General features: G+C 68.7%; 44 protein-coding genes. 30 read left to right on the forward strand and 14 right to left on the reverse strand.

The features are described from left to right. Positions 1-314: 314 nt before the first annotated feature. The 4 genes from QZ607_RS20180 to QZ607_RS20195 all read left to right on the forward strand — a co-directional run bounded on the left by QZ607_RS20180 (position 315) and on the right by QZ607_RS20195 (position 4,278). Positions 315-1,325: a type I restriction endonuclease gene (locus tag QZ607_RS20180; protein WP_295886341.1), complete on the forward strand. Its 1,011-nt coding sequence runs from the start codon at positions 315-317 to the stop codon at positions 1,323-1,325. A 137-nt stretch (positions 1,326-1,462) separates the two neighbouring features. After that, a complete protein-coding gene (locus QZ607_RS20185) occupies positions 1,463-1,681 on the forward strand; it encodes a hypothetical protein (RefSeq protein ID WP_295886343.1) in 219 nt (72 codons plus the stop codon). Positions 1,682-2,886: 1,205 nt separating this feature from the next. After that, the gene (locus tag QZ607_RS20190; protein ID WP_295886345.1) at positions 2,887-3,078 is read left to right on the forward strand and encodes a type II toxin-antitoxin system HicB family antitoxin; all 192 of its coding nucleotides are present in this window, start codon (positions 2,887-2,889) and stop codon (positions 3,076-3,078) included. A gap of 333 nt (positions 3,079-3,411) precedes the next feature. Beyond that, complete coding sequence (locus QZ607_RS20195; protein WP_295886348.1) at positions 3,412-4,278, forward strand: transposase; 867 nt, start codon at positions 3,412-3,414, stop codon at positions 4,276-4,278. Positions 4,279-4,647: 369 nt separating this feature from the next. Here QZ607_RS20195 and QZ607_RS20200 read toward each other — a convergent pair whose 3' ends face one another. Together QZ607_RS20200 and QZ607_RS20205 are read right to left on the reverse strand one after the other, a co-directional pair. After that, on the reverse strand, positions 4,648-4,929 hold the full coding sequence (locus QZ607_RS20200) for a hypothetical protein (RefSeq protein ID WP_295886349.1): 282 nt from the start codon (positions 4,927-4,929) through the stop codon (positions 4,648-4,650). 330 nt (positions 4,930-5,259) lie between these two features. Next, entirely contained in the window at positions 5,260-5,685 is a 426-nt protein-coding gene (locus QZ607_RS20205) for a DUF4399 domain-containing protein (protein ID WP_295886351.1), read from the reverse strand. 195 nt (positions 5,686-5,880) lie between these two features. On the opposite strand from QZ607_RS20205, the gene QZ607_RS20210 reads away from it, so the two are divergent. Together QZ607_RS20210 and QZ607_RS20215 are read left to right on the forward strand one after the other, a co-directional pair. Beyond that, positions 5,881-6,039 carry a hypothetical protein gene (locus QZ607_RS20210; RefSeq protein WP_295886353.1) on the forward strand — a complete coding sequence of 53 codons (159 nt, stop codon included), beginning with the start codon at positions 5,881-5,883 and terminating at the stop codon, positions 6,037-6,039. Next, the gene (locus QZ607_RS20215) at positions 6,020-6,604 is read left to right on the forward strand and encodes a Uma2 family endonuclease (RefSeq protein ID WP_295886355.1); all 585 of its coding nucleotides are present in this window, start codon (positions 6,020-6,022) and stop codon (positions 6,602-6,604) included. The genes QZ607_RS20210 and QZ607_RS20215 overlap by 20 nt, the downstream gene beginning before the upstream one ends. A 231-nt stretch (positions 6,605-6,835) precedes the next feature. Here the strand turns inward: QZ607_RS20215 and QZ607_RS20220 are convergent, their stop codons facing one another. The 3 genes from QZ607_RS20220 to argE form a co-directional block, all read right to left on the reverse strand. Then, positions 6,836-7,408, reverse strand: coding sequence for a hypothetical protein (locus QZ607_RS20220; protein WP_295886357.1), 573 nt, complete (start codon positions 7,406-7,408; stop codon positions 6,836-6,838). Between the two features lie 180 nt (positions 7,409-7,588). Next, the gene (locus QZ607_RS20225; RefSeq protein ID WP_295886359.1) at positions 7,589-8,071 is read right to left on the reverse strand and encodes a Crp/Fnr family transcriptional regulator; all 483 of its coding nucleotides are present in this window, start codon (positions 8,069-8,071) and stop codon (positions 7,589-7,591) included. A 141-nt stretch (positions 8,072-8,212) separates the two neighbouring features. Then, on the reverse strand, positions 8,213-9,382 hold the full coding sequence (gene argE, locus QZ607_RS20230; RefSeq protein WP_295886361.1) for an acetylornithine deacetylase: 1,170 nt from the start codon (positions 9,380-9,382) through the stop codon (positions 8,213-8,215). Between the two features lie 257 nt (positions 9,383-9,639). Here argE and QZ607_RS20235 point away from each other — a divergent pair, with 257 nt between their 5' ends. The 6 genes from QZ607_RS20235 (at position 9,640) to xthA (ending at position 17,242) form a co-directional block, all read left to right on the forward strand. Continuing rightward, positions 9,640-10,743 carry a GNAT family N-acetyltransferase/peptidase C39 family protein gene (locus QZ607_RS20235; RefSeq protein WP_295886363.1) on the forward strand — a complete coding sequence of 368 codons (1,104 nt, stop codon included), beginning with the start codon at positions 9,640-9,642 and terminating at the stop codon, positions 10,741-10,743. Between the two features lie 5 nt (positions 10,744-10,748). Then, complete coding sequence (locus tag QZ607_RS20240) at positions 10,749-12,302, forward strand: RimK family protein (protein ID WP_295886365.1); 1,554 nt, start codon at positions 10,749-10,751, stop codon at positions 12,300-12,302. Between the two features lie 32 nt (positions 12,303-12,334). Further along, positions 12,335-13,801 carry an RsmB/NOP family class I SAM-dependent RNA methyltransferase gene (locus QZ607_RS20245; protein WP_295886367.1) on the forward strand — a complete coding sequence of 489 codons (1,467 nt, stop codon included), beginning with the start codon at positions 12,335-12,337 and terminating at the stop codon, positions 13,799-13,801. 158 nt (positions 13,802-13,959) lie between these two features. Further along, positions 13,960-15,423 carry a magnesium transporter gene (mgtE, locus tag QZ607_RS20250; protein WP_295886369.1) on the forward strand — a complete coding sequence of 488 codons (1,464 nt, stop codon included), beginning with the start codon at positions 13,960-13,962 and terminating at the stop codon, positions 15,421-15,423. Positions 15,424-15,568: 145 nt separating this feature from the next. Further along, positions 15,569-15,856 (forward strand): hypothetical protein, encoded by a 288-nt coding sequence (locus QZ607_RS20255; protein ID WP_295886371.1) that lies wholly within the window; start codon positions 15,569-15,571, stop codon positions 15,854-15,856. Positions 15,857-16,426: 570 nt separating this feature from the next. Then, positions 16,427-17,242, forward strand: coding sequence for an exodeoxyribonuclease III (xthA, locus tag QZ607_RS20260; protein ID WP_295886374.1), 816 nt, complete (start codon positions 16,427-16,429; stop codon positions 17,240-17,242). 17 nt (positions 17,243-17,259) lie between these two features. Here the strand turns inward: xthA and QZ607_RS20265 are convergent, their stop codons facing one another. From QZ607_RS20265 to QZ607_RS20280, 4 genes are all read right to left on the reverse strand, one after another. Continuing rightward, positions 17,260-17,655 carry a hypothetical protein gene (locus tag QZ607_RS20265; RefSeq protein ID WP_295886376.1) on the reverse strand — a complete coding sequence of 132 codons (396 nt, stop codon included), beginning with the start codon at positions 17,653-17,655 and terminating at the stop codon, positions 17,260-17,262. 126 nt (positions 17,656-17,781) lie between these two features. Next, positions 17,782-18,765: a hypothetical protein gene (locus tag QZ607_RS20270; protein ID WP_295886378.1), complete on the reverse strand. Its 984-nt coding sequence runs from the start codon at positions 18,763-18,765 to the stop codon at positions 17,782-17,784. 21 nt (positions 18,766-18,786) lie between these two features. Next, on the reverse strand, positions 18,787-21,357 hold the full coding sequence (locus QZ607_RS20275) for a CHAT domain-containing protein (protein ID WP_295886380.1): 2,571 nt from the start codon (positions 21,355-21,357) through the stop codon (positions 18,787-18,789). 373 nt (positions 21,358-21,730) lie between these two features. Further along, positions 21,731-23,260: a YdiU family protein gene (locus QZ607_RS20280; protein ID WP_295886382.1), complete on the reverse strand. Its 1,530-nt coding sequence runs from the start codon at positions 23,258-23,260 to the stop codon at positions 21,731-21,733. Positions 23,261-23,787: 527 nt separating this feature from the next. Between QZ607_RS20280 and QZ607_RS20285 the strand changes: the two genes are divergently transcribed. Both QZ607_RS20285 and QZ607_RS20290 read left to right on the forward strand, forming a co-directional pair. Next, positions 23,788-24,486, forward strand: coding sequence for a pirin family protein (locus QZ607_RS20285; RefSeq protein ID WP_295886384.1), 699 nt, complete (start codon positions 23,788-23,790; stop codon positions 24,484-24,486). 505 nt (positions 24,487-24,991) lie between these two features. Further along, entirely contained in the window at positions 24,992-26,014 is a 1,023-nt protein-coding gene (locus QZ607_RS20290; RefSeq protein ID WP_295886386.1) for an amidohydrolase family protein, read from the forward strand. Between the two features lie 27 nt (positions 26,015-26,041). Here the strand turns inward: QZ607_RS20290 and nadB are convergent, their stop codons facing one another. Further along, a complete protein-coding gene (gene nadB / locus QZ607_RS20295; protein ID WP_295886388.1) occupies positions 26,042-27,673 on the reverse strand; it encodes an L-aspartate oxidase in 1,632 nt (543 codons plus the stop codon). A 514-nt stretch (positions 27,674-28,187) separates the two neighbouring features. Between nadB and rpoE the strand changes: the two genes are divergently transcribed. The 16 genes from rpoE to QZ607_RS20375 all read left to right on the forward strand — a co-directional run bounded on the left by rpoE (position 28,188) and on the right by QZ607_RS20375 (position 43,837). After that, a complete protein-coding gene (rpoE, locus tag QZ607_RS20300) occupies positions 28,188-28,766 on the forward strand; it encodes an RNA polymerase sigma factor RpoE (protein ID WP_295886390.1) in 579 nt (192 codons plus the stop codon). A 252-nt stretch (positions 28,767-29,018) separates the two neighbouring features. Further along, positions 29,019-29,549, forward strand: a complete 531-nt coding sequence (locus QZ607_RS20305) for a sigma-E factor negative regulatory protein (protein WP_295886392.1) — start codon at positions 29,019-29,021, stop codon at positions 29,547-29,549. 44 nt (positions 29,550-29,593) lie between these two features. Next, positions 29,594-30,655, forward strand: a complete 1,062-nt coding sequence (locus QZ607_RS20310) for a MucB/RseB C-terminal domain-containing protein (protein ID WP_295886393.1) — start codon at positions 29,594-29,596, stop codon at positions 30,653-30,655. Between the two features lie 123 nt (positions 30,656-30,778). Further along, positions 30,779-31,267: a SoxR reducing system RseC family protein gene (locus tag QZ607_RS20315; protein WP_295886395.1), complete on the forward strand. Its 489-nt coding sequence runs from the start codon at positions 30,779-30,781 to the stop codon at positions 31,265-31,267. A gap of 324 nt (positions 31,268-31,591) precedes the next feature. After that, positions 31,592-33,037, forward strand: a complete 1,446-nt coding sequence (locus QZ607_RS20320) for a DegQ family serine endoprotease (RefSeq protein ID WP_295886397.1) — start codon at positions 31,592-31,594, stop codon at positions 33,035-33,037. A gap of 67 nt (positions 33,038-33,104) precedes the next feature. Beyond that, positions 33,105-34,910, forward strand: a complete 1,806-nt coding sequence (lepA, locus tag QZ607_RS20325; RefSeq protein ID WP_295886399.1) for a translation elongation factor 4 — start codon at positions 33,105-33,107, stop codon at positions 34,908-34,910. A gap of 35 nt (positions 34,911-34,945) precedes the next feature. Further along, positions 34,946-35,830, forward strand: a complete 885-nt coding sequence (gene lepB / locus QZ607_RS20330) for a signal peptidase I (RefSeq protein ID WP_295886401.1) — start codon at positions 34,946-34,948, stop codon at positions 35,828-35,830. A 74-nt stretch (positions 35,831-35,904) separates the two neighbouring features. Further along, positions 35,905-36,252, forward strand: a complete 348-nt coding sequence (locus QZ607_RS20335) for a DUF4845 domain-containing protein (RefSeq protein ID WP_295886403.1) — start codon at positions 35,905-35,907, stop codon at positions 36,250-36,252. Continuing rightward, on the forward strand, positions 36,249-36,941 hold the full coding sequence (rnc, locus tag QZ607_RS20340; RefSeq protein ID WP_295886405.1) for a ribonuclease III: 693 nt from the start codon (positions 36,249-36,251) through the stop codon (positions 36,939-36,941). Before QZ607_RS20335 ends, rnc begins: the two co-directional genes overlap by 4 nt. Next, entirely contained in the window at positions 36,934-37,821 is an 888-nt protein-coding gene (gene era, locus QZ607_RS20345; protein WP_295886407.1) for a GTPase Era, read from the forward strand. Before rnc ends, era begins: the two co-directional genes overlap by 8 nt. Before the next feature lie 12 nt (positions 37,822-37,833). Next, positions 37,834-38,574, forward strand: a complete 741-nt coding sequence (gene recO / locus QZ607_RS20350; protein WP_295886410.1) for a DNA repair protein RecO — start codon at positions 37,834-37,836, stop codon at positions 38,572-38,574. 93 nt (positions 38,575-38,667) lie between these two features. Beyond that, on the forward strand, positions 38,668-39,423 hold the full coding sequence (pdxJ, locus tag QZ607_RS20355) for a pyridoxine 5'-phosphate synthase (RefSeq protein ID WP_295886412.1): 756 nt from the start codon (positions 38,668-38,670) through the stop codon (positions 39,421-39,423). A gap of 385 nt (positions 39,424-39,808) precedes the next feature. Continuing rightward, complete coding sequence (gpmI, locus tag QZ607_RS20360) at positions 39,809-41,419, forward strand: 2,3-bisphosphoglycerate-independent phosphoglycerate mutase (RefSeq protein WP_295886414.1); 1,611 nt, start codon at positions 39,809-39,811, stop codon at positions 41,417-41,419. A 62-nt stretch (positions 41,420-41,481) separates the two neighbouring features. Beyond that, complete coding sequence (locus QZ607_RS20365) at positions 41,482-41,727, forward strand: hypothetical protein (RefSeq protein WP_295886416.1); 246 nt, start codon at positions 41,482-41,484, stop codon at positions 41,725-41,727. A gap of 186 nt (positions 41,728-41,913) precedes the next feature. Beyond that, the gene (locus QZ607_RS20370; protein WP_295886418.1) at positions 41,914-43,161 is read left to right on the forward strand and encodes a glucose-1-phosphate adenylyltransferase family protein; all 1,248 of its coding nucleotides are present in this window, start codon (positions 41,914-41,916) and stop codon (positions 43,159-43,161) included. Between the two features lie 16 nt (positions 43,162-43,177). Continuing rightward, positions 43,178-43,837, forward strand: a complete 660-nt coding sequence (locus QZ607_RS20375; protein ID WP_295886420.1) for an endonuclease — start codon at positions 43,178-43,180, stop codon at positions 43,835-43,837. Between the two features lie 97 nt (positions 43,838-43,934). Here the strand turns inward: QZ607_RS20375 and QZ607_RS20380 are convergent, their stop codons facing one another. The 4 genes from QZ607_RS20380 to QZ607_RS20395 form a co-directional block, all read right to left on the reverse strand. Then, positions 43,935-44,078, reverse strand: a complete 144-nt coding sequence (locus tag QZ607_RS20380) for a hypothetical protein (protein WP_295886422.1) — start codon at positions 44,076-44,078, stop codon at positions 43,935-43,937. Then, positions 44,075-44,800, reverse strand: a complete 726-nt coding sequence (locus QZ607_RS20385) for an FkbM family methyltransferase (RefSeq protein ID WP_295886424.1) — start codon at positions 44,798-44,800, stop codon at positions 44,075-44,077. Before QZ607_RS20385 ends, QZ607_RS20380 begins: the two co-directional genes overlap by 4 nt. 126 nt (positions 44,801-44,926) lie before the next feature. Further along, positions 44,927-47,341 carry a WcaI family glycosyltransferase gene (locus QZ607_RS20390; RefSeq protein WP_295886427.1) on the reverse strand — a complete coding sequence of 805 codons (2,415 nt, stop codon included), beginning with the start codon at positions 47,339-47,341 and terminating at the stop codon, positions 44,927-44,929. Between the two features lie 174 nt (positions 47,342-47,515). Then, a partial coding sequence (locus QZ607_RS20395; RefSeq protein WP_295886429.1) for an undecaprenyl-phosphate glucose phosphotransferase occupies positions 47,516-48,735 on the reverse strand: 1,220 nt, incomplete at its 5' end.

Here is a 48,735-nt window from a genome sequence, read left to right on the forward strand (position 1 = left end):
AACTTGTGACCGCGGGCTTGGGTACCCTCAGAGCCCGGCCCGGCTCCGCCTGGGACTGCGGCTCTCGGCGCCCTTGGGAGGGGTTGCTGATATTGGGCTGGGCTGCCGACTGCCTGGCACCGAATGCGCAGTCGCCAGCCTAGTGAACTGTTAGCGCACCAGAAACATCTCCTCGCGCAAGGCAATCCGTGCCCCAGCGTATGCATTGACGGAGACTCGAATACGGCTACCTTGTCGTTGCTGATTTATTTAATATGCCCACGTTAGATGAGACAATCTCCCGCATCAGGCAGAAACTACGCGAATGCGACAGCTTGAACGAAGCGACCACCAAAACGGCTTTTATCCAGCCCATCATTGATGCTCTAGGGTGGGACTTAACCGACCCTAGTGAAGTCACCCTAGAGTTTAAGCTCAGCGCTGGACATAACCCCGTCGATTTCGCTCTTCTTCTACACGGGAAGCCCGTCCTTTTTATTGAAGCCAAGGCGTGGGGAACACCTCTCGACGGCGCAAAGATCGCTCAACAGATTACCAGCTACGCCGTCCAGGCAGGCGTACAATGGATCGTGATAACTGACGGGAATGAGTATCGAGTTTATAATACTCATGCAGCTGTTCCGCTTGAAGAGAAGTTGCTTCGCACAGCACGCATCACGGACGAGGACCAAGGTATCCAAACCTTACTTGGATATCTTTCAAAGCAGTCTATTGCCGACAACGGACTCAGCACGCTCTGGGCTGCTGACGATTCAAGCCGGAGGGTATTGGACGCGCTTCGGTCCATGTTTTCCTCACCACCTAACGGTGATCTGGTTGAGCTTATAGCAAAAGAATCTGGCGTTCCGCGTGACGGGGTGCGCGGGGCTCTGGAGGGACTGGACGCGCACTTTTCTTCTACACCAAAGCGTCGACAGGAACGAACAAATAGCGCTGCGGTTTCCCCATCACAAGATGCCCGCTCGGTGCCGCTCAGTGCGCTAGTTAACGACTGCATCCCTCTGGTTGTTTGCATTCCCGGCTTCTCAGACATTCCCGTTGAACGTGGTAGCGGTACGCCTTTCGGTCAGATGTTCGTTCAAATTGGCGAAGTCCTAGATCGAGACGGGCGCCTTCCGTCGGGGGAACTCCGCCCTAACCCTAGGAATGCGCCACTCGTAACAAATGAACCAAAGTCTGGGGCGACCCGTCCGTTACCTAGTGGGCGGCACATTAACATTCGCCACACCGAGCATCAGTTTATCGCTTGTGCGCGCGAGCTGTTAAAAGTTGCCGGCATTGATCCCCAGACAGTTCGGGTAGTAACTGGCGCGCTGTCCCGATAGCCAAGGGCGCTGACAGCGCTAACCAATGCCTCGGCCCGACCGCCCGTTGCCGCGCCGTCGCTTCGCTTCCGGCGCGGCAACGGGCGGCCGGCCAGCCTTGACGTTAAGTGCAGAAAGAACCAGCGAGACACTCCGACATGACTACAATGCTAGAAAAGGCTTTCGCAGAAGCATCAAGACTCCCAGATATCGAGCAAAACGCGCTTGCAAGATGGCTCTTGGAGGAAATTGAATCGGAGAAAAAGTGGGATAAGAGCTTCGCTGAGTCCGAAGATGAACTCGGTAGATTGGCATTGGAAGCGTTGTCGGAAGATGAAGAAAAAAAGACAACACACCTTGATCTTGGCAAGATGTGATTTCCAAAGCAACGACAAAGTTCTGGAAGTGCTACAGCGCCTTACCCAGAGACATCAGACGGCAGGCAAGAGAAGCCTATGCACTTTTTCTGAACGATCCATGGTACCCAAGCCTCCGTTTTAAGCGGGTTCACTCAAGCCTTCCGGTCTATTCGGTTCGTGTCAGCAAAGATTATCGCGCCGTCGGAATTTTAATGGAAGGTCGGGTTGTCTGGTTCTGGATTGGTTCGCATTCGGAATACGGTAAGCTTCTAAAACAATTGAGGAGCACTTAACAAGCCCGCCAGCCCGACGCCAAACTGCGGCGGGCGCTTCGCACGTCGCCGCAGTTTGGCGCGGGCTGCGGTTGACGTTGTAGCGCCGAGCAAAGCTCGGCGTCTCTTGCCGGGTGAAAGTCCCGGTCGGGCAAGGGCCAGCCACCCACCCGTATCGAGTGTTGGTCCGGTTGCGGACTTTGTGCCCTGCGAACAGAAAGCCGGGCAAGCGTACACAGAGAATCCTGTAGGCCGTAGGGGTGGTCGCGCACCCTGAAGTGCGCCTCGTGCGGATCAGGGCAGCTTCGAGAAAGCTAACCCGCGGATGGCGACAGTGTTAACGTCCTGGAAGCCAACATGAAGCACGCGCTAAGGGCGAGCGTGCGGATGTCCGCCGGAGTCCTCAGGCTGATGTATGCAGAAAGAGAGGCGTCAGAGAACTCGGGAAGCTTCGAAGGCTCCTGTACGAGGTGAAACCATGAAACTGTCAGCGTTGGGACAGGAACGGGTGAAGAGCCCTGACACAGCGTGGGCGCGGGTGGAGTGGTTGAACAGGGAGCGGCCAGGCAGGCGGGAGACCGCCGCATGCCGACAGGGTGTCTTATCGGGCATAGTAGCCGGAGACGGGGAAAGCCCGTCAGCAGGCGTTAGGACCCGACGGGAGTACGCAGCTCGCAAAGGAAACTCGTGCCGGACATGCAGGATCGGATTAACACGAGCCAACCTCACTGCGGGGACTAAGCAACTGGACCGTGAAACGGGCAACTGTGACGGTCCGCTTGATAAGCTGGTGCAACCGAGGAACCGGATGCGGGAAAACCGCACGTCCGGGTCTGTGGCGGGGGCTCCGGGTAACCGGAGTCCCTACGCCGGAGGCTCAGCAACGAAGCCATGCACCCGGTGTCCCCCTAGCTCCAAGCTCGTCCGCAAGGTTTACCTACGAGGTTACATATGACGACTGCCCGATACGTTTATTGGCAAGATGAAGACATGTGGCTGGGCTATTTCGAGGAGTTTCCCGATTACATGACACAAGGAGAAGACTTGGAAGACCTGAAGGAAAACCTTAAGGATATCTATGCAACGCTAACCAGCGGCGAACTACCCATCGTCCGCCGCGTAGGTGAACTTGCCGTCGCATGAAGCGCCGAGACTTGATCAAGAAACTTGAGAGCATGGGCTGCGTAATGCTTAGGCATGGTTGATGCCCAACAAACCCGAAAGCCCGCGCCAAACTGCGGCCGGCGCTTCGCGCGTGGCCGCAGTTTGGCGCGGGCTGCGGTTAACGTTGCAGCGCCGAGCAAAGCTCGGCGTCTCTTGCCGGGTGAAAGTCCCGGTCGGGAGGGGCGGGGGTCAAGGGGCGGGGGTCAGGTCTCACATTGCACACCTGCAAGGGGCGGGGGTCAGGTCTCACATTGCACACCTGGGCGCGCGGCAGTATGCTTCGCGGAGGGGAGGCGTTCTGGAGGCGGGCGCATGGCGAGACCGCTGCGGCTGGAGTTTGCAGGCGCGCTGTATCATGTAACGGCACGCGGCAACGAGCGACGGAGCATCTTTCTCGGCGACGAGGACAGCGATCGGGCGGTATTTCTGGACGTGCTGGGCGCAACGTGCGAGCGCTTCAACTGGGTGCTTCACGCCTACTGCCTGATGACCAACCACTACCACCTGTTGGTCGAAACGCCGGATGCGAATCTATCCAAGGGGATGCGCCAACTGAACGGCGTCTTCACGCAATACGTCAATCGCACCCACGCGCGGGTCGGTCATCTGTTCCAGGGGCGGTTCAAGGCGATTCTGGTGGAGCGTGAGCGCTATCTGCTGGAGCTCTGCCGGTACGTGGTGCTCAATCCGGTTCGAGCGAGGATGGTCGCCGACCCCAGCGATTGGCCGTGGAGCAGTTATCGGGCGACGGTCGGCGAGACGCCGGCGCCCGGATGGCTGGAGACAGATGCGGTGCTGCGTGCGTTGTCAGAAGAGCGGCATGCCGCCGTGTCCGGCTACCGGCGCTTCGTCGCCGCGGGCATCGGCGCCGCCAGTCCATGGCAGGGGCTGAAGAGCCAGATCTACCTGGGCTCAGAGCAGTTCGTCGAGCGCATGCAGGCGCGGATCGACCCAAAGCGCTCGCTGCGAGAGGTTCCGAAACGCCAGCGCCGTGCCCCGGCCAAGTCGCTGGCTGAGTATGCCGCCGCCTGGTCAGACCGCGACCGCGCCGTGGCCGAGGCGTACCGCAGCGGCGCGTTCAGCATGCAGACCATCGCCGAGTACTTCGGCGTCAGCCGGATGACGGTGAGTCGCGCGGTCAAATGCGACGAGAAGGCCGCCGTTACATGTGAGACCTGACCCTGTACTGTCCTTGACCCTGTGCTGTCCTTCCGGCGATCGGCTTGCTCGCGGCCGGCATGATCTTGCTGCTGACCCGCCGGCGGTGGGCGGGCCAGTCGCGCCTTTGGGAGTCGCCGAGAACGCCGCGGCTTGTGAGATGATTCGGGCCCTCATCTGCCCCAGAGCAGACCCTCTACTCCAGATACCGGCTCGGGCGGGGTCAGGTCGAGGGGGTGGAACGTACTGAGAGGTCGCTTCTCATCGTGCCGAGCCGGTCCGTTCTTCGGAGTTTGATTGTTGCGGCACTCCCGCGCCGCAACGCCGCCTGCCGCGCGGGAGGCGCGGCGTCTCGGCGGCGGACGCTGTACTTGACGAAGCGCGCCCGCCTCAGCGGTTGCCGCGGCGCAGAGCGTCGCCGCCGCGCCCGGCCATGGCGTTGCCGGCGATCTCGAAGCTGCCGCGCTCGCCCCGACGCGGCTGGTCGCCGACGCTCGGCTCGGCGTCGATGTCCACCGCCAGCGGGGCGCGGGTGCCTCGGCGGATCTCCGGCTCGGCCTCCGCGGTGCTGGCCATGTCCTGGCCCGGCAGCTTGGGCTCATGCAGCAGGGAGGCGGTGGCGGCGACGCTGCCGACGAGGCAGAGGGCGGCGAGGGTGAGGGTCTTGGTCATGACGGCGCTCTCCAATGGTGTGCTGGTTTGTATGGCGGCGTCCGGTGTGGCATGCCGCAGGTCGCTGTTCGACCTTGGAGATCAGCTTAAGGAAGAGCAGGTCGGGCAGGCTGTAACCTTTGCCCAGTGTTCCTGTCAGATATTGCCGGTTCGGTTTGTCAAGAACGCGCCGGCACGGGGTCGGGCGAAAGCACCCTGTGGGTTCATGCCCTGGCTGGTGTGGCCGGCGGACGCTGCGTGACGTAAGCCTCGGCGCCGCCGCCGGACCTCACCAGCGCGGCAAGGCAACAGACAGCCCGCCGGCCGGGGGCGGCCGGCGCGTGGGCTGGCTCACTCCACGGTCACGGTGATCTGCTCGGAGTAGACGGGGGGGTCGTGCGGGACGTGCTTCATGTCGCCCAGGATCAGCCGCAGCCTGTGGGTGCCGGGCTCCAGGGTGACCTCGGTCTGGGTCTGGCCGCCGCCGAAGTGCTTCACATCGCCGCCGATGGGCTGGTCGAAGGGCGGCAGCTCCTGGTCGATGAGGAGGTGGTGGTGGCCGGTGGCGGGCGTGTCGGTGCCGGCGGGGGCGACGCCCATGTTCTCCAGGCCGAACTTGACCGTGAAGGTCTGCGGCACGGTGGCGCCGTCGGTGGGCTCGATGAAGTACACCTTGGCGCCCTCCGGTGACGGCGTGCGCTCGATCTCGGCGAGCGTGGGTAGAGCCGTGAGGGCCAGCAGGGCCGCGATGAGTGCGGCGGTGGCGAAGCGGAACATCGTCTGAATCTCCTCTGTGTGACTGTCAGCTGCGGTCTGTCCGCAGGGCCGTGATTTGGCGCCGGGGACTGTCCGCGGCAAGGGAGTCGGTGCTGAGACGACGGCCTTGGTCACAACTGCGACCACCAGCACCGCTGACTGTGGCGTCGACACAATCGGGCCTGCAGGCGCTGGCTGCGCAGGGCGTGCCCGGCCATGGACGGCATCCTGATCAAGGCCAAGCCGACGCATGGGCGCGCCGGCTGCAAGGTCATCGCGCCTGCGCTAAGCTGGCGGTGCCTGCATTTCCTGATGTCACCTGTCCTGCAAGCCAAGCCTTTGTCGGTGCCGAGTCATGTCCATTGCCATTGCTGAGCCACTGGAAACGGAAGGGGCGCTCACCATCGAGGAGCTGGCCGATGTGGTCGGCGACAGGCCGGGTGAGCTCATCGACGGGAGGTTTGTGCCCATGCCGCCGACCGGTTGGCCGCATGCCCGCGCCGAGGTCCGAGTAAGCTCCAGGTTGGAGCGGTTCGCCGAGGCCAGGGGGCTCGGCACCGTCCTCGGCGGCGAGGCCGGCATCATCATCCGCCGCGGCCCGGACACTGTTCGCGGCGCCGACGTGGCCTACATCTCCCGGGAGCGGCTGGCCCAAGCCTCCCCGGATGGCTGTCTCGATGTCGCGCCGGAGTTGATTGTCGAGATCGTCTCCCCGAACGACCGCTGGACCGACCTCACCGCCAAGCTGGAGGACTACTTCAGCATCGGCGTCGCGCTGGTCTGGCTCGTGGACCCGCAGCGGCGGCGCGTCTCCTGCTACCGCAGCCCCACGGAGCTGACTCTGTTGGGGCCGGCGGACACCCTCACCGCCGAGCCCATGCTGCCGGGGTTCTCGCTGGCGGTGGCCGAGCTGTTCGGCGCCGGCGGCGATACCAGTTAGGAGCGGTTCAATACGTCGTGGGGAACCGCTCTTTCCGATGCTTTGATCACAGTGCCGAGGACCTCGACCGCTGACGGCGCAGTCAGGCCATCCCGGCCTGACACAATCAGGGCCGGAAGCCCTGACGATGCAGGGCGCGCCCGCGCGTAGACAGCGTCGTGATCAAGACCTTTGTTGGGGTGGACCCTAGGTGTCAACCTCAAGGCCGAGAAAGAGCGCGGCCCGACAGGCTCAGTCGTCGAACAACAGGGTCTCGGCAATGCCCAGCTCCGCCGCCGCGTGCCGCGCGATGGTCTGATTGAGCCAGTTGGGCTGGTGGGCGTCGGAGGAGATAACGAAGCGGAAGCGATCCACATAGGGGCCGTACTCGGCCTGCCAGTCGCAGCGCCAGATATAGCGGTTGTTGATTTCGACCAGGCATTCGGGCGGGACGCGGTCGAGGTCGGTGCCGAGCGCATGCGGGTGGGCGACGATGACGGGCTGCCCCGTGGCGAGCAGATGCTCCAGCGCCCGGTAGTCCGCGTCACGGTCCCAGCAGTGATAGATGCGATAGTCGCAGTCCGCATCCAGCGCCGCCGGCACCCACTCATGGCCGTTGACCTCCATGCCCACCCGCAGCCCGGCGGCCTGCACCTCGGCGCGGTAGTCGTCCCAGCGCGTGTCGATCATCTCGAAGTGGTCGCTGATGCCGCGCACGCGCGCATGCCCCACCGCAGCAATGAGCGCGATGGTCTGCTCCGGCACCACGGAGCTGTCGCTGTCAGACCAGGTGGTGTGGATGTGGAGGTCTTGGGGGAGCTGCATGGGGTCGCTGCTTTGATTCAGGGCTGAGGGCTGAGGGCTGAGGGCTGAGGGCTGAGGGCTGAGGGGGATGAAATCGCGTTCAGGTCGGGGTGCCCTCCGCCCACCGCCCTAGGGGGAGGTTGGAAGGGACCAGCGGTTCTCCGACCCTGCGTTGGTCCGCTGCGCGCAAGGCCGACGAAGTCAGTATCTCCCCCCAGACTTCAACATGTAATTGCGCAGCTCCGCGCTCTCCAGATTCACCCGCATCAGGTTGGAATGGGTGATGCGGAAGATGGCCCGCATGATCTTGTACACGAGCCGCGGCTGGGTCTCGATCAGGCCCTCGAAGGCCGCAGGCTCCAGCGTCAGCACCACGCTGTCGGTGCCCGTGCACAGGTCGGCCTTGCGCGGTGAGCCGTCGATGAAGGCGCGGGTGCCGGCGCACTCGCCGACGCGCATCTGGTAGACGGTCTCTTCCTGGCCGTTCACCTCCTTGCAGACGTTGAGCCTGCCGCCGGCGAGCACGAACAGGGTGCGCCGCTCCTCCCCCTCGTGTACGAGGATCTCGCCGGCGGGCACGGGCTCCACGTCCATGACGGCGGCCAGCGCAGTACACTCATCCGGCGTCAGCTCCGCACCGAGAGTGGATTGGGACAGGGCTTCGGCGATGTCGATCTGCTGCATGGGTCGCTCCCTGGATCTGGTGGAAGGCTTGCCGGCCGGGGGCGACCGGCTGGGATGCCGCCAGTGTAGCGCGGGAGTGTGACGGCTGGTGGCATGGGGGTCTGCCCGGGTGTCGGTGCAGCGTGCCGAAATGCCGCCGGCTCAGGCCTCGAGGCAGAAGCGCCGGATCAGCCCCCGCAGCATGCCGAGCATGGGCTCGATGCGCTCGATGGCGAGGTACTCGTCCGGCTGATGCGCCTGGGCCACGTCGCCGGGGCCGAGCACCATGGTCTCCATGCCGAGTGCGCTGAAGTAGGGCGCCTCGGTGCCGAAGCTCACGGCCTCTGCTGCATGCCCGGTGAGCTGCTCCCCGGCGCGGACGATGGCGGCGGTGGCCGGTGTGTCCGCCGGCGGGATGCTCGGAAAGAGCGGCTCCACCTGCCATTGCAGCCCGCGCGGCTCGGCGGCCTCGGCGACGCGCCGGCGCAGCGCCGCGCGCAGGGTCTCCGGCGCCTGCCCGGGCAGGGGCCGGATGTCGATGTGCAGCTCGCATTGGCCGCAGATGCGGTTGAAGTTGTCGCCGCCGTGGATGTGGCCGCAGTTGAGCGTGGGCCAGGCGATGCGGAAGGCCGGGTCGCGGTGCTCCTGCTTCAGCTCATCGCGCCAGGCCAGCAGCGCTGTCAGCACGGCGTGCATGCCCTCGATGGCGTTGTTGCCGAGGCTTGGATCACTGGCATGCCCGCTGCGGCCCACCAGCTTGATCGACTCGCCCATGACGCCCTTGTGGGCGCGCACGGGGCGCAGACCGGTGGGCTCGCCGATGACGGCATAGCGGCCGAGCGGGCGCCCGGCGGCCGCCAGGGCGCGGGCGCCGTGCATGGCGGACTCCTCGTCGGCGGTGGCCAGGATCATGAGTGGGTGCTCGAGCTTGGTGGCGTCCAGCCCGCGGGCAGCGTCGATGGCGAGCCCGAGAAAAGACTTCATGTCCGCGCTGCCGAGGCCGTACAGGCGCCCGCCGTCCTCGGTGAGCTTGAGCGGGTCGTGCTGCCACAGGGCCGCATCGTAAGGCACCGTGTCCGAATGCCCGGCCAGCACCAGCCCGCCCGGGCCGCTGCCCAGGGTGCCGAGCAGGTTGGCCTTGTCCGGATGCCCCGGGATGTCCAGCCATTCCACCCGGAAGCCCGCCGCCGCGAGCCAGTCCGCCAGGGGCTCAAGCACCGGGCGGTTACTCTGGTCCCAGTCCGGCTTGACGCTGCTGACGCTCGACGTGGCGATGAGCGTACGCAGCATCTCCATCAGCGCTGGGGCTTCTCGGGGTGGGATGGCGGGCATGCGCGACTCCGGTGGTTGCGGTGAACGCCGCAGCGCCGTCGGCACAACGCCGCGGCTCATACGGACCGCCGCCGCACAGGTGGACTGTCGGGGCGGCATTTGCGCTACATTCCGGCGTAGGTCGACCCTTGCAATGGGGGTGTCCGTTGAGCTTGTCAGCTACCGCGTCGCCTTCGGCGCCCGCATCGGCCGAGGTTGCCCGCGCGCCAGCGTCGGTGCAGATCCGCGCCGCCCGGCCGGCGGACCTCGCTGGCCTCGTGCAACTGGAGACGCAGTGCTTCCAGGGCGATCGGCTGAGCCGGCGGCAGTTCCGTTACATGCTCTCCCGCGCCCAGGCAACGCTGCTGGTGGCGGTGGATGAGGCCACGGCGACGAGCGCGTCGCCGCCCCTGCTCGGCTATGTGCTGGTGCTGTTCAACCGGGCGACATCGGTGGCGCGGCTGTACTCGCTCGCCGTCGATGCGGCTGCCCGCCGGCGCGGCGTCGGCGGCGCACTGGTAGCCGCCGCCGAGCGCGCCACCTGGGATGCCGGGCGCGCCTACCTGCGCCTTGAGATCCGGCGTGACAACATCGCCTCCCAGCGCCTGTTCGAGGGGCTGCGCTACCGGCGCTTCGGTGTCCTGTCGGACTACTACGACGACCACATGGAGGCACTGCGCTACAAGAAGCAGCTCTCGCCCCACGCCGCGCAGCCGCCGGCGCGGGTGCCCTTCTACGAGCAGACACTGGATTTCACCTGCGGTCCCTCGTCGCTGATGATGGCGATGCATGCGCTGGATCCGGCGGTGACGCTGGACCGCCGCCTGGAGCTTCGCATCTGGCGCGAGGCGACGACCGTCTTCATGACCTCCGGCCACGGCGGCTGCGGCCCCGTGGGCCTGGCGCTGGCGGCCCATGCCCGCGGCTTCCGTGCGGAGGTGTACGTCAACGACCGTGGTGTGCCGCTGATCAACTCGGTGCGCAGCCCGGAGAAGAAGGAGGTCATGCGCCTGGTGCACGAGGACATGCTGGAGGAGGCGGCCGGCGCCGGCATCCCCATGATCTACGGCACCCTCGCCCTGGACGCGCTGGCGAGCCGCTTCGCCGCCGGTGCCGTCCCGCTGGTGCTGATCAGCAGCTACCGCATCTATGCCGAGAAGTTTCCGCACTGGGTGGTGGTGACAGGCTTCGATCAGGGCTTCGTCTTTGTGCACGACCTCTTCGTGGACTATGCACAGGGCGAGTCGCCGCTGGACTCCATGAACATGCCGATCCCCCAGGCCGAGTTCCGGCGCATGGCCCGCTACGGCCGGGCCGGATTGCAGGCGGTCGTGCTTGTGTCGCTGCCGGTGGCTGCGGCAACGGCTGGCGGCGGTGCCTGAGCCCCATGGCTGAGCATGTGCTGCTGCTGGAGCAGGCGACGGACTGGCGGCCGAGCTTTCCGGCGCTGCGGGTGGTCAGCGCGCGGGAGTACCTGAGCGGCGGCACGGACTGGTCCGCACGCCGGCGCCTGCACCTGGTGAACCTCTGCCGCGGGTATCGGTACCTGAGCCTCGGCTACTACTGCTCGCTGCTGGCCGAGGCCCGTGGGCATCGGGTGCTCCCCAGCGTGGAGACCATCCAGGACCTCTCCAGCCGCGACCTCTACGGGCTCGCGCTGGAGAGCTTCGACGCGCCGCTGCGGCGCTTGCCGTCCCCGCCGGAGGAGACGGCGCAGACCTTGCGCCTGACGGTCCTGTTCGGCCGCTGCGCGGAGGCGGATCTGGAGGCGGTGTTCCGGCAGCTGGCGCGGCGGGTGTTCGAGACCTTCCGCTGCCCACTGCTGCGGCTGGAGCTGAAGCACGTCCAGGGCTGGGAGTCGCAGCAGGGCGGTGCCTGGCGGGTCACCGCCATCCGCACGCTGACCCTGGACCGGCTGCCGGCGGCGCAGGAGGGGGCCTTCGTCGCGGCGCTGGAGGCCTATCTGTCGCAGCCCTGGCGGCGGCCGCGGGCGCCCCAGCGCTGGCGTTTCGACATCGCGCTGCTGCATGACCCGCTGGAGTCGCCGGCGCCGTCCTGCCCACGGGCGCTGAAGCGCTTCCAACAGGCGGGGCGCGAGCTTGGACTCCTTGTCGAGCGCATCACGCGCCGCGACTTCGGTCGGCTCGCCGAATACGACGCGCTCCTGATCCGAGAGACCACGCGCATCCATCACCACACCTTTCGGTTCGCGAAGAAGGCGGCGAGCGAGGGCATGGTGGTGGTGGATGATCCCGTCTCCATTCTGCGCTGCACCAACAAGATTCTGCGCTGCACCAACAAGGTGTTCCTCGCGGAGCTGCTGGAGGCCCACGGTGTGCCGCGCCCGCGGACGCTGATCCTGCGCCGGGAGACCCTGCTGGATGTGGAGGCGGTGATACCCTATCCCGTGGTGCTGAAGATCCCGGAGGGCTCCTTCTCCCGTGGCGTCTTCAAGGCGGCGGACCGTGCCGAGCTGCGCCGGATCGCGGAGCGCTTGTTTCGGGAGTCGGATCTGATCCTGGCCCAGGAGTATCTCTACACCGACTATGACTGGCGCATCGGTATCCTCGGCCGCCGACCCCTCTACGCCTGCCGCTACTACATGAGCCGCAATCACTGGCAGATCGTGCATCATCGCGCCGACGGCAGCCGTGACGAGGGCGGCTTCGCCACCGTCGCCGTCGAGTCGGCGCCGGCGCAGGTGGTGGATGTGGCGCTGCGGGCCGCCAACCTCATCGGCGACGGGCTCTACGGGGTGGACGTGAAGGACACGGCGCGCGGGGCCCTGGTGATCGAGGTGAACGACAATCCGAACCTGGACGCGGGCGTGGAGGACAAGGTGCTGGGCGAGGGGCTGTACCGAGCGATTCTGGCGGAAATGGTGAGCCGGCTGGAGCGTCAGCGCCAACCCCGCCAGCCGATGCCGCGGGCTGCCGGCTGATGGCGCCCGGCGCCCAGCCTGAGCGCCCGCAGATGGTCCAGGGGTCGGTCCCATGGCCAGACCTCGCCGACGCGCTCGGCCGCTATCGCCCGCTGTTCGGCGAGGTGGTGGACGACTGGGACGGCTTTATCGACAGCCTGCGCGGCCCGCTCGCCACCTGCCTCTGGACCCGGTCCGGGCGCACCGACGGCGCGGCCTTGCAGGCGCTGCTGGCGGAGCAGGGTGTGCCGAGCACGCCGGTGCCCTGGCTCGCGGGCGCCCCGGGCACGGCGCTCACCCTGCCGCCGGGCTTCAAGGCCGGCCAGCACTGGTGGTACTGCGCCGGGCTCGCCCATGCGCAGGAGGCCGTCTCGCAGCTGCCGGTGCTGCTGCTGGATCTGGCGCCCGGGCAGCGGGTGCTGGACCTGTGCGCGGCGCCCGGCGGCAAGACGGCACAGATTGCGCTCAGCCTGGGCAACCGCGGCACGCTGCTGGCCAACGACTTCGCCATGGACCGCATCGCCGCGCTGCAGGGCAACCTGGATCGCCTGGGCGTGGTGAACGTCACCACCACGCGCTGGGACGGCGGCAATTTTCCGGTCGCCGCTGGGCCCTTCGACCGCATCCTGGTGGATGCCCCCTGCTCCAGCGAGGGGACGCTGCGGCGCAATCCGGGCCTGGTCAGCAAGCTCGGCCCTGAGCGCAGCACGCGCATGGCGGGCCGGCAGCGGGCGCTGCTGCGCAAGGCCGTCAAGCTGTGCCGTCCGGGCGGGCGCATCCTCTATTCCACCTGCACCTTCGCACCGGAAGAGAACGAGCTGGTGGTGGCGGATGTCCTGGCCGAGCAGGATGGGCGACTGCGGCTGCTGCCGCTGACGCTGCCCGGTCTGGGCACGGGCCCTGGAGTCACGCACTGGGCCGGCCGCACTCTGCCGCAGACGCTGGCGGGCTGCCTGCGCATCTGGCCGCATCACAACGACACCGGCGGCTTCTTCATCGCCGTGCTGGAGAAGGACACGGCGGCACCGGGCGTGCCGGCGGGCGAGCCGCTGCCGCTTGAGCTGGAGCCGGACGACGCCGCCTGGTGCCATGCCCTGGCAGAGCACTACGGCATCGCCGAGCCCATCACGGAGCAGTTCCGCGCCCATCGGCAGACCCGCCGCGGGCTGCACCTGGCCGCCCGGGACCATGCGCCGCCCGCGGCACCACTGCCCGAGGGCAGCGGACTCTTTTTTCATCGCACCAACATCCGCCCGCCCAAGCTCACCACGGCGGGGGCGCTGCTGCTGGGCCCGCAGGCGACCCGGCAGGTGCTGGACCTGGACGCGCCGGACCTGCGCGATGCCTATCTGCGGCGGCAGACGCTCACCCCGACGGCGGCCCAGCGGGCGTACTGCCGGCCGGGACAGGTGATCGTGCGCCACCGCGGCTTCCCGCTCGGCGTGGCGGTGCTGCACCGCTCGGGGGAGCTTGAGAGCCTGTTCCCGCGCAAGTGGAGCGGGTGCACTGCGGCGGGGTGAGCCCGGCTGCTGAGTACGGCTGCTCACCAGCCCTCGTCGCTGCAGAGCCGGACCTTCATGCGCCCGTCATCGGGCCGGCGGCACATCGGGTTAGCATAGCCGCCCGTATTCGCAGCGACGGGCGGCGCCCGTCGGCGACTGAGCCGGAGATTGCACCGATGCCCAAGTCTGATCAGGCCTCCCAGCCCCAGGATGACGCCACTGCGCCGGTGAAGCTGGTGTGGCGGCCGGTGGGGGAGGCCGGCATCAGCGACGACCTGGATGCGCACAATGCCGCCGTGGTGGACGAATTCGCGCGCCTCATCAAGGCGGGGGACAAGGATGCGGTCAAGCGGGCCATCAAGCGCTGGCCGCCGCAGCACCTGCTGGCGCTCATCGTCCACCTGCCCCTCAAGCGCGCCCGCAAGCTCCTCGGCTGGCTCGATAAGCTCCAAACCCGGGTGGTGGCGGAGCTGAACCCGGCCTTCCGCTCCGCCCTGCTGGAGGACTGCACCGTGCAGCGCCTGGTGGAGGTGCTGGACGGCATGGAGCCGGAGGAGGCCGCCGACCAGCTGGACGACCTGCCGGAGGAGGTGCAGGCGCAGGTGCTGCCGCGGTTGCGCGAGCGCGGCGCCATCGAGAGTCTGCGCAGCTATCGGGAGGACTCCGCCGGCAGCATCATGAGCCGCAAATTCGTTGCCGTGCCGCCGGACTGGACCGTCGGCCAGGTGACCCACGAGATCCGCGCCAACGCCCAGGCCATCGAAAAGCTCTACGCCGTCAATGTCGTCGATGCCGAGCACCGCCCGGTGGGCTACCTGCGCCTGCGCGACCTGCTGCTGTCGCCGAAGGAGGCGCTGGTCTACGATGTCATGAGCACGGACTTCGTCGCCGTGGGCCCGGACACGGATCAGGAAGAGGTCGCGGCCATCGCCGACCGCTACGAGCTCTCGGTGGTGCCCGTGGTGGACGCCGACGGCCGGCTCATCGGGCGCATCACGCCCAAACAGCTGCGCCGGGTGCTGCGGGAGGAAGCCGAAGAGGACCGCAACCTGATGGCCGGGCTGCCGGCGGACACCCGCCCGGACGAGTCCATCGCGCGCATCGTGCGTGGGCGCATCCCTTGGCTGTTGATCGGCCTCGCCGGCGCCAGCCTGTCGGCGACCGTCGTGGGCGCGTTCGAGGACCAGCTCGCCAAGGCCGCGATTCTGGCCAGCTTCATCCCCATCGTCATGTCCATGGCCGGCAACGCCGGCATCCAGGCGAGCACCGTGGCGGTGCAGGGGCTCTCGACGGGCACGGTCAAGTTCGGCGACCTCGGCTGGCGGCTCGCCAAGGAGCTGCTGGCGGCGCTGGCCAACGGCGCCATCGCCGCCCTGATGCTGGTGGTGCTGGTGATCGGCGTTGCGCAGGTGATGGATTTCGACGCGCCCCTGGTGCTCGCGGCCGGGGCCGGGCTGTCGCTGCTGACGGTGGTGGTGGTGGCCGTCACCGTGGGTGCCACCATCCCCATCCTGCTGGACAAGCTCGGCATCGACCCCGCCATGGCCACCGGCGTATTCATCACCACCGGCAACGACATCCTGTCGGTGATGATCTTCTTCCTGATGATGTCGCTGTTCTACCTGCCGCTCCTCCCCTAGCGACAATAACGCTGATAATAACGGGGACGGTATATTAGATTCTATCAAGCTGCGCTAATAATGGGGACGGTATATCGAATGACCTGGAGCTGCGGGGCCGACACATGCTAGCCTTGCGGCATCCTGCAACGCACTGCCACCCGCCGTGTCCGACCCCGAGCTGCTGCATCAACTGCTGCGCCTGCTGGCCTCGCTGACCGCAGACTCCGAGGGCTATCTGGAGCGCGAGGACGACTCGCAGCTCTGGTACAACCGCGGCTACGCGAACGGCATGGCCGCGGCACTGACTGCGCTGGGCCATGGCGAGGCCGTGGCCCGCACCATCGACCCAGATCCCTATGATCAGGCCCGCGACCAGCAGCATCTGCCCTGGGGCAAGGCCTATGAGCACGGCCGGGAGATGGGGGAGCGGGAGACTCATGAGGTGATGTGATGCGTCCTCAACCCTCAGCCCTCCGCCCTTGAGCGGGTGGTTTCTGAAGTGATGCGATCCGCTTCGTGATGATTCAGAAACACGGTGAACACGGCAGGGCGGATCAGCGAAGCGCATCCGCGGTCGCGGCCTGCGGTGGATGCGCTTCGCTCAATCCACCCTCCCATAACCGCAGCCTGCGCCGACTGGAAGTCGGCGGCCCCAGGGAGCGCCGGCCCAGGGCGAGCAACCGGGGCGCAGCGCCCGGTGCACCCACCTGGGGGCGCCGAGTTTTACTCGGCCCCTCACCCACCCGGGGGCGCCGAGTTTTACTCGGCCCCTTACCCACCTGGGGGCGTCGAGTTTTACTCGGCCCCTCACCCACCTGGGGGCGCCGAGTTTTACTCGGCCCCTCGCCCACCTGGGGGCGCCGAGTTTTACTCGGCCCCTCGCCCACCTGCGGCGGGCAGGCTCATCCAAGGCGCACCACTGCCGACGGCAGCCGACTCCATCTCCGCCGTTGCAGTTGTTTTTGAACCGTTCCTTACACACCTCCCGGCCGAACCGCCCCAGCGCCGAGCACCGAAACCCATGCCCAAGTTCGTCTCCTTCAACATCAACGGCCTGCGCAGCCGCCCGCATCAGCTGGAGGCCATCAAGGCCAAGCACGACCCGGACGTCATCGGCATCCAGGAGTCGAAGGTGGCGGACGATGCCTTTCCGCTGGACATGATCCAGGGGCTGGGCTACGAGCCGCACTATCACGGCCAGAAGGGGCATTACGGCGTGGCGCTGCTGAGCAAGGCCGCCCCGCTTGCGGTGTGCAAGGGCTTTCCCAACGACGGCGAGGACGCCCAGCGCCGCGCCATCACGGGCAGGTTCACGCTGCCGGACGGCGAGACGGTCACCGTGTTCAACGGCTACTTTCCGCAGGGGGAGAGCCGCGACCATCCCATCAAGTTTCCCGGCAAGGAGAAGTTCTATGCGGACCTGGGCGCGTATCTGCGCGAGCGTCACCGCTCGGACGAGCCGCTCATTGTGATGGGGGACATGAACGTGGCGCCGCTCGATGCCGACATCGGCATCGGCGAGGACAACGCCAAGCGCTGGCTGCGCACCGGTAAGTGCAGCTTTCTGCCGGAGGAGCGGGACTGGCTCCAGTCCATCATGGACTGGGGCCTCATCGACGCCTACCGCATCGTCCACCCCGACGTCACCGACCGCTTCAGCTGGTTCGACTACCGCTCCCGGGGCTTCGAGCGTGAGCCCAAGCGGGGCCTGCGCATCGACCTGATCCTGATCACCGAGCCCCTGCGCGAGCGTCTGCGGGATGCGGGCATCGACTACGACATCCGCGGGCTCACGAAGCCCTCGGATCACTGCCCCGTGTGGATCGAGCTGGCCTGAAAAGGCGGCGGAGGTCGTCAGTACCTGGGCTCGCGAATGAACAGCACGCGCTTGCCGTCCGCAGACAACGACGGCTGCCCGCAGGCATCGCCCCGGCACTCGCTGACACTGCGTGTGTCGCCCGCGGCGGTCAGGAAGACATCGAAGCCCTGGCCGGATGCAGGGCGCTCCACCTGCAGCGCCCGCCCGCCTTCATAACTGCGGCTCTCCTGCAGCAGGGTCGCCAGCTGCACCGGATCACCCGTCCCCGGGGGCTGCACCCTGACGCTGCTGTCCGGCAGCAGCGCCGTGAGCTGAGGCGACCCCTCGGCATCCACCGTGATGCCGAGCAGGGTGCCGTCCGGCGCTGCGCCCACAAGCTTGTGCCAATGGATGTCCCCGGGGCCAAGCCGCTGCGGCTCGCCGGTGGTCATCTCAACCACCTGCTGCCCCTGGACCGCGAAGATGCGCTCGCCGCCGGCGACGGGCCAGGCGAGGTCGTCAGCGCTGCCGAGCCGGCGCGGCGCGCCGATGCTGCCGTCAGCCTGAAGCTCGACGACTCAGAGCTGCCCCGCCTCGATGCCGCTGTCGCCGAGGGCGCTGATCTTCTCGATTGTCAGCTGGACCTGCGCCAGCAGGCGCTCAAGCCAGGAGCCCTCCGCCCTGTCGGTGCTCGCGTTGCCGTCTGTCATGGAACCCTCCGCGCGCGTTGCCACCACCTGCGCCACCGCCGGCCCCGGGAGCACGGCCGCATTGAACTTGGCAAGGGGCACGATGCGCCGCACGCCCACCCCGTTCAGGGCCTCCCGCTTCACCGTCGTCAGCAGCCGCTCGCCCTTGGCGTCGCGGCCGAGCAGCGTGGCGTTGTCCGCGGTGCCGTCCACCACCGCCACCGGAGGCACCAAGCTTGCTGCGGCATCCGGCACGCGATGAAGCACGCGCACGTTGCGGTCCGCGAAGAAGGCGCCGTGCTGGATGGGCAGCAGGAAGGCCAGCACCGCCAGCAGCAGGCCGAGCAGCCAGTCGAGCGGCCAGTCGAGTGGTTGGGGCGTTGTAATCCACCGGGCGTGTGCCCAGAGCAGCGCGGCGCAGAAGAGGATCAGCGTGAGCGTGCACAGGCCCAGGCTCCGCAGCGGTGCGCGCCCCATCACCGCCTTGTCCCAGCCGCTGTAGGTCTCCGGCGGGATCAGGAGCACGCCGGTGGCGGCGAGACTCTGCCCGATGAGCCAAAGCACCGCGATGGCCAGCAGGCCGATGCCGAGCCAGTCCAGGATCTGCTGCGGCGGCGACCAGAGCGCCTTGGCCGAGACGAGACCCCAGCGCAGCAGAAAGACACAGGGCACCGCCGCCAGCAGCAGCAGCAGCGTGACGAATAGAAAGCGAAACCCGGCGAAGACATAGGCCGCATCCACCAGCGCGAACACCGGGTCGCTGCCCAGGGCGAAGGCGCGGGCGCGCATGGCGAGATAGCCCGTGATGTAGCCCAGCACGGAGGCCGTGCCGAGGACGGTCGCCAGTTGCTTCGCCAGTTCCGGGATGTTCATCCTGCGATGCCTGCAACCGGCTCACCAGCCGAAGAGCTGCGGCGCGGCCCAGTGGTAGGCATGGGGCTGGTCCTCAAGGGCCGCGCGCATGGCCCCGGCTGCGGCCGTGGCCGTGCGCTCCCCCGCCGCCAGCGCGCGGTAGAAGTGCTGCATCCAGGCGCCGTTGCTGACGGCATTCACCCGCCAGCGGCTCACCAGCACGCCGCGCGCGCCCCCCACCAGCGGCGCCCAGGACAGGCCGTGGATCTCGTTGGACACCCGGGCCTTGACCCGGCCGCCTTCGCAGGCGCTGAGCACGGCGAGCCCGGTGGCCCGCCAGTCCGCCGCCAGCAGCTCGGCCGCCGTGAGCCGGTCGGCGTCGCCCTTGAGCAAGAGGTTGTTGATGCGCAGGTACGACTGGAGCGGATCCTCGCCCTCGGTGAACACGCCGTGCAGGAGCACATGCGCCCCGGGCGCGGAGCCCAGGAAGTCGATGATCTTCTCGCCGGTTGCGCGGGCGGAGGCGAGCTTCTCCACCCTGATACCGGACAGCCCGCCGAGGCCGGCGATCTCCTGCGTCTGTGCCTCGATCTGCGGATCATAGACCGCGGCCAGTGCGGCGGGTGCCGCATCCAGGCCCCGCAGCACCTCGGCGGCCAGCGTGGCGCTCGGGGCGTAGGAGACCTCGGCCGTCTCGATGAGGTGCTTGCCCGTGGCGGGGTCCACCAGCACCTCGAACGGCAGGTTGACCAGCACGCCCTGCGGGACCACCAGCAGCCGGCCGTTCGCGAGGTGCCCGGCGAAGGGGGCCAGCAGATAGGTGTAGAGCTCCTCCGCCGGGCTGCGCGCGAAGTCGCGGCCCGGCGCCCGAACCGAGGACACCAGTGCCTCCACTTTGGCGGTGAGGACCGGCTCCGGCAGGAAGACCGTCTTCACTTCCGAGCCTGTCGGGCTGATGAGCCAGACCACGACGTTGGCGGGCGTGACCCAGTACAGCGCAACGGCAGTCTCCGCTTTCTTGGCCGCACGGGTGAGGTCTTCGAGGCTCGCGGCACGGAAGGGATGCGCCCCCAGGCGTGTGATCGGGTTTCGCGTGGCGGCGTCGGCGAGCAGCGCCCGGACCTCGGCCTCGCGGGTGCGGATCTGCGCCAGCAGCGGTGCCAGCTCAGCCGGCGCCGTCCCGGCGACGGCCTGATCCACCGCCTTGCGCCGCAGGGCGCTGACGCTCGACTCCGCGCCCACCAGTGCGGCGAAGCGGGCCCGGTCCGCGGCATCGGGTGCTGAGGCCCGCAGCGCCGAGCGCAGGCTGCCGAGGCCGCTTGCGCGCATGGACTCGAAGGTGTCGAAGGCGGCCGCGTCACGACCGAGGGACAGGAGCCGCAGGCCCAGGTCCCGCACCAGCTCCGGGCGGTTCTCGACGACGGTGCCGCGGCCGCGCGGGTCGAAGAACGAGGCCCGCTCCCGGGCCAGCAGCGCCGCCGCCCGCTCGTAGCGGCGCAGCGCGGCCGTCTGGTCGCCGCGGATGTCCTCGCGGGCACCGAGCAGGAATTGGGTCCGCGGGTCGTCCGCGTCATCGTCACCCGTGACCGCATCGATCAGGCCCGCCAGGAGCTGCTGGTCCTTCAGTGTCGAGGCGCCGGCCTCGAACTGGTCGCTCACCAGCACGTCGCCCGCCGCCCGGGCGCTGAAGAGACCGGGCTTGACCAGGGTGTCGAAGCGCGCCTTCGCCTCGATCACGCTCCCGCGCAGGCGCACGCGCGATGCGAAGCCGGACGCCTCCCGGGCGAGGTGGTCCCAGCCCAGGCCCTCAGCGGTCTGGCGGGCCTGCTCGTAGTAGCCGGCCGCCGCATCCACGGCACGGCGGCAGGCGCCCCAGGGGTCGTCTTCCGCTAGGCTGCGGGCGTCCTGGAGCTTGCGGAAATCGCAGCCCTGCGCCAGGCGCTGCAGGACGTCGCCGACACCGAGCTGGGCGTAGAAGCGCTCGTCCGGCGCCTCGGCCAGGCGCAGCGCGTCCAGTGCGTCGATGAGGGCGCCCGTCAGCTCGCCGCGGGCGGATGCGAGCTGTGCTGAGTAATCGGCGATCTCGTACTGCTGCTCCCGGGTCGGCGTCTCGCCCGCCACGTCGATGGCGCGCTGGAGTGCGGCCAGTGCCGCACCGTGGTCGGGCTGACCGTAGGCGCGGGAGCGGGCGATGCCGATCCAGGCGTCGAAGGCGAGGTCAGCACGCCCCGCTTCCCCGGCGATCCGCGCCGCCTGCTCGAACTGCTCGACGGCGGCATCGAAGCGCTGCGTGAGCCGCAGCGCCGTTCCCAGCTCGAACAGGGCCAGTGCCTGCACCTCACCTGTGGACTGGGCGGCGGTCTCGCGGGCCTCGCGCTCCAGCCTTGCCGCGAGTGATTGCGGGAATTGGCCGGTGCTGCGGAATTCCGCCAGGACCTGCTCGCGCAGGGCGCGCAGACTGTCGATCTCGGCGAAGCCGGTTTCTTCCGCGTGATTACTCATGGGGATGGCCAGCAGCAGAAAGAGCAGGGCCAGCGCCGGTCGCCACGGGCAGCGATGCCACGGGACACCGGCTCGGCCCGGGCGGGGGCGTGCATGCGTCAGGTCGGGCATGGGCCACACCAGGAAATCAGCGGGCGATCAGCGGACGGTCCGCGTCGATGGCGAGATCATCGGCGACCGCGTTGGTCCATGGCAACAAAAACTGACCAATGCGCCTGACGGGGGTATGAGTTGATGGCAGTAAATACGCGGGAAGATGCGAAACACCGAGAAAGGAAACAGAAGGCTCGCTTAAAGACGCGAAGACGCAAAGGAAGAAACAGAATGGTCGCCGAGATTGTTCTGGGGGCCGCATCGGGTTGCAACAGTTTGCCGTTTCATCAAAATTCGATATGCCGTCACCGAAATTGTGCTGCCCGAGCAGTTGGTCGTCGACCGTTGCGTGAATTCAATATACCGTCCCCGTAATTATGGGCAGTGCGGGTCAGGTCCCGCAGAAGGTCTGGTGCACCACCTCGTGCTCCCGCGGCGGCCGGCGGTACTCGGTCTGCGCGGGATGGTCTTCGTAGGGGCGCGAGACGACCGCGAGGAGCTGCTCCAGCGGGGCCAGGTCACCGCGCTCGGTGGCGGCGTCGATGACCTCCTGGACGCGGTGGTTGCGCGGGATGTAGGCGGGGCTCAGGGCGCGCATGCGGGCCTGGCGCTCGGCATCGGGCTCGGGCTGGCGGGCCAGGCGCTCGCGCCACTGCACCGCCCAGGCGTCGAAGGCGGCGGGGTCCGTGAAGCCGGCGCGCACGGGCTCCAGGCTGGACGGGTCATCCGGGCGGGCGTCGGCGAGCAGCCGGAAGGTGTTGGTGAAGTCCGCGCGGTGCTGGGCCATGCGCCCGAGCAGGTCGGTCACCAGCTCGTCGTCCGCGCCGGCGTCTGTGCCGTCGTCCATGAGGCCGATCTTGGCGCGCAGACCGCCGTAGTAGGCGGGCTCGAAGGCCTTGCCGTAGGCGTCCAGGGCTGATCTGGCCTTGGTCTTGGCCGCTTCGGTGTCCTCGTCGAGCAGGGGCAGCAGGCAGTTGGCGAGCTGGGTGAGGTTCCAGAGCCCAATGCTCGGCTGCTGGCCGTAGGCATAACGGCCGAAGTGGTCGATGGAGCTGTAGACCTGGTTGGGGTCGTAGGCGTCCATGAAGGCGCAGGGGCCGTAGTCGATGGTCTCGCCGGAGAGCGCCATGTTGTCGGTGTTCATGACGCCGTGAATGAAGCCCACCAGCAGCCAGCGGGCGATGAGCTCCCCCTGGCGGGTGGCGACGGCGGCGAGGAGGTCTGCATAGGGCGCGTCGCTGTCGGCCAGCTCCGGATAATGGCGCTGGATCAGGTAGTCGGCCAGCGTGCGGACGGCGTCGCGGTCGCCGCGGCGGGCGAAGTATTCGAAGGTGCCGACCCGGATGTGGCTCGCCGCGACGCGGGTGAGGATGGCGCCGGGCTCCGGGCGCTCGCGGAATACGGCCTCGCCGGTGGCCACCATGCCGAGCGCCCGCGTGGTGGGGATGCCGAGTCCGTGCATGGCCTCGCCCAGGATGTACTCCCGCAGCACGGGGCCGAGCGCGGCACGGCCGTCGCCGGAGCGGGAGAAGGGCGTGCGCCCGGCGCCCTTGAGCTGTATGTCCCGGCGCTGACCGCGGCGGTCGATGACCTCGCCGAGCAGAATGGCCCGCCCGTCCCCCAGGCTCGGCACGAAGTTGCCGAACTGGTGCCCGGCGTAGGCCATGGCGATGGGCTTCGCCGTCGCCGGCAGGCGGTTGCCGGCGAGCATCGCGACACCGTCAGCGCCGGCGAGCCAGTCCGCGTCCAGGCCCAGCTCTGCGATAAGCGCTTGGTTGAGCCGCAGCAGGTAGGGCTCCGGCACCGGCGTCGGCGGGATCTCCGCATAGAACTGCTCGGGCAGCTCGGCGTAACTGTGCGCGAAGGGGGGTAGGGTTGTGTCGGTGGTGGCTTTGGGGGCGGTTTGGGCTGAGGCGGTCATGCGGTGTCCTGCGGGGCTTGCGGGCCATTCCCGAGCGTGATGCTGGGTATTTATCGGCAAAGTGCGGACACCTTGACCGCGGCACAACGCGCTTGGCGCTGCGTCAGGCGATCAGGCGCCGGCGGCGCCGGCACGCCGCCATGCAGCCGTCAGCTTCTCTGCGCCTCTGCGCCTCTGCGCGCGATCTCTTCTTCTTGTGTCGTCTGCGCGACATGGCACCCTCTGATGCACACGATGCGCAAGCCGCACCCTGGCGACCGCCACGACCCGCCACGACAGGGTGGCCGAGGCCTTTTGGACCTGCGCTGCGGAGACCGACGGGCGCCCGGTGCGGAGGACCTGCCCGCTGTCGCCGGGGCTGCGGGTCGCCGGGTGCGCCTGGAGATGCCGACGCGATGACGGGGACTCACGCCCCAGGGCCGGAGCTTTGCGTCGCCCGCAACGGTGTTTTCCCGCCGCCGCCCATCCCGTTGCGGCCCTGCGCCCGCACCTCTGCGGCAGCCGAGAACAAACAACCGGAGGCCGACATGCTCACCATCCGCCACGCCCAAGACCGCGGCCACGCCGACCACGGCTGGCTCGACACCTGGCACACCTTCTCGTTCTCCAGCTACTACGACCCGGCGCACATGGGCATCTCGAACCTGCGCGTCATCAACGACGACCGCATCGCGCCCGGCGGCGGCTTCCCGACCCATGGGCATCAGGACATGGAGATCGTCACCTACGTGCTGGACGGCGCCCTGGAGCACAAGGACAGCATGGGCAACGGCTCGGTGATCCGCCCGGGCGAGGTGCAGTACATGGCCGCCGGCACCGGTGTGCGCCACAGCGAGTACAACGCCTCGCGGACAGAGCCCGCGCATCTGCTGCAGATCTGGCTGCTGCCGAACCGCACTGGCGTGGCGCCGCGCTATGCGCAGGAGACCTTCCCAGCAGTGGCGAAGCGCAACCGCCTGGCGCTGCTGGTCTCGCCGGACGGCCGGGACGGCTCCATCGCGACGCATCAGGACGCGCTGCTCTACGGCAGTCTGCCGGATGAGGGTGCGCTGGTGACTCACCAGCTCGCGCAGCACCGCCAGGGCTATGTGCACGTCGCCCGCGGTACGGTGCGGGTCAACGGCACCGAGCTCGGCCCAGGTGACGGCGCGCATGTCGGCGCCGGGGAGCAGGTCACTCTCGAGGGCGTGACTGCGGGCGAGGTGCTGCTCTTCGACTTGCCCTGAGGCGCGGAATGCGCAAGCCTGCACGCACCCGGGGGCGCCCTGGGGGCGCCGACTTCCAGTCGGCGACGCCTGCGGTGAGCGCTTCGGTTGGCCCCGGCCAGGCCAGTGTGGATGTGGTTGTGCAGGCTTGGTGGTGTGAGCGCCGATGCGGTTTGATGCGGGCTTGGGTGTGCCGGGTGAAACTCGGCGCCCCCAGGTGGGCCGAGTGAAACTCGGCGCCCCCAGGTGTGCCGAGTGAAACTCGGCGCCCCCAGGTGGGCCGGGTGAAACTCGGCGCTCCCAGGCGGGCCGGGTGAAACTCGGCGCTCCCAGGCGGGCCGGGTGAAGCTCGGCGCTTCCAGGCGGGCCGAGTGAAACTCGGCGCCCCCAGGGCTCGACCTGAGCCGCCTGACGCGCTCTCGCGGCCATCACCAGAGCAAAGCTGATGCACGACGATATGCAAAACGCATCCGCACCCGGCTTGTGCCGGCAAACGGCTTCGCCGGTGGCCGGCAGGCCGCAGGGTTTGAGCACAGGCACCTCCGGCGCGCACCGCCGCCATGGCCTGCCGGCCTTGCTGGCGGTGCTGCTGGTGCTGGGTCCAGCCGGCCCTGTGCCCGCCCAGCCGGAGCTGCCGGGATCAGCGGCGACGGATGAACCGGCGGTGACCCTGCCGGCGGACGCGCCGCGGGCACCCGTCGCCGATGCCCATCTCCATTACAAATGGAACCAGGCGGAGGTGACCTCGCCGGAGGAGGCCGTGCAGGCGCTGAAGGACAACGCGGTGCGCCTCGCCGTCATCACCGGCACGCCGGCGGAGCGGGCGCTGGAGCTTCAGGCGCTGGCGCCGGACATCGTCATGCCCATCTATGGCGTCTACCGGCGCGGCGGCGACTGGTACGGCTGGCAGGGTCGCGACGACCTGGTGGCGGAGGTGCGCGCGGCCCTGGCCACCGGGCGCTGGCACGGCATCGGCGAGCTGCACCTCATCGGTGGCTTCGCGGCGCGCTGGAACCGCAGCGATGTGCTGAAGGGGCTGCTGGACGCCGCCGCCGAGTACGACGTGCCGGTGCTGGTGCATACGGAGTTCTCCCGCGCCGAGCCGACGCTCTCCATCTGCAAGGGGCGGCCGGAGAACCGCCTGGTGCTGGCCCACGCCGGCGCCGCGCTGCCGCCGGACGAGGTGGAGCGGGTACTGTCAGCCTGCCCCAACGTCTGGATGGACCTGTCCGCCCGCGACCCCTGGCGCTTCCTCAGATTCCCCATCAGCGGCGAGGACGGCCGCCTGCTGCCGGCCTGGGAGCAGCTGGTGCTGCGCTGGCCGGAGCGCTTCGTTATCGGCTCCGACGCCGTCTGGCCGGTGGACCGCCTCGATGCCTGGGACCGGGCCGACACCGGCTGGGAGCACATCGGCGACTTCCTGGACTTCCACCGGCACTGGGCGTCCTTCCTGCCCGAGGACGTGCAGCGCAAGGTGCTGCTGGAGAATGCGCTCGGACTCTATCGTAGGGCGGCGCCGGAGCCGGCCCCGGCTGCCGCTGCGCCCTGACCATCCGGACTGGGGCGCGGCGGGCCGTCAGCTCCGCCAGCCCTCCGGGCGCGGGCAGTAGCGGTCGGGGATGAGCATGGTAGGGCTGCGCTGGCTTTCGTCCGGCTGCGGGAAATCCAGTGTGTAGTGCAGGCCGCGGCTCTCGCAGCGACGCTGGGCGGACTGCACAATCAGGTCGGCCACCTCCACCAGGTTGCGCAGCTCCAGCAGATCCGTGTCCACGCGGAAGTCGCTGTAGTTCTCGATGATCTCCTGGCGCAGCAGGTCGATGCGCCGCTTGGCGCGCATGAGCCGCTTGTTGGTGCGCACGATGCCGACGTAGTCCCACATGAAGCGCCTCAGCTCCTCCCAGTTGTGGGAGATGACGACCTCCTCGTCCGGCTCCGTCACCCGGCTCGCATCCCAGGGCGGTGCCGGGGGCGGCTCGGGCCAGCCCTCCGCGAGGGTCTCGATGTCCTGTGCCGCCAGCTCCCCGAAGACCAGGCATTCCAGCAGCGAGTTGCTGGCCATGCGGTTGGCGCCGTGCAGCCCGGTGTAGGCGGCCTCGCCGATGACGTAGAGGCCGGGCCGATCGGCGCGGGCATGGGCGTCCGTGACGATGCCGCCGCAGGTGTAGTGGGCCGCCGGCACCACCGGGATGGGCTCGGTGGTCATGTCGATGCCGAGCTCCAGGCAGCGGGCGTGGATGGTCGGGAAGTGCTCGCGGATGAATTCGGGCTCGCGATGGGAGATGTCCAGCAGCACGTATTTGCTGCCGATGCGCTTCATCTCGTGGTCGATGGCGCGGGCGACGATGTCGCGCGGGGCCAGCTCGGCGCGCTCGTCGAAGCGCGGCATGAAGCGGTCGCCGTTCGGCAGCAGCAGCCGCGCCCCCTCGCCGCGCAGGGCCTCGGTGACCAGGAAGGACTTGGCCTTGGGATGGTACAGACAGGTCGGGTGGAACTGGATGAACTCCATGTTCGCGGCCCGGCAGCCGGCGCGCCAGGCCATGGCGATGCCGTCGCCGGTCGCCACGTCCGGGTTGCTGGTATAGAGATACGCCTTGCTCGCACCGCCGGTGGCGATGACGACGAAGCGCGCAAGGAAGGTCTCCACCTCGCCGCTGGCGCTGTTGAGGCAATAGGCGCCGATGCAGCGGTGCTCGTCGGCGCCGACCCGCAGCGCATCGATGAGGTCGATGGCGGTGTAGTGCTCGAACAGCTCCACGTTGTCTGCGGCGCGTGTGCGGCTCTCCAGGGTGTCCTCCACGGCGCGGCCGGTGGCATCTGCGGCATGCACCACGCGACGGTGCGAGTGGCCGCCCTCGCGGGTCAGGTGATAGCCCTCGGCGTTGCGGTACTGCGCGTCGCGGGTGAACTGCACGCCCTCGTCCAGCAGCCAGCGGATATTCTGCGGTCCGTGCTCCACCACCAGGCGCACGGTGGCCTCGTCGCACAGGCCGGCCCCCGCGTTCAGCGTGTCCCGTACGTGTGACTCGACGGAATCCGCGGCGTCCAGCACCGCGGAGATGCCGCCCTGGGCGTACAGCGTGTTGCCTTCGCGCAGCTCGCGCTTGGACAGCACGGCGATGCGCAGCCCGGTGTGCAGGCGCAGCGCGAGGCTGAGGCCTGCGGCACCGCTGCCGATGATCAGCACGTCGTGGCGATGGGGCGTCGTCATGGGCGGGGTCCGGTGGAGAAGGAACAGCGATGATCGCACGTGCCGCGGCACGAGCAGCCGCATCCGGCGGATGCAGCCGCAGGTCGGAACTGCGGCCGGCCGACAGAAGGGGACACTGCTGCTCCGCAACGAAACCGTCAAGCAGCAGATGGCGACGCCACAAGGCTTGCGGAGGCGGTGCCCGCCCGTCGCAGCCGCCAGAGGATAGACAAAGTATGGACAGAAAAAAGAAAAAGTTGGACAAAGGCGGACATCCGCAGGCTGTCCCATTTTGTTACAGGGGTTTGCCCGCATGTCTGCTGGCAGTCGAAGGAGGCTGGCATTGTCCATAGGTGGTGCGGGAGTCCGACCACCACGCCCGCCCCGATTGCGCTGCGTCAGCCGGAGCGCGACGCGGAGCGAACTTAAACGCACTGGTGAGTGTCAATGGCAACGTGCAACAGGCGCAGCTCGGTCTGCCGCTCAGGCGATGCGCAGTTCTGCGACGGCCGCTCGTGCGAGGCGGAGGGGCGCCATGAGTGAGCGCGAGGCGGATCAGGCCCTGGTGGAGCGGGCGCAGCGCGGCGACAGCCGCGCGTTCGACCTGCTCGTGCTCAAGTACCAACAGCGCGTGGCGGCCTTGATCGGCCGCTACCTGCGCGACAGCAGCGAGGTCATGGACGTGACCCAGGAGGCCTTCCTCAAGGCCTACCGCGCGCTGCCGGGCTTTCGCGGGGAGAGCGCGTTCTACACCTGGATCTATCGCATCGCCATCAATACGGTAAAGAACTACATGGTCGCCCAGGGGCGTCGCCCGCCGGGTGATGACGTGGAGGCCGAGGTGGCGGAGCAGATGGACATGGGCGGGCGTCTGCGCGAGCAGGCAACACCGGAGCGCGAGCTGTTGACGGACGAGATCGCCGACAACGTGCAGGCGGCCCTGGAAGGGCTCCCCGAGGACCTGCGCACGGCTATCGTCCTGCGTGAGCTGGAGGGGATGAGCTACGAGGAGATCGCAACGGCCATGTCCTGCCCCATCGGCACCGTGCGCTCGCGCATTTTTCGCGCACGGGAGGCCATCGACAAGCGGCTGCGGCCCCTGTTGATGAGCTGATAGATGAGCTGAGGGTCAGGCGAGCCCGGGGCGGCGCGGGCGAGGACGCGGACTTGTTGAACGGTGCGGGTCGTATGCCTGGTGCCCCGGTGCGGCGACCACCGCCGGAGCCCTGCGGATTGCCCGGGCGAGTGGGTCGGCCGGCCGGCGAGCGTATCGCGGGTTGAAGCACCGGCAGGCGCCGGCATGATGAAGCGTCGGCCAGGCCGGCGACAACCGAGAACCATCTATGTGTTTTCCGGGGGTTCCCTTATGAGCACGGAGCAACAGCGGCAGCGCGTCTCCGCGTTGATGGACGGCGAGGCCGGCCGGTTCGAGGCCCATGCCGCAGTGAACGACCTGACGCGCTCGCCGGATCTGGCAGAGCGCTGGGAGCGTTGGCACCTGATCGGTCGGGCTTTGCGTGGTGAGCCCTGCGGGCTCGCGGCCCGCGCCATCGCAAGTCGCGTGCGAACGCAGGCGGCAGCTGCTGATGGCGGCGCCCACCAGGTCCGGGTACAGCCGCCCGCTTGGCTGCGGCGTCCGCTTGTGGGTGCCGTCGCCGCCGGCGTGGCCGTGCTCGGGCTGGCCGTGGTGCTCACCGGCCCGTTTCAACCCAAGGAGACGCCGGCGCCGCGGCTTGCCACGGCAGCACATGCGGCGCCGCGCTGGCAGCAGCCGGACCCCGCCGTGCGTGCCCGCCTCGATCGGCTGCTGGTGAACCACCAGGAGCAGTCCCCTGGCATCGGCCGCTCGGGCGTCGCCGCCTACGCCGCGGTCATCGGCTACGAGCGCCTGCCTTGATGCCACTGCTGCCGCCGCTTTTACGCCGTCCGGTGACATCCGCTGTGCGCGCTCCCACGCAACTGTGCCGGCGGCGCCGGGCCCGCACGCTGCCGTGGCTGCGCCGCCTCCGGCAGCTGCCGGTTTGGGCGCTGCTGGTCTCGCCGCTGCTGCTGTGGGCCGGCCCGGCGTCCGCTCTGGATGATGCCCGGGCGCTGCTCGAGCGCATGAGTCAGGCCCTCGTGCAGGTGCAGTTCGACGGCACCCTGGTCTATCTGCACGGCCAGGACCTCGCCGCCCTGCGGGTCAGCCACCGCATCAACAACGGCACCCCAGGCGAGAGCCTGTTGTCGCTGACCGGACCGGTGCGGGCGCTGTCCAGACATGCAGAAGGCGTCACCTGCATGCTGCCGGACGCGGCGCCGCTCAGCGTCAGCAAGGGACATGGACACAGCGCGCTGCTGCCCACCCTGCCGCTCGACTTCTCCAAGCTCTCCAGACACTACCGCATTGTGCACATGGGCCGTTTCCGCATCGCCGGCCGCGAAACGGAGGTCGTCGGCGTGCGTGCCAGAGACGGCTATCGCTACGGCTACCGCTTCTACGTCGATGCGGCCTCCGGGCTGCCGCTCAAGATTGATCTGCTGGACACCGACGGGCGCCCGGTGCAGCAGACCATGTTCACCGACATCGACATCGAGCCCGGTCCGGTTGCCGAGACGGCGCAGGCGGCATCGCAACAGGCCGGCGCAGTCAAGTCCGCCGCGCTGAGCCGGTCGGCCTCCGGCGCTCAGGCGACCGAAGCGACGGGCCCTGCGCCGGCCCGGACGGAGCCCGCCGCCGCCTCGCTGAGGCTCCCGCCCGGCTTCGACATCGTGTCACGCAAGGTCCTGAGCCGGGACGACGGTGGCCGCATCGAGCAATGGGTGGCGAGCGACGGCCTCGCGTCCTTTTCCGTCTACATCGAGCCGCCCATGGACGGCGCCTTGCAGGGGCCGTCGCAGCTGGGGGCGGTGAGCGCTGTGGGCGGCTTGGTGGGCGACCAGCAGGTGACCGTGGTGGGCGAGGTGCCGCTGGCCACCGCGCACAGGGTGCTGGAGCAGATGGAGCGCCGGGGCAGCCCCTGAGCGTCCGGCGCCGCAGCGCGGTCCGCCGGCTCACACCCGCCACCCTCACACGCGACGGCGTTGCACGGTCGCCTGCCCGGGGCCTATGCTGGCGGCCATGAGACAGCACCGCAGGTCACTGCCGTGATCGAAGAGCAAGGCACCGTCGTCGACACCAGCGCAGGCGCGGCTGTCGTCCAGGCCACGCGCCGCAGCAGCTGCGGCAGCTGCGGCGCCGCCGCCGGCTGCGGCACCTCGCTGCTGGACCGCTTCCTCGGCCGCCGGCCGCTCCTGCTGGAGGTGGACAACAGCCTCGATGTGGCCATTGGCGACCGCGTCATCGTCGGCGTGCCGGAGGCGTCCATGCTGCGCGCTGCGGCTGCCGCCTACCTGGGGCCGTTGGCGGGGCTGATCCTGGGTGCCGTCAGCGGCCGGCATGCGCCCCTCGGGTGGCTGCTGCCGGGCGCGGCCGCCGGGTCCGAGTGGCTGAGTCTGCTGGGCGGCGGCCTCGGCTTCGTCATCGCCCTGCTGCTGGTGGCGCGCTACAGCCGCTCCCTGGCCCGGGACCCGCGGTTTCGCCCGGTGCTGCTGCGCCGGGAGGCACCGGTCGCTGTGACCCTGACCTGGGGCTGAGGGCTCCTGGGGCTGAGGGCTCCTGGGGGGGGCCGACGGCACCGTCCACCGCCGCCGGGCAGCCGCTGCTCGCGGCACGTTCGCCGGCGTCCAGTCGCGACCTGCCTCCCGCTCTCGGCCGGGCGCTCGGGACAGACGCGCCGCAGCCGCTGCGCGTCGTGCTGCATCCCGACGGCGCCGCGCTCTGTTATCTTTGTACGGTTGATCCGGCAGAGCCGCAGCGGTGACATCCATCGCGCAGCCAACCCCGCGCGAGCTGGGCCTGCATTCGCGGCGGCAGGCCGGTGTCAGCATTCATCCTAAGGGACGACCTTCAACGCCTCGATGCCCACTGCAATCCGCCTTCTGTTGTGTCTGCTGGTCCTGCTGTCGGCGGCGGCGCAGGCTCTGGCCACGGCCGAGTCCGGGGTGCCCGCCGCCGTGCGCTTCGGCTTGCCGGATTTCACGGTGCTGGTGGAGCGCTACGGGCCTGCGGTGGTGAACATCAGCACCAAGCAGAGCGCCCTCTACGGGCCGCAGGACTTCGGCGAGGAAGAGGGTCTCGGCGAGGACAGTCCCCTGTACGATTTCTTCCGCCGCTTCTTCGGCGAAGAGGGGCCGCTGCCGGACGAAGGCGAGAACGGCCGCTCGCTCGGCTCCGGCTTTATTCTGTCGCCGGACGGCTACGTGCTCACCAACTCCCACGTCATCGAGGCCGCCGACGAGATCATTGTGCGCACCAGCGACCGGCGCGAGTTCGTGGCCAATGTCGTCGGCGCCGACGAGCGCTCGGACATGGCGCTGCTCAAGGTAGACGGCACGGACCTGCCGGCGGTGCAGATCGGCACCGCCGCGGACCTGAAGGTGGGCGAGTGGGTGCTCGCCATCGGCTCGCCCTTCGGCTTCGAGCACTCGGCCACCGCCGGCATCGTCAGTGCCAAGGGCCGCTCGCTGCCCACCGAGGACTATGTGCCGTTCATTCAGACCGATGTCGCCATCAATCCCGGCAACTCGGGTGGGCCGCTGTTCAACCTCGACGGCGAGGTGGTGGGTGTCAACTCCCAGATCTACAGCCGCACCGGCGGCTTCATGGGGCTGTCCTTCGCCATCCCCATCGACGTCGCCATGGACGTGGTGGCGCAGCTCAAGGAGAAGGGCCGGGTGAGCCGCGGCTGGCTCGGGGTGCTGATCCAGGACGTGACCCGCGAGCTCGCTGCCACCTTCGGCCTGCGTCATCCGCGCGGCGCACTGGTGGCGCAGGTGCTGCCGGACAGCCCGGCGGCGGCCGCAGGCCTGCAGGCCGGCGACATCGTGCTCGCCTTCAACGGCAAGGAGGTGGCCACCTCCAGCAACCTGCCGCCGCTGGTGGGCGCTGCCAAGGTGGGCACCGAGGCCATGCTGACGGTGCTGCGCAACGGCGAGACCATCGAGCTGCCCGTGATGCTCTCCGAGCTGCCGGAAGAAGAAGCCTTCGCCGTCGCCCCGGGCCAGGTGGAGCAGGCGGCTGCCGACCGCCTGGGCCTGGTGGTGGAAGACCTGAGCGCCGAGGAGCGCGAGCGCATGGGCCTCACGGACCGCGGCGTCATCGTCGAGAGCGTGGAAAGCGGCCCGGCGCAGCAGGGCGGCATCCGTGCCGGTGACATCATCATCAGCTTCGACAACGAGCCGGTGCCGGACACCAGGCGCTTCCGCCAGCTGCTGGATGCCGTGGAGCCGGGGGCATCCATCGCCGTGCTGGTGCAGCGCGGCGATGGGCGCATGTTCTACCCCATCCGTATCCCCACGGAGTAATACGGGCCGCAACGCCCGTGCCGCGGCGCCCTTTCTGCGCGCGGCGCCAACCAGGACCAAGCCCCAGATGCCGGACCAGAAACACATCCGCAACTTCTCCATCATCGCGCACATCGACCACGGCAAGTCGACGCTGGCGGACCGCTTCATCCAGCATTGCGGCAGCCTCACCGACCGCGAGATGTCCAACCAGGTACTGGACTCCATGGATCTCGAGCGCGAGCGCGGCATCACCATCAAGGCGCAGAGCGTGACCCTCGACTATCCGGCGCTGAACGGCGAGGTGTACGAGCTGAACTTCATCGACACGCCGGGCCACGTGGACTTCTCCTACGAGGTCTCGCGCTCGCTCGCCGCCTGCGAAGGGGCGCTGCTGGTGGTGGACGCAGCCCAGGGCGTGGAGGCCCAGAGCGTGGCCAACTGCTACACCGCCATCGACCTCGGGCTCGAGGTGCTGCCGGTGCTGAACAAGATCGACCTGCCCTCGGCGGAGCCGGAGCGGGTGATCCGGGAGATCGAGGAGATCATCGGCCTGGAGGCCGAAACCGCACTGCGGGTGAGCGCGAAGACGGGGCTCGGCATCCCGGAGCTGCTGGAGCGGCTGGTGGAGCACGTGCCACCGCCCGCGGGCGACGCCGATGCGCCGCTGCAGGCGTTGATCGTCGACTCCTGGTTTGACTCCTACGTGGGCGTGGTGTCGCTGGTGCGGGTGGTGAACGGCACGCTGAACAAGAAGGACCGGATCAAGGTCATGTCCACAGAGCGCGTGTACCAGGCGGACCGCGTCGGCGTGTTCACGCCGAAGAAGACCGACCGGCCGGGGCTGGGCGTCGGCGAAGTGGGCTTTCTCATCGCCGGTATCAAAGACATCGACGGCGCCCCGGTGGGCGACACCATCACCAGCGCCGACCGCCCGGCGGCAGCGCGGCTGCCAGGGTTCCGACAGATCCAGCCGCGGGTGTTCGCCGGGCTCTATCCCGTGTCCTCCGACGACTATGAGGACCTGCGCGATGCGCTCGGCAAGATCCGGCTGAACGACTCGTCGCTGTTCTATGAGCCGGAGACTTCCCAGGCGCTGGGCTTCGGCTTCCGCTGCGGCTTCCTCGGCATGCTGCACATGGAGATCCTGCAGGAGCGCCTGGAGCGCGAGTACGACCTCGACCTAATTACCACGGCGCCCACCGTGGTCTACGAGGTACTCAAGCACGACGGCGAGACCCTGCATGTGGACAATCCGGCCAACCTGCCGGAGACGAGCGCCATCGACGAGATCCGCGAGCCCATCATCGAGGCCCATATTCTGGTGCCGCAGGACCTGCTGGGCGGGGTCATGGGCCTGTGCATCGAAAAGCGCGGGGTGCAGAAGCAGCTCCAGTACCTGGGCGGGCAGGTGCAGGCCGCCTTCGAGCTGCCGCTGAACGAAGTGGTGCTGGACTTCTTCGATCGGCTCAAGTCCGTGAGCCGCGGCTACGCGTCCTTCGAGTACGAGCTGAAGCGCTTCCAGGCGGCGGATCTGGTGAAGTTGGATATTCTCATCAACGGCGAGCGCGTGGATGCCCTGTCGCTCATCGTCCACCGCAGCAACGCCATGTTCCGCGGCCGCGAGCTCACCGAGCGCATGAAGGAGCTGATCCCGCGGCAGATGTACGAGGTGGCCATTCAGGCCGCCATCGGCAGCAAGATCATCGCCCGCACCACCGTCAAGGCCCTGCGCAAGAACGTCACCGCCAAGTGCTACGGCGGTGACGTCACCCGCAAGCGCAAGCTGCTGGAGAAGCAGAAGGCCGGCAAGAAGCGCATGAAGCAGGTGGGTCGGGTGGAGATCCCGCAGGAGGCATTCCTTGCCGTCTTGCAGGCGGGGAAGGATAATTAGGGGTTTTGTAAGCGGAAGCCACTCCGCGAGGCAGCATGAGCTTCGACTTCCCGACCTTCCTCGTCGCCGCGACGGCGCTCACCGGCGGCATCTGGCTGGTGGACGCCCTGGTGTTCGCACCGCGCCGCCGTCGGCTTGCCGCCGAAGCGGCGGCGGCCGGCGGCAGTGCGGACACGGCGGCGACCGGTGCCGGCGGCGCACAGGCCAGGGCCGAGCGGCGCTGGCGCGAGCCCGTGATCGTGGAATACGCCCGGTCGTTCTTCCCGGTCATCCTGGCGGTGCTGCTGCTGCGCTCTTTCCTGGTGGAGCCCTTCCGCATCCCCTCCGGCTCCATGATGCCCACCCTGCTGGTGGGGGACTTCATTCTGGTGAACAAGTTCGCCTACGGGCTGCGCTGGCCGGTGCTGAACAGCAAGTTCCTGGCGCTGGGTGAGCCCGAGCGCGGCGACGTGGTGGTGTTCCGCTTTCCCCGGGATGAATCCATCGACTACATCAAGCGCGTGGTGGGCGTGCCCGGCGACCAGGTCTACTATCGCAACAAGCGGCTGTACGTGAACGGCGAGCCTGCGGAGCAGGTGCCGCTGCCGCCCTATGTCGGCGAGGGCTCAGGCCAGGGCCACACAGGTGCGCTGCGCGCCGTGGAGAACCTCGACGGCATGGAGCACAAGATCCTCATCAACCCCCGCGCCCGCGACCTGCCGCCCGGCTGTACCGTGCTCGCGGACGGACCCGTGACCGTGCCGGAGGACGCCTACTTCGTCATGGGCGACAATCGCGACAACAGCAACGACAGCCGTTGCTGGGGCTTCGTGCCCGAGGGCAACCTGGTGGGCAAGGCGTTCGCCATCTGGATGCACTGGGACGGCCGCCGCGACGGGCTGCCCATCGCCTTCGGCCGACTCGGCGACGTGATCCACTGAAGCCCGTGGCGCCCATGTCCCCTGCGCGCACCACCTCCTCGCGCACGTTGCGGCCCCGTCGCCGCCAGCGCGGCATGAGCTTCGGCGTTGTGCTCGTCGTCATCGTGCTGGTGGTGTTCTTCGTGCGTGTGGCCATCGCCATGGTGCCGGCCTACACGGGCTTCTGGCAGGTCCAGTCCATCATGGACGGGCTGCCGGAGCGGCCCGAAATCATCGCCAAGGGACCCCGCGGCATCATGCAGAGCATCAGTACCCAGCTCGGTATCAACAATATCGACAGCGTAAGCCGTAACGACTTCAAGCTGGAGCGGGTCAGCGACGGGCTGAACCTCGCGCTCAGCTACGAGGTGCGCAAGCACCTTATCGCGAATGTCGATGTGGTCATGGCCTTCGACCACGCGGTGCTGCTCGAAGCACCATGACCGCCGACCCGGCCCCGCTGGTGCGGGCACTGCTCGGGGATGACGCAGCCCTGCGCGCCGATCTCCTGACCCTGGCCCTGACCCACCGCAGCGCCGGGCGCGCCAACAACGAGCGTCTGGAGTTCCTCGGCGATGCCGCCCTCGGGCTGGTGATGGCCGAGGCCCTGTGGGCGCGCCTGCCGCAGGCGGATGAGGGCGCGCTGAGCCGGCGCCGCGCGGCCCTGGTGAACAAGGACAGCCTTGCCTCACTGGCCCGGGAGCTGCGCCTCGGCGATTATCTGCACCTCGGCCCCGGCGAGCTCCGCACCGGCGGCCACGCCCGGGACTCCATCCTCGCCGATGCCCTGGAAGCGGTCATCGGGGCCGTCTATGTGGACCGCGGCTTCGCGCAGGTGCGGGACATGCTGCTGCGGCTCTTCGCCGGACGCCTGGACCGGGTGGCGGGCGAGGACGCTGTGAAGGACCCGAAGACGCGCCTGCAGGAATGGCTCCAGGCCCGCCGGCGACCCGTGCCGGAATACAGCGTGGATGAGATCTGCGGTGCGCCGCACGCTCAGGACTTCGCCGTCACCTGCCGACTCGCGGACACGGCCGAGGCGATGCAGGGGCACGGCAGCAGCCGCCGCCGTGCGGAGCAGCAGGCGGCGGAGCGGATGCTGGCCCGCCTGCAGGGGGATGCCGATGGCTGAGCGCTGCGGCACCGTCGCCATCGTCGGCCGGCCCAATGTCGGCAAGTCGACGCTGCTGAACCGCCTGCTGGGCCAGAAGCTGGCCATCACCTCGCACAAGGCGCAGACGACGCGCCACGCCATCCTCGGCGTCAAGAGCCGCGGCGACGGGCAGATCCTGTACGTGGACACGCCGGGGCTGCACCAGCGCGGCGGCAATGCGCTGAACCGGCTGCTGAACCGCACGGCCCGCGCGGCCCTGGCGGATGTGGACCTGATCGTGCTCGTGGTGGAAGCACTGCGCTTCACGGATGAGGACGCGCTGGCGCTGGAGGCCGCCGGCGCTGCGGGTCCGCCCGTGCTGCTGGCGGTGAATAAGGTGGACCGGGTCAAGGACAAGACGGCCTTGTTGCCGGACCTTGAGCGGCTCGCCGCGCGCCACGCGTTCGCCGAGATCGTGCCGCTCTCGGCGCGCACCGGCGAGCAGGTGCAGTTGCTGGAGGACCGGGTGCTGGCGCGGCTGCCGGAGGGCGAGCGGGTGTATCCGCAGGACCAGCTCACGGACCGCTCCGAGCGGTTCTTCGCCGCCGAGCTGCTGCGCGAGCAGCTGACCCGGCGCTATGCCCAGGAGCTGCCCTATGCCGTCAGCGTGGAGATCGAGCGCTTCGAGGACCAGGGCGGGCGCTACCTGATCCATGCCCTGATCTGGGTGGAGCGCGAGACCCAGAAGGCCATCGTCATCGGCCGCGGCGGGGAAGCGCTCAAGGCCACCGCCAGCGAGGCGCGCCGGCAGATGCAGCAGATGTTCGGCTGCCCGGTGCATCTGGAGGTCTGGGTCAAGGTCAAGGCCAGCTGGAGCAGCGACGAGGCGGCGCTGGTGAGCCTGGGCTATGGCGACTAGGGCTTGTGGCCCATGCCCCGCGATGAGTTCCACGCCGCCTATGTGCTGCACCGTCGGGACTACGGCGACAGCAGCCTGCTGCTTGAGATCTTCGCCGCGACCTCCGGCCGGCTGCCGCTGGTGGCCAAGGGGGCACGCCGCGGCCGTCGGGCCGGCGGCAGTCAGGCGGCGCTGCTGCAGCCCTTCGCGCCGCTGCTCCTGGCCTGGACGGGCCGCGGCGAGGTCCGCACCCTGACCCGGGCGGAGCCCGCCGGGCGGCCGGCCGCGCTGGCGGGCGACGCCTTGTACTGCGGCTTTTACGTCAACGAGCTGCTGCTGCGGCTGCTGGCGCGCGATGAGGGCGACGCCGTGCTTTTCGGCGCTTATCAACAAGTGCTCGCAGAGCTGGCCGCGGCCGATGCCGACACCCCGCTGCGTCGCTTCGAGCTGACCCTGCTCGGGCAGCTCGGCTACCGCCCGCCGCTGGACCGGGACGCGCACACCGGCGCACCGGTGCAGGCCGAGATGCGCTATGTTTTCGATCCGGAACGCGGCCCCATCGAGGCGGTCTCAATCAAGCCCGGCCCAGCCGGCGCCGCAGCGACCGTAAGCGGCGCGACCCTGCTGGCGCTGCACGCGGGTGACGCGCTCCACGGCGATGCGGTGCGCGAGGCGCGTGATCTGCTGCGGCGGCTGCTGGCCCCGCACCTGGGCGAGAAGCCGCTGCGCAGCCGGGCACTGTTCGCGGCGCGACGACGGCGCGAGGAGCGCTGATGTGGCGAGCCTTGAAGACAGATCGCCACGCCCGCCGGCACCGTAACGCAGCCATCACAAGCACCTGACGATCCTGCAAGGAGCCCACGCATCATGTCCGAAACCGACGGTACGACCATCCTCCTCGGCGTCAACATCGATCACGTGGCGACGCTGCGCCAGGCCCGCGGCACCCGCTACCCGGAGCCCATCCAAGCCGCGCTGGTGGCCGAGCAGGCGGGCGCCGACGCCATCACGCTGCACCTGCGGGAGGATCGCCGTCACATCCAGGACCGGGACGTGGAGCTGCTGCGCGACATTCTGCACTCGCGCATGAATCTGGAGATGGCGGCCACCGCGGAGATGGGCCGCATCGCGAGCCGCCTGCGCCCGGCGGACTGCTGTCTGGTGCCGGAGCGCCGCGCCGAGCTCACCACCGAGGGCGGGCTGGACGTCGCCGGGCACCGTGCCGAGCTGAGCGACTTCTGCGCCATGCTCGCCGAGGCCGGCGTGCGGGTCTCGCTCTTCATCGACCCCGATCCCGCCCAGCTCGATGCTGCGGCGGAGGTGGCCGCACCCGTGGTGGAGATCCACACCGGCCGCTACGCCGATGCCGAGACGCCCACGGCACGGGCCGGCGAGCTGGCGCGCATCGCAGGCGCCGTTGAGCACGGGCTGGGCCTGGGGCTGCAGGTGAACGCCGGCCATGGGCTCGACTATCACAACACCGCGGCCGTCGCCGCCATACCCGGCGTGCGCGAGCTCAACATCGGCCATGCCATCATTGCCCGTGCCGTCTTCTCCGGCCTCGCCGCCGCCGTTGCAGACATGAAGGCTGTCATGCTGCGGGCGGCGGCGACGCGCGCCTGAGCGTCGGCCCTCGACGCACACCTCTCCGGTCCGGCCGGGGCTGGGCAGGGGCCGTCAACACAGCGCGCCGCTGCGGCGGTTTACGCGAGCCCTGTGGAGGAAATCCACAGGCTGCGTTTTGTCCGTCCGTCGCTATGCTGTCCTGCAAGGCCGGGCGCGTGCCGGAGTCAGCGCCGCCTCAGGCTGCTCCAGCAGCGCGCGCTACGCACCGCGAAGGTGCAACGGCAAGCAGCAGCGCGGCAGCGCTTGCGGCCTGGCGGGCTTGCAGACCCAGCGTCTGCGCGCGCCCGGCGCGGCTCCCCCTCCAGCCCTTGAATCGGTACGATTCTTGCACAAGTGTGGGGGAGCACACCCGGTAACCGCAAGCCTCAGCGGAGAGCCCCCCATGAGCCAGTCCGATGCAACGCCGACGCCTCCCAGCACCGCTCCGGCCAAGCCGGCGGTTCTGATCATCCTGGACGGCGTCGGCGTCAACCCGAGCAAGCTCAACAACGCCGTGGCCCAGGCGCAGACACCGCGTCTGGACGAGTACTTCCATCGCTATCCGTTCACGGTGCTGAACGCCTCCGGCGGCGGCGTCGGGCTGCCGGACGGGCAGATGGGCAATTCCGAGGTCGGCCACATGACGCTCGGCAGCGGCTGCACCGTGCGCCAGGACCTCGTCCTCATCGACGACGCCATCGCCGACGGCAGCTTTCAGATCAACGCCGCCCTGGTGGCCGCCGCGGATGCCGCCAAGGCCGCCCGCCGTCCGCTGCACCTGTTGGGACTGGTCTCAGACGGCGGCGTGCACTCCCATGTGCGCCACCTGATGGCGCTCATCGAGCTGTGCCGCAGCCGCGGCGTCAAGCCGTTGCTGCACATGGTCACCGACGGCCGCGACACGCCGCCCAAATCGGTGCTCAACGACCTGAGCGAGGTGGAGCAGGCCCTGGATGCGGCAGGCGGCGGCTTCGCCACCGTCAGCGGTCGCTACTACGCCATGGATCGCGACCGCCGCTGGGAGCGCACCGAGCGCGCCTGGCGTGCCATCGTGCTCGGCAAGGGCCGCGGCGCCGCCGACGCGCGGGGCGCCATCAACGCGGCCTACGCCGCCGGCGAGACCGACGAGTTCATTCACCCGAGCGTCATCCACGGCTACACGGGGCTCGAGCCCGGCGACTCCCTGGTGCTGTTCAACTTCCGCAAGGACCGCCCGCGGCAGATCGCGGCGGCGCTGGCCGTCGAGGATTTCCAGGGCTTCGACCGCGGCGGCTCGCCGCGCGCCGCCATCACCTGCATGATGGACTACGACAAATCGCTCGGGCTGCCCTACGCCTTCACGCCGGAGACGCCCGCGGTGGCGCTGAACCGCTACCTGAGCGAGCTCGGCATGCGGCAGTTCCACTGCGCGGAGACCGAAAAGTACGCCCACGTGACCTTCTTCTTCAACGGCGGTGTCGAGGCGCCCGCGCCGGGCGAGGAGCATCGTCTGATCCCGTCCCCATCGGTGCGTACCTACGACATGAAGCCCGAGATGAGCGCACCGCAGGTGGCGGACGCGGTGGTGGCGGCCATCCAGGGCGGGCAGTTCGGCTTCGTGGTGGTCAACTTCGCCAACGGCGACATGGTGGGCCACACCGGCGACATGCACGCCGCCGTGCGCGCCATGGAGGCGGTGGACACCCAGGTCGGGCGGGTGCTGGATGCGGCGGTGGCCGCGGACTGCGCGGTGCTGCTCACCGCAGACCACGGCAACTGCGACATGATGACGGACCCGGAGACCGACGAGCCGCACACCCAGCACACCACCCACCCGGTGCCGCTCCTGGTGGTGGACCAGCAGCGCTGGCTGTTGGCGCCCGCGGGCACGCTGGCGGATGTGGCGCCCTCGCTGCTGACGCTGATGGGCCTGCCGGTGCCAGAGGCCATGACCGGCCGCTCGCTGCTGCTGCACACGCTGGCACCACAGCCGACGGCGGTCATCGAGCAGCGGCGCATGGCCAACGCCGGCTGAGCCGCGCCATGGCCACGGCACTGCTGCCGCCGAGGTCGACGCAACCCCAACGGAGGTCGCCGATGGCACCGCCCCCGACCCATGGCCCTTCGCCTCACACCCGCTCTCCGGACAAGCACCGGCGGCAACGCCGGCGCACGCTCACCTCCCTGGTGCATCGTCTCGCGCTGCTGATCACGCTGGCCATCGGTGGTGGGGCCTTGGTCTACAATGCCGTCAGTATCGTCAACGGCGAGGGCGGTCTGGTGCGCCTTCCGGCGCTCTCCGGTGCCGGCTGGAGCGGCGGCACGCCGGCCGTCTCCGGCTGACGCCGGCCACCCGAGTCTGCTCGGGCCGACCCGGCACGCCCGGCCGCACCGACATCGAGACAACAACGCCGGATCCCGTGACGCGACCGCTGTGGGTGACGCGGTCCGGCCCGGCACATGGCCCAGCATAGGGCCCAGCATAGGGCCCGGCATATGGCCGGGCACACGGATCGGCACAATGACACCATGCCCAGCGGAACCCTGACCCTCGTTTTCGCCATCGAGCGCGGCACGCCGTCGCCGCTGACCCTGCATCGCACCAAGGCCGCCGTGCCCTTCGCCGGCAAGTACCGGGTCATCGACTTCCCCCTCACCAACTGCCTGCACTCGGGGCTCCGGCAGGTGCTGGTGCTGACCCAGTACAAATCGCACTCGCTGCATAAGCACCTGCGCGACGCCTGGTCGCTGTTCAACGCCGAGCTCGGCGAGTTCATCACCGCCGTGCCACCACAGATGCGCGACGGCGGCGGCTGGTACCTGGGTGTGCTGGAAGCCCTGCGCCAGAACCGCTATCTCATCGAGCGCTCCCGTGCCGAGCAGGTGCTGCTGCTCGACGGCGGCGTCGTCTATCGCATGGACTACGCCGAGCTGATCCGCTGCCACCGCGAGCAGGCCGCTGCGGTCACCTGTGCCTTGCGTCCCGCGGGGGGCGCGTTGGCGGAAGGTGCGGTGACGGTGAGCTGCGATGCCGACGACCGCATCCGCGCGCTGTCCCCGCAGGCCGCCGCGCCGGCGGACGGGCAGGCGATCTACGACGCCCCCATGGGTGTCTATCTGGTGGACAAGGCGCTGCTGCTGGCGGAGCTCGACGCCCTGGCCGCGGCGGAGGCGAAGGCCGCCGCGGCGGCGGATGCGGCCTCGCCGCCCGGCGCCGGGGCGGACCTCGCGCTGCACCTGCTGCAGCCGCTGCTGGAGCGTGAGACGGTCTATGCCTATCGTTTCGGCGGCGAGCGCGGGCGGGTGACACCGGATCAGTACTGGAGCGATCTCGGCTCCACCGATGCCTACTTCCGCGCCAACATGGCGCTGCTGGAGGCGGCGCCGCCGCTGGACCTCTATCAGCCGGACTGGAACATTTTGACGTACCAGGGGCAGTACCCGCCGGCGCGCACCGTGCCCGGCGCCAACTCCGGCAACGAAGGGATCTTCGTCAATTCCATGCTCGCGGCGGGCACCGTCATCCGTGGCGGCGGCGTCAGCCATTCGGTGCTGTTCCCGCAGGTGGAGGTGGACGACGGTGCCATCGTCGACGAGGCCATCCTGTTCGAGGGCGTGAAGGTCGGCGAGGGCGCGCAGATCCGCCGCTGCATCTGCGACAAGGACGTCGTCATCGGCCCGGGCGAGCGCATCGGCTTCGACCGGGCCGCGGACGAGGCGAGGTTCGATGTCTCACCGGACGGCATCGTCGTGATTCCCAAAGGGCAACGGGTCTGACCAGGGCAGGGCGGCCATGTCCGGGTCGCACGCCCGCCGCCTGCGCGAGGTCTTCGACACCCTGCTCACAGCCCATGGCCCGCAGCGTTGGTGGCCCGCCGACACCGCCTTCGAGGTCATGGTGGGTGCCGTGCTCACCCAGAACACCGCCTGGACCAATGTGGAGAAGGCCCTTGCGCGGCTCACCGAGCGCATCCCGCTGACGCCCGAGGCCCTGCTCGACCTGCCCGAGCCCGAGCTCGCTTTGCTGCTGCGGCCCGTCGGCTATTTCAACGTCAAGGCCGCGCGGCTGCGGGCCTTCTGTGCCGCGCTGCTGACCGCCGGCGGCGAGTCGGCACTCGCCGCCGAGGACACCGCGCGCCTGCGCCGGCGCCTGCTCGCCGTGCACGGCATCGGCCCGGAGACCGCGGACGACATGCTGCTCTACGCCTTCGGGCGGCCGGTGTTCGTCGTCGACGCCTACACCCGGCGGCTGTTCGGGCGCCTGGGCCTGCTCGACGGCGGCGAGGGCTACGACGCCGTCCGGGCGCTGTTCGAGCAGGCGCTCGGTCCGGACACCGCGCTCTTTAACGAGTACCACGCCCTCATCGTCCGCCACGCCAAGGACATCTGCCGGGCGCGGCGGCCGCTGTGCGCTGCCTGTGTGCTGCGGACGGGCTGTCCCGGTGCCGCCTGAGAGCCGGGCGTCGCCTGCGTCCGACCCCAGCTGCCCGCGATCACGGCCGATCAGGCCGCCGGCCGACCGCTGCGGGTTTCATCTCCGCGCCGGACGATCAGGTGTCGGGTACCTCCTTGCTGTAGAGCACGGACCACTCCGCCACCCCCTGCACGGTGTCGCTTGCGATGCGCTCGGCGGCGTGCAGGGTCTCCAGGGTCCAGCCGCCGATCGCATGGTAGGCCACCTGGCCGCCGGTCATGTGCGGGCGACGTCCGCGGCAAGCGGCGGGCGGCGAAACAAGAGGTCTGCCTGCACGGGCTCCCCCTGATAGACGTAGGTGTTATAGCGTCCGTCAAGGCTGAATCCGGCTTCGGTCAGAAAGCGCTCGATCTCCTCGCGCAGGGCCTGGCCTTCGTACAGCTCGACATAAGAGGCCTCGACGTAGATCGCGTCGATGTGGGGCAGCAGATCGGTGGCGCCCTTGAGTACCTCCAGCTCGAAGCCCTGGACGTCGATCTTGAGCAGGACCGGGCGCGGCAGCGGTGTGGGCAGGCAAGTGTCGAGCCGTTTGATCGCTACCCGGCACTCGCCGGACGCTTCCATGCCGAAGATGGCCTTTTGGCGTACGCCCAATGCGAGCAGGGAGGATGAGTCCGTGCGGGTGGCGAGGTGCATGCGGCCTTCGCCGGGCTCGGCGCCCAGGGCACAGTCGTGGAGCTCGGCCTGTCCGCGGGTGACCCGCTGGAGCTTCTCCCTGGGCCTCGGGAGGGGCTCGAAGCAGATGAGCCGGGCCTTGGGCCAACGGGTCTGGGCGTAGACGGCAAACTGTCCTTTGTTGGCGCCGACATCGACGACCGTGGCGAAGCTGTCGCGCCCGAGCGCGGTGTCGTGCTCCAGGGTGGCGGCCACGCCCAGGCGCAATGCTGGCCAGCAAGCGGGCGTTTGCAGGAGCTTCACGTACTTGCGCAGACGGGGCGACATGTCGGTAATTCGTGCCTTGTCTTGGCTGCTGGGGTCTGTGATTGCCGGACCGGCTTTGGGGCCGGTTCGGATGGAACCGGTGTGTGGTCCGTCGCTGGGGTCAGTGGCTGGGTTCAGTGGCTGGGGTCAGGGCCTGCGGGGTTGGGCGAGGCGGGAGACGCCGCGTGCGATGTGCAGGAGGTAGAGCGCTGGCAGCGGCGCTTGTTTGTGGGCGTATTTTTGACGGATGAAGTCCGGTGCCGGCAAGGCGTAGGTGGTGGCGAGCTGGAGCCGGCCCCGCAGCGTCGGCTGTGCCTTGATGTCGGTGAGCAGTTTGTTGAAGAGCCCGCGTCGCAGATAGGCGGCGCTGGGCTCGTGAATGTCGCTCACGTCCAGCCGCTTCATAATGTCCGCCGGAATGGATGTGTGGAAGGCGTTGGCCGTGGTGCGCAGTGTATCCCAGCAAACCCGGCGTATGGCTTTGTCCTCGGCAAACGCTGCCAGGCCCAGCCAGTCGTCCCGCGTGAAGGCTTCGGCGAGCAGGTGCGCATCGTACAGCCAGATGAGCCGATCCGGCTCGATCAGGGTCTCGCCGGCTGCGCGGACCACTGTCGTGAAGTTGGCGGCCCGGTGCATGCAGACGTGCAGCATCGCGTGCACGGGGCAGAGGGCGCGGGCGTCGGCGCCCAGGGAGGGGAGCGCGATGCTGTCCGCGTAGAGCATGTCGAAGCCGAGCAGCGGGGTGAAGATGCGAAGGTCGTTCAGCTGCCAGTGCAGGTCGATGGCGTCCGCCCCGGGCAGTGACCGCGGCGGAGAGTAGGTCAGCTGAAAGGAGCCGGCTGCCTGAAGCTGGTGCTCGGGTTGATAACCGGCGGCGATGAGCACCTCGTCGGCGTCGGCTTGTCGGTGCGCTGGAATCAACAGATCCAGGTCCCCCCGGGTGCGGAGGTAGGGCTGCGGGTAAATGCTGTACGCAAGCGCGGCGCCCTTGAGGATGAGGACCGGGACACTCGCTGCTGCGAAGCGGCTGAGCAGCGCGCGGATCGCGGCCCCGCGCGCCAGTTCGCGGGCTGCCGCCTGCTGCACGACAGGCTTGAGCTCGACCCGCAGCCAGTCCGCAACGGAACCGCGGGCTTGGCGACGCTCCAGGGCGTCGTAGGTGAGTGCTCCGACGCCGTGCACGGCGCACAGGTGGCGCAGGCGCTGCCGGTCATCCACGCTGAGCGCATCGACATCCGATGCCTGCTCGCCGCGCAGCAGCCTGGTGATCTGCGAGGTCAGCCATGCGTCGGACACTGTCGGTGCCGGGCCTGTCATCGTCAATGAGGCGTCCTCGTCCGGTGGTTTGTTCACGGTCAGTTCCAGCTCCTGCTCGAAACCGGCGAGCACCTTGTCGTGCTCCAGCACTTCGGTTGCGTATTGTCGACCTGCTGTGCCGAGCCGCCGGCGCAGCGCTGGGTCAGCGGCGAGCTGCTCGATGGCGGCAACGAATGCCTCAGCATCATCCGGTGGAACAATCAGACCGGCATGAGCCAGCACGGTTGCCACCTGCGTCTGCGGCACTACCGTGGCGATGACGGGGCGGCCGCTTGCGACCATGCCGGTGAGCTTCGAGGGCATGACGCGGTCGGCGGCATCGGCCTTTTGCGGCAGCAGATGGATGTCCGCGAGATTGAGAAAATCATTCAATCGCGCGGCGGGCTGCAGCGGCAGCCACCGAATGTTGTGGATGTCGGCGGCTTGCGCGCGCAGGCGTTCATAGGCGGCGCCGGTTCCCGCCATGATGAACTGGTAGCGTGGCTCGGCTTGCAGCCGTCTCGCCGCGGTCAGGATGAGCTCCAGCCCCTGCTTTTCGCCCATACTCCCGGAGTAGAGCAGAACGATTGCATTCTCGCGCAGCCCCAGCGCTTCGCGATACGGACTCGGGTGCTCCAGGGGAAAGATCCTGTGGGTGTCCACCCAATTCGGGAAAAGCACACAGGGGGGCCGGCCCGCGGTCTTCGCGAGTGCATGCTCCAGCATCTTCTCGGAGATGGTGGAGACGTGGTCGAAGCGACGCATCAGAAGGCCTTCAGAGCGCAACGCAGGCCGCTCCAGCCAGCGCGGGAGCAGGCCGAGCCGAAAGGCGGTGTCGACTTCGAAATCCTGCACATGGAGCCAGGTCCTGGCACCTGCCAGGCGCCCGGCGAGGAGGGCGGGCGGCGCGCCGAACAGGGGCGGCTCGACGGCGAGGATCAGGTCGGGGCGCCAGCGGCGCTGCCACAGCAGCGGGAGCGCGCTGCTGAGCGCGAAGCTCAGCAAATGCAGGATACGCTTGATGCCGGTGACCTGACGCGGAATCCAGAGTGGGCAGCGCAACACCTCAGCGCCATGGAGCCTTTCCCTGTGGTAGGACCATCGGGGATAGCCGTCGGCAATGCGCCAGTCGGGGTAGTAGGGGGGCGCGCAGATCACCTTGACGCGGTGGCCGCGGGAGACGAGCCAGCGGGCCATCTCGCCGGTGTACTTGCCGATACCGACGGGCTCGGGTGAGAAGTTGAGGCTGTAGAGTAGGATGCGCACGGCTTGCGGGGAAACGGCCGACACTCAGCGGGTGCAGCCCTGGCGGGAAGCGCGGCGATGCCACGAATGAGCCGGAGCGTGCCCGGTCGATAGATACGCGCTGAGGGCCGTCACCGCCGGGAAAGGCGACAACCAACAGGGGCCGGTGGTCACCGGAAGATGCTGCATGCGCCCTCAGTAGGCATTCGGACTGGCGAAGCCGCGCAGAATGCTCAAGAAAATGATCTTGAGATCGAGCCAGAAAGACCAGTTGCGGATATACCAGAGGTCGTGCTCGACGCGCTTTTCCATCTTGTAGAGATCATTGGTCTCGCCGCGCCAGCCGTTGATCTGGGCCCAGCCCGTGATGCCGGGCTTCACTTTGTGCCGGAGCATGTAGCCCTTGACCTTCTTGCGATAGAACTCGTTGTGGGCAACGGCGTGGGGGCGCGGGCCGACGATGGACATTTCACCGCGCACGACGTTGACGAACTGTGGCAGCTCGTCCAGCGAGTGCCTGCGCAGGAACCCACCGATGGGCGTCAGGCGACTGTCGTTCTTGGTGGCTTGCGGGATGGTTTGGCCATCCTCGGTGACGGTCATGGTGCGAAACTTGAGGATGGTGATTTCTTTGCCGTTGATCCCGTAACGACGCTGGCGGAAGAAAATGGGGCCTTTGGACGAGAGTTTGACGGCGGCGGCGATGATGAGCATGGGCACCGCGGCGAGGAGCAGGATGAGGCTGCCGAGGACGAGGTCCTGAATCTTCTTGAGCCAGCCGTCCGCGCCCCAGAAAGGCGTGTCAAACACGCTGACGATGGGGACGCCGCCCAGGCTGGACCATTGACCATGGAACAGGTGCGTCTCGAAGAAGTCCGGCACCATGTAAATTGACACGGTGGTGTCCGACAACCGCTCGACGATATCGGCGGCTGTGGACTTGGGAACGCTGCCGAGGATGATGTACAGCACGCTGAAGTCGCCGCGGCGGGCGCGAAGCTCGATCTCTTCCGCTGGGGCGAGGGGTTTTGGCGGACGGGTTGTCTGGTCCGCAGGTGCGCCGCTCGGATTGGGTCCGTCGGCAGGCACGATATCCACCAGCGTGAGGCCGCTGCGGGCCGTGTCCCTGATGTTTTCGCCCAGTTGTTCCGCGATATCGCCGGTACCGTAGATGAGCGCGCTGCGCCGCACGCTGTCCCTGGCCACGAGGCGCGCCAGCGCAAGGCGTGCGATACCGCGCCAGAGCAGCATTGCGAAGGGCGTGACGACAAACCAGGTGGTCACGGCGAGGCGGGAGAAGCCTGCGGTCTGTTTGAAGGCGTAGGCGCTCATCAGCAGCACGAAGACCGTGAAGCTCCAGACCAGGATGATGCGCCAGAACTGTCGCGTGACGGACTCACCCCGCCAAGGGCGAT

Origin of the sequence: uncultured Thiohalocapsa sp., from assembly GCF_913063425.1 — a bacterium.
In the GTDB taxonomy this organism is placed as follows: Bacteria; Pseudomonadota; Gammaproteobacteria; order Chromatiales; family Chromatiaceae; genus Thiohalocapsa.

Bases quoted from the DNA above. Each gene is read 5' to 3' on its own strand.
- rpoE (WP_295886390.1), top strand. From the start codon at position 28,188: ATGAGTGAGCGCGAGGCGGATCAGGCCCTGGTGGAGCGGGCGCAGCGC.
- QZ607_RS20370 (WP_295886418.1), top strand. From the start codon at position 41,914: ATGCCCAGCGGAACCCTGACCCTCGTTTTCGCCATCGAGCGCGGCACG.
- QZ607_RS20240 (WP_295886365.1), top strand. From the start codon at position 10,749: ATGGCTGAGCATGTGCTGCTGCTGGAGCAGGCGACGGACTGGCGGCCG.
- QZ607_RS20190 (WP_295886345.1), top strand. From the start codon at position 2,887: ATGACGACTGCCCGATACGTTTATTGGCAAGATGAAGACATGTGGCTG.
- rnc (WP_295886405.1), top strand. From the start codon at position 36,249: ATGACCGCCGACCCGGCCCCGCTGGTGCGGGCACTGCTCGGGGATGAC.
- lepB (WP_295886401.1), top strand. From the start codon at position 34,946: ATGAGCTTCGACTTCCCGACCTTCCTCGTCGCCGCGACGGCGCTCACC.
- QZ607_RS20305 (WP_295886392.1), top strand. From the start codon at position 29,019: ATGAGCACGGAGCAACAGCGGCAGCGCGTCTCCGCGTTGATGGACGGC.
- QZ607_RS20365 (WP_295886416.1), top strand. From the start codon at position 41,482: ATGGCACCGCCCCCGACCCATGGCCCTTCGCCTCACACCCGCTCTCCG.
- era (WP_295886407.1), top strand. From the start codon at position 36,934: ATGGCTGAGCGCTGCGGCACCGTCGCCATCGTCGGCCGGCCCAATGTC.
- QZ607_RS20210 (WP_295886353.1), top strand. From the start codon at position 5,881: ATGGACGGCATCCTGATCAAGGCCAAGCCGACGCATGGGCGCGCCGGC.
- QZ607_RS20385 (WP_295886424.1), bottom strand. From the start codon at position 44,800: ATGTCGCCCCGTCTGCGCAAGTACGTGAAGCTCCTGCAAACGCCCGCT.
- gpmI (WP_295886414.1), top strand. From the start codon at position 39,809: ATGAGCCAGTCCGATGCAACGCCGACGCCTCCCAGCACCGCTCCGGCC.
- QZ607_RS20275 (WP_295886380.1), bottom strand. From the start codon at position 21,357: ATGCCCGACCTGACGCATGCACGCCCCCGCCCGGGCCGAGCCGGTGTC.
- QZ607_RS20200 (WP_295886349.1), bottom strand. From the start codon at position 4,929: ATGACCAAGACCCTCACCCTCGCCGCCCTCTGCCTCGTCGGCAGCGTC.
- QZ607_RS20220 (WP_295886357.1), bottom strand. From the start codon at position 7,408: ATGCAGCTCCCCCAAGACCTCCACATCCACACCACCTGGTCTGACAGC.
- QZ607_RS20265 (WP_295886376.1), bottom strand. From the start codon at position 17,655: ATGACCACCGGCGAGCCGCAGCGGCTTGGCCCCGGGGACATCCATTGG.
- QZ607_RS20245 (WP_295886367.1), top strand. From the start codon at position 12,335: ATGGTCCAGGGGTCGGTCCCATGGCCAGACCTCGCCGACGCGCTCGGC.
- QZ607_RS20320 (WP_295886397.1), top strand. From the start codon at position 31,592: ATGCCCACTGCAATCCGCCTTCTGTTGTGTCTGCTGGTCCTGCTGTCG.
- QZ607_RS20195 (WP_295886348.1), top strand. From the start codon at position 3,412: ATGGCGAGACCGCTGCGGCTGGAGTTTGCAGGCGCGCTGTATCATGTA.
- QZ607_RS20280 (WP_295886382.1), bottom strand. From the start codon at position 23,260: ATGACCGCCTCAGCCCAAACCGCCCCCAAAGCCACCACCGACACAACC.
- QZ607_RS20270 (WP_295886378.1), bottom strand. From the start codon at position 18,765: ATGAACATCCCGGAACTGGCGAAGCAACTGGCGACCGTCCTCGGCACG.
- argE (WP_295886361.1), bottom strand. From the start codon at position 9,382: ATGCCCGCCATCCCACCCCGAGAAGCCCCAGCGCTGATGGAGATGCTG.
- QZ607_RS20205 (WP_295886351.1), bottom strand. From the start codon at position 5,685: ATGTTCCGCTTCGCCACCGCCGCACTCATCGCGGCCCTGCTGGCCCTC.
- QZ607_RS20285 (WP_295886384.1), top strand. From the start codon at position 23,788: ATGCTCACCATCCGCCACGCCCAAGACCGCGGCCACGCCGACCACGGC.
- lepA (WP_295886399.1), top strand. From the start codon at position 33,105: ATGCCGGACCAGAAACACATCCGCAACTTCTCCATCATCGCGCACATC.
- mgtE (WP_295886369.1), top strand. From the start codon at position 13,960: ATGCCCAAGTCTGATCAGGCCTCCCAGCCCCAGGATGACGCCACTGCG.
- QZ607_RS20185 (WP_295886343.1), top strand. From the start codon at position 1,463: ATGACTACAATGCTAGAAAAGGCTTTCGCAGAAGCATCAAGACTCCCA.
- QZ607_RS20380 (WP_295886422.1), bottom strand. From the start codon at position 44,078: ATGACCGGCGGCCAGGTGGCCTACCATGCGATCGGCGGCTGGACCCTG.
- QZ607_RS20335 (WP_295886403.1), top strand. From the start codon at position 35,905: ATGAGCTTCGGCGTTGTGCTCGTCGTCATCGTGCTGGTGGTGTTCTTC.
- recO (WP_295886410.1), top strand. From the start codon at position 37,834: ATGCCCCGCGATGAGTTCCACGCCGCCTATGTGCTGCACCGTCGGGAC.
- xthA (WP_295886374.1), top strand. From the start codon at position 16,427: ATGCCCAAGTTCGTCTCCTTCAACATCAACGGCCTGCGCAGCCGCCCG.
- QZ607_RS20215 (WP_295886355.1), top strand. From the start codon at position 6,020: ATGTCCATTGCCATTGCTGAGCCACTGGAAACGGAAGGGGCGCTCACC.
- pdxJ (WP_295886412.1), top strand. From the start codon at position 38,668: ATGTCCGAAACCGACGGTACGACCATCCTCCTCGGCGTCAACATCGAT.
- QZ607_RS20375 (WP_295886420.1), top strand. From the start codon at position 43,178: ATGTCCGGGTCGCACGCCCGCCGCCTGCGCGAGGTCTTCGACACCCTG.
- QZ607_RS20225 (WP_295886359.1), bottom strand. From the start codon at position 8,071: ATGCAGCAGATCGACATCGCCGAAGCCCTGTCCCAATCCACTCTCGGT.
- nadB (WP_295886388.1), bottom strand. From the start codon at position 27,673: ATGACGACGCCCCATCGCCACGACGTGCTGATCATCGGCAGCGGTGCC.